This is a genomic window from Nitrosomonas sp., assembly GCF_020852615.1.
In the GTDB taxonomy this organism is placed as follows: domain Bacteria; phylum Pseudomonadota; class Gammaproteobacteria; order Burkholderiales; family Nitrosomonadaceae; genus Nitrosomonas.
Genome location: NZ_JADZAJ010000013.1, coordinates 1 through 57,671, shown reverse-complemented (window position 1 = coordinate 57,671; position 57,671 = coordinate 1). Strand labels below are relative to the sequence as shown.

Sequence of the window (57,671 nt, the reverse complement as noted above, 5' to 3'; positions counted from 1 at the left end):
TGAGCAATCACCGCCTGACCTCCGCTGCCGCGTATCCAGCCGATAGCTTCATCCAGACTGACCCAGATATGTGAAACATGGCCGGGTTTGCCTTTGACCAGATATTTTTTGAACACGGACTTTACGTCTTTGGCGTATCCCCGATCTGCCAGAAAACGGGCAAAATGGGTGCGGCCGATCAATCTGCTTTCACCAGCCTGGGCGCTGGCACCTTCAAAACTGCCATGGATGCCGAATTTATCCAGTTGCGCAGCAATTGCCCGCGCCCGATCCATGCGACCGTCCCGGATTTTCTGCAATCCTTCAACCAGAGGGGGGTACTCGGGGTCGATCCCAAGACCCAGAATGTGCAGGGTCCGGCCGTGCCAGGTGACAGAAATTTCTACACCGGGGATCAATGTGATATTTTCCTGCTGTGCGCTGCGGGTGGCTTCGTTCAGTCCGGCGACATCGTCGTGGTCGGTCAGTGCCAGCACGGTCACCCCGCGCGTGGCAGCGTGTGCCAGTAACCGGGAAGGTGATAACACACCGTCTGAGATGGTCGAATGGCTGTGTAAATCAATATTTGGCATCGAAGGCTGCGTAATCACGTGGTTTTCCATCATAGCAAATTACAGCACTGATAAAAATAGCCCGGCAGGTCCGGGTATAGGCAAGCGTCAATCTTTTATTGGGTTTTACAGGAAAGTTTTTATGAATAATAGGGTAACAATCTGGAAACATCTTTCAGCAGCACCTCATCGCAGTCTTTTTCTTGCCGGCGCTTTCCAGGCGGTGCTGACCGTGCTCTGGTGGGTAGTGGAGCTGGCCGGGCGTGCCGGAGTGACAGAAAACGGGGGTATCTCGACTATTACCCCGGTCTGGGCACATGGATTTCTGATGGTATACACATTTTTCCCGTTCTTTGTCCTGGGATTTTTGTTTACCACGTTCCCTAACTGGATGAACGGTGAAAAAATCAGGGCAAATCAGTACATGACAGTTTGCCTGTTGCTGGTGAGTGGTGTTGTTCTGTTTTACGCCGGCCTGACTGCCGGTAAATTCCTGGTATCTGCCGGGTTGCTGTTGATGTTAACCGGGTGGGCGCTTGCTGTTACTGCGCTGTTTCGTGTGCTGTTCTCGGCGCCGGCCGGGGATAAGCGGCATGCCTGGATCGCTGGAACAGCATTCATTGCCGGGTGGCTGGGGTTATGTGCATATACGTTGTGGGTGTTGACAGATAGCAGGGATATGCTTGATTTCTCGCGCCAGGCAGGTATCTGGTTCTTTATGTTGCCGATTCTGCTCACAGTATCGCACCGGATGATCCCGTTTTTTTCAAGCCGTGTGCTGGAAAATTATGTCGTGGTCCGGCCATTCTGGCTGTTATGGCTGATGGTAGGTTGTGCGGTTGCGCATGGTGTGTTGCAGCTGGCAGATTTGCAGGGGTATGCCTGGTGGCCGGATCTGCTGCTTGCCTGTTGCGCGCTTTACTTGAGCTATACCTGGCAGTTTTTCCGCAGTTTTCGTGTGCGATTGCTGACGGTGCTGCATATTTCATTTGCCTGGCTGGGGATTGCAATGTTGTTTTTCGGGTTGCAGGGTATGCTGTTCTGGCTGGGTGGTGGCGAGCATTACCAATTTGGACTGGCGCCGCTGCATATGCTGGTGGTGGGGTATTTTGCAAGCATGGTGCTGGGGATGGCTTCGCGTGTTACGCTGGGTCACGGCGGCTTCCCGCTGGTGCTGGATCATCTTACATGGCTGCTGTTCATTGCCTTTCAGATAGTCGTGCTGCTTAGAGTTATTCCGGATATTTTCCCTGCTGCAGCACCACTGGCCCCAAAATTCTATCTGGCAGCAGGTGGTATCTGGCTGAGCTGTTTTCTGCTGTGGGCAATCAGGTTTGCACCAATCTACTGGCGCGCACGCGTGGATGGTAAAGCCGGCTGATTTATATTTCTGTAAAGGGAAGTATTGCTGGTTTGTTTCTACTGCATAGCCTTTGCCTGGCGATGTTGCAAACCTGGTTGGGAAAGGCTATGCATGGCTTCATGTCAGATTACCTGAATTGCTCGGATAACACTGCGACGCGAAGCCCGAGATTTTGAATTTAGTTCTTTTCTTCAGATGGTGCTGCGCTTTCTGAAGTGTCTTCAGCTTTATCAAGATCCGGAGCTGAATCACGTTCCATAAAAGCTGAGGGAGGTGGTTTTTCCATTGAATGTCCGTCAAGACTTTTTTTCTCTTCGCATGCACTTAATGCAATAGCAGTGCATGCAATAAATAAATACATATATTTCATCATTTTTCCTCATATTAATTTACTGGGAAGCTTCGGATAATAGTATAAGCGCCCGGTTTGTACAACAGCACAGCACTACGAAAAGCCATCTTGGCGTAAAGCCGACGCTAGTCAGGTTTGATAAGGATGAGCGTAATATCTGCCTGAACTGCCCTGGGTTTTGCCGGGTTTGTTTGGCAAAAACAGACCTTTAAAGCTTGCTTTGCAATTGTATACTCATATGCAGCATGTCTTGATGTGTACTGCTTACCTCATCCTGACTGCCAATCTGCTCTGTAGCGTAAACGTTAGGGATACGCTGATTAAATCGATAAGCGTTATCGTGAGTGGAGTGAAATAATTCAGATCAGATATTTTTAGAATTATGAGTTCTGGATCATCGTGCCACTGTGTTCCTGTTCCTGGTGATGACGAAATAAATCAGTATTTCCCTGGCACTCGTGTGGAGGTTATTTAAATTCTGTGGATGATGGTTGTTTCCATTTTCGAGATTTCCTGTGTCCACACTACATTTTTATATTGAGTGACAGGTATGCTGCACGATCAGGGCCAGGGGAAAACATGGGCTGATAAGATCCCGCTGGCCAGAAGAAGTTGTCGTACCAGACATATTCATATTCCCGGTCAAAAATGTTTTTTATCTGAAGGTCGAGGCTGAATGTTTTCGTCAATGCGCAGTGTGCTCCGCCATCAAACAGAATATAACCGCCATACTTTCCCTGGGCATTTAAATCATCGATATAGTAATTGCTCTGAGCACGGCCCTGGAAATTGAAACGCAGATACTCGCTGAATTTATATTCCATACCTGCGTTGGAAATATGGCGAGGGGTGGAAAAGACTTCCTTGCCGGCAAGTGACGTTCCTCCGGATGTGTAACCATCCATAATCTTGGCTTCCTGATAGGAGTACGAGTACCATAGCTTTAGCTTCTCGGCAATATTGGTCGTTATCTGGAAGTCGACTCCTCTGCGGCGTGTTTCGCCCAGGTTTTGAGTGGCGCCGGCGCTTGGTAGGTTGGCGACTTCATCCGTTGCATCCTGCTGCCAGACGGCGACCCGTGCTTCCATACGTTTTAACGGTCGGAGCCTGACCCCCAGTTCAATGCCGGTGTTGATTGATGGCCTGTACTCACTGATACCCGGCGTGAGGTACGCTGGGTTGCGGGAACCGGTGACAATTTGGAAGGTGCGTCCCCAGTTTCCGTAAATACTGAAGGCCTGACTTGGGCTGTAAACAACGCTTAACTTGGGTTGATTGATCCAGCCGTAGTCCTGTAGCGGGTAGGTGTTTAGTCCCGTGGTGTTAAGCGTTGTGTGTCCCTTGAAGTTGTCGGTGCGGAATGCCGGGATGATCTTCCAGGATTCCGTCGGCTTGATGATTGCTTGGACATATGCGCCAAAATTATTGAAGGTGTAACTGTCATCATTGGATATTGATGCCGGGATGAAGAAATCAGTGGGAACAGCGTAGTGGTATCGATAGCGCCTGTACCGATTGTTCTGGTGCTCGTAATTAAAGCCGCCATCGACAATGACCTGTTTGCTTATCTGCCAGGTTAATGTGTTTATCCAGCCGATGTGTTCCTCATTCCACAACCGCCGTTGCCGAGGTGACGTGCCAGCGGAGTAGCTGTTATAGGTAATATGGCGATCATCTTTAATGGCGTTGTAATAGAGTTTGCTGCCATAAGCCAGGCTTGGTGTGATCTGGAAGTCCAGGTGACCACTGACTTGCTGCATGTCACGGATGTCATGGTCATTTGCATTCTTCGCCGGAGACTGGAATCTGTCGGTTTCCAGTTCAACTGTGGTTAGATAACCTGCTTCTTCCGCTTTGTGGTTATACATCCGTGCAATCAGCCCGGCTTTCATGTTTCCTGAATCCAATGTGTAGAACCATTTGCCACCGAGGCTGTGTTTTTTTGACTCGGAGTGATCCCGGTAACCATCTGAATTCTGTTTGGCAAAAAAGTAGTTTTGGGAGAATCTGCCCGATTCCCATCCCAATGCCGCTTGAAGTTCCCGGGTATTGAAACTTCCATAAGTCAGACGGCCATCGGAATAATTTCCCCCTTGCCGCGTTGCCACACTGATATTCCCGCCAATATTGTGCAGGCCATAACGTGGATCGTTGGTGCCCCGGACAACCTCAATATAGTCGATGTCTAGCGGAAATATCATATCCAGATAGCGCATATTGCCGCTGTTGACGTTGCTTGGGACGCCATCTATCAACAGCTTGATGCCGTTGATATAGCCTTCTCCATTAAAAGCACGGAACGAGGGTTTCCCGGATTCGGCTCCAAGACGGAATTCTGTCAGCTGAATGCCCGGCATTTGGCCTATCAGTTCCCAGCTGTTCATCACATTCTTATCCTGAACACGCTCGGCACCCATGATATCCACGGAAGTCAGAATGCTTCCGGCTGGCAGAGAACCGCTACCGGAGCTTACCGTAACCTCACCAAGCATTACTGTTGATTCTTGTGCAAAAATACTGGCGGATACCAGCGATAAAAACCATGCAAACTGGTGAGGTCCGAATCTGACCCGCCAGATCATTTTCGCCTGTTTTGATCTGCTGACATTCATTTTGACGCCCTTTCCGTTTTTGAAATGAGCGAATGCTACAGAACCAGGGGCGGGTATTTATGCGGCATATTGTCGCAGGCGAAGCGGAAGATCAGGTGATGCATGGCCAGGCAAGACATCTCCGGAGCCGGAATTTATGAATCTTCATTTGTACCAGCCTGAACGTTGTTCAGATAAAATCCAATAAAATAGCTGTGGCGGCTGGTTGCTTCCGGAGAGTCTCGGGTTGCACTCTGTCCATCAGCTATGAAAAAGTGATGTGCCAAAAAATCAGGATTCGTTAAATACACCCGATTTCATGGGGTCTGACAGGTGGTTTGGTCATTATGAATATTGCCGAACAGTTGATACACAACACTGGAAAGCGTTCGACCCCGGTTCGCAGTGCAATTTTGAATGTCTTGCTGAACGCTGATGATGTACTTTCTCATAGTGAAGTGTTAGAACATCTGCAGCAGCTTGGTACGTTTGACCGGGTTACCGTGTATCGCGCACTGGACTGGCTGGTTACCCAGGGTTTGGTGCATAAAGTGGCGGGAGCGAGCCGAGCCTGGCGTTTTCAGGTTACACGTAATGAATCCATGCATCGTCATGCTCATTTTCAGTGTCATCACTGCCATAAGGTTTTCTGTCTTCCGGAAGTTCAGCCGGATCTGCCAAAAGGACTGCCCTCCGACTTATCCATTGATTCCATCGAACTCAATATCAAAGGTATTTGCGCCGATTGTGGCCGCATCATGATGAATCGATAATACGGTGATATTGACTGCAACATAGTTGCATGCTGCTGTTGCCAGACTTATAATTGCAACAATGTTGCAATTTCGGATTTTCTGTATGTGCCTGTCAACTGCTGTCCATTTACTCTGAATGAGAGTACTTGTGCAGCATTCTTTCCTTTTACGTCATGACGATCATCTGATATCAAGACAGGTAATTAAGTATTGATCCGCAAGAATAACGATAAATAAAAAATAAATATAATTGTTTGAAAGTAAATGAAATTTTATCTGGGTTGATGATCTTCATGGGGTTGTCATCTGGTGCCTGTGCTCAAGAGAAGGTGAGCAATCCGGTACATGAACCCGGGGCCGCTGACCCTGTATCGCTTAAACCCGTCATTATTACGGCTGATCCTTTGCGTGGAGCGCAGACAGATGTAACCCGCCCCGTATTGATTCTGTCGCGAGATCGCTTACAGGCGCGCGATTTACGCAGTATGGGTGAAGCGGTTTCTCAGGAACCTGGAGTCTCTTCCAGTGATTTTGGGCCGGCAGTCGGCCGTCCGGTGATTCGTGGTCTGGGAGGAGCGCGGGTGCGGGTGCTGGAAGATGGTATCGGCACGATGGATGTTTCCACAGTTAGCCCCGATCATGCCGTAGCTGCCGAGGTGCTGTTTGCCGATCAGATCGAAATTTTTCGTGGATCTTCAGCACTGCTTTATGGTTCCGGTGCCAGCGGCGGGGTGGTAAATATTGTTAACCGGCGGATACCTGAGCAGGTGCCGGAAGAAGCGGGTGGAGATTTATATGGTCATTACAGCTCGGTTGCAGATAATTTAACCGGTGCGTTTCGGCTGAATACAGGAGCAGGGCGTTTTGCCTGGCATCTGGAGGGGATGCAGCGACGTGCAGGGGATTACTCAATTCCCGGTTTTGCACAAACGCAGCCCGGACCGGGTGCAAAAAAAGGAAGAGTTGAGAACAGCGATGTCCGGACAAAAAATTTTTCCAGTGGTTTGTCCTATATCGGCGAACAGGGATTTTTAGGTGTCGCGGTCAGCCGCTTTATCAATCATTATGGTGTGCCTGGAAATGAGGAAAAGACGCGGATCAGGCAAAAGCAAACCCGTTTTGATCTCAAGGGCGCGCTGGATCACCCTTTGCCGGGATTGCAGAAAATAAAACTGCGCGGGGGATATAACAATCATGCGCACAGGGAATCAGGCGATGAAGAGGACGAAACATTGCTGATGAACCGCGAATGGGATGGTCGATTTGAGGTATTACACCAGCCATTAGGTAATTGGGAGGGAGTACTGGGACTGCAGTACCAGAATCGTAATTTTTTCAGCACAGGGGGAGAAACTTTTGTGCCTGATGCTCACATGGATTCGCTGGGAATGTTTCTGCTGGAGAAACGGAATATCGGGCGCTGGCTTGTCGAGATGGGAGGGCGCTTTGAGCAGCAATGGACAGAACGCAGAGAGGATGGTTTCAAAACCGGCCATGGTGTATTCAGTGTTTCAGGGGGGATAACCTGGAAATTCATTGAAGGTTACTCATTGAGATACAGTATTTCTCATACTGTGCGTGCGCCGGCACTGGAAGAACTGTATTCCAGCGGACCGCATCCGGCCACGAATTCATTTGAAATTGGAAAAACCACCCTTTTAAACGAGAAAACCAGTGGCGCTGATTTATCCCTGAGCAGGCAGGAAGGGGATCTGGACTGGACGCTCAACCTGTTTGCCAATCGGGTTAATAATTTCATATTTCTGCGCGAATCGGATCTGACAGGTGACGGGCTGCCGGATCGTGTCAGTATCAGGGGCATCCCGGATCAGAATGGTTTGCTGTTACTTAATTATGAACAACGTAACGCCAGTTTTCTCGGGGCTGAGTTTGAAACGACTGCCCATCTGCTGCATGACCATCATGGCAGGCTGGATGTGCGGTTATGGGCTGATTACGTGCGTGGGCGGTTATCGGGAGGAGGGTATCTGCCGCGTATGACACCGCTCCGTTTTGGAAGTGCGTTCGATTATGTCCGTGGCCCATGGCGAGGCCGGGTCGATGTAATGCGGGTGCATAAACAGACAGATACCGCTCCGCTCGAAACGGATACTGCCGGCTATACCATGCTGAATGTGCAGCTGGATTACCGGTTTGACCGTGGCAGGATAAATTACAACCTGTTTATGCGAGGGGCCAATTTACTGAATGAAGAGGCGAGGCGCCACACCTCTTTCCTGAAGGATCAGGCGCCATTACCCGGCCGATCCGGTTTGGCAGGAGTGCGGATAAATTTTTAGAATTGACTGACTGCCGGTTTTTTGTCTGCAGGAATGGGCTGATGATCTGTTAAATTTCATTATTCTTGTTTGTCATCAATTCGATACAGTGGTAAGTATGCTAAACTCAGGCCGCTGTTTGCGTGCCTGCGGTTCCTGTTCTGATATGGCGCCTGACTGCTTTTTTTGTTCTCTTCGGAAGTGCCGTTATCTGATGGATGCTATAAAAATGAAACTTGCTTTGTTCACCATGTTTTTGGGCTGTTTGCTGTTTGCGCTGGGTGGTTGCTCCAGAAAAAGTGATTACACACCCCCATCTGGTGCTACGGGTGAGAAAATTTTCAAAGGAGCATGTGTGCAATGTCATACACCCGTGGGTGGTAAGGTAATGATATTAAAACCGGAGATGGCAAATAAGGAGGCCATTACTGAACGTATAAAAAATGGAAAAGGATTTGGAATGCCTGCTTTCCCGAATCTGTCGGGGGATGCAGTACAAAATCTGGTGGAATATGTGTTGGAGAACAGCGCTGCCAGATAGCCGGGGTTAAATCAAAATTTCCAGAGGCAATCGTGCCCAAAATTCCTGATGAAGTAGGAGTTGTTTTGCATAACTGCGTGATACCCGGTCATTCCGCTGCTTCACAGCAAAAATCCGGCTGTATGACCTGCAGCCTTCGTGAGCTATGTTTGCCGGTAGGGCTGACCGATGAGGAAATAGAGTATCTGGGTAATTTGATCAACCACAAGTTCAAAGTGCGGCGAGGAGAGTTTCTGCTGCATGCCGGGTCTGATTTCAAATCTCTGTATGCAGTAAAAAATGGTTCATTCAAGACGTGTATCCTCAAAATGGACGGGCGTCAGCAGGTGACCGGTTTTTATATGACAGGCGAGTTGCTTGGGCTGGATGCAATCAGTCCGGAAAAACATACGTGCGACACAATTGCACTGGATGACAGTGAGGTTTGTGAGGTGCCTTTCAGAAAACTTGAAGAAATCGGGTGCAGTATCCCTTCGCTGATGAGTCAGTTTCACAAGATCATGAGCCGTGAAATTGTGCAGGACAGGGGGGTGATGATGCTTTTGGGCAGTATGCGGGCGGATGAGCGGCTGGCTGCATTTTTGCTTAATCTTTCCACCCGGTTTGCCAGGCGGGGATATTCATCAACCGACTTTGTACTGCGGGCAACGAGAGAGGATATTGGCAGTTATCTGGGGCTCAAACTGGAGACAGTCAGCCGATCGTTTTCCAAATTGCAAGAGGAGGGGCTTATTACAGTAAGTAACAAACATGTTACCTTGCACGATCTGGATAAATTAAATCATCGAATTGGAAATTCAATGGGCTGACCATGCCGCATAGCGGCTTTTTTGAGTGCAGAGCGGGTCGTGCTATAATCGCGCGCGGTTTGGGCAGCAGTTTCCTGAACCCGGGATTTTTTATTACATTTACTTTTTTATAACGAAACTAATAACGCGCACTTATCAAAATAGGGTGTCTTCGTAAGAAGTATATCGATAAGCTGCGGTTAACCCTAAGGAGAATACATGTCAGTTACGATGCGGCAAATGTTGGAAGCGGGTGTTCATTTTGGTCATCAGACTCGTTTCTGGAACCCGAAAATGGCTCCGTATATTTTCGGTCAGCGCAATAAAATTCATATTATCAATCTTGAACATACATTCGTAATGTTCAGAGAGGCGCTGGATTACGCCCGTAAGCTGACAGCAAACAAGGGAACAATACTTTTCGTCGGGACTAAACGTCAGGCCCGTGACATCGTTAAAGAAGAGGCGATCCGATGTGGTGCTCCCTACGTGAGTCAGCGCTGGCTGGGTGGAATGCTGACCAACTTCAAGACGATCAGACAGTCAATCAAACGCCTGCAGGATATGGAGAAAATGGCGCAGGACGGGACGCTGAACAAGCTTACGAAAAAAGAAGCGCTTGATTTTCAGCGTGAGCTGGAGAAACTGAATAACAGCCTCGGGGGCATCAAGGATATGAAAGGTTTGCCAGATGCCATATTTGTGATTGATGTAGGTTATCAGAAAGGCGCTATTGTGGAGGCAAGCAAGCTGGGTATTCCGGTTGCAGGCGTGGTGGATACCAACCACAGTCCGGCAGGTGTTCGTTATGTGGTGCCGGGCAATGACGATTCCAGTCAGGCAATACGGCTTTATGCGCGTGCAATGGCGGATGCCATTCTGGAAGGGCGTAATCAGTCTGTCCAGGAAATTATCGAAATGGGTAAACCTGACGAGGAAATTATGTCAGGCAAAGATCAGTCAACCGGTGCTTGAGTAATTTTTTTTGCTGTTGATTGAAAAGAGTATTTGGAATTTTTGTGTTAATTTGATTTGGAGTCAAAATGGCGGAGATTACCGCAGGTATGGTTAAAGCGCTGCGCGAGCTTACCGGTCTTGGCATGATGGAGTGCAAGAAGGCTTTGACTGAAGCGGATGGGGATATGAAGGCAGCTGAGGATTTGCTGCGAATCAGAAGTGGAGCCAAGGCAAGTAAGGCAGCTGGCCGTATTGCTGCAGAAGGGGTGATTAGCGGGTTTGTTACCGCTGACGGGAAGCAGGGAGCATTGGTGGAAGTTAACTGTGAAACTGATTTTGTTGCCAAGAATGAGGATTTTGTCAGCTTTGCCGGCAATCTGGCAAAGCTGATGGCAGGCAAAAACATATCAGATACGGCATTACTGCCGGATATGCCCATGGCTGACGGAGAAACGGTTGAATCTGTCCGCAAGGCACTGGTCATGAAGCTGGGTGAGAATATCAGTATCAGGCGCGGGATCAGTTACCAGACGAAAGATCAGCTCGCTATGTATCTGCACGGGAGCAGGATTGGCGTAATGATCGACTACACTGGCGGTGATGAGGTTCTGGGCAAGGATCTGGCCATGCATATCGCGGCCAGTAAACCTGTGTGCGTGTCTGGTGACCAGGTGTCTGCTGATGCGCTGGAGCGCGAGCGTCAGATATTTACAGCCCAGGCGGCTGAAAGTGGCAAACCGGCCAATATCATTGAAAAGATGGTGGAGGGGCGCATTGCCAAGTATCTGGCAGAGGTTACCCTGCTTGGACAGCCTTTTGTTAAAGATCCGGACCAGACTGTGGAGAAATTGCTGAAAGCAAAATCTGCCAGGGTTAGCGGGTTTTCGTTATATGTCGTGGGAGAAGGGATCGAGAAGAAATCCGACGATTTTGCTGCTGAGGTTATGGCACAGGTAAACCAGTCCAAATAAAGAAGATTTTCCAGAGATTGTTCTGGCAGGCTGTATTCAGGAATAAGAGTTAATCGTTCTGATCGGATTAGCTCTTATTTAATATCAAAAACAGCCGGCCAGTTTTCAGAATTTTAAGAGATACCTACCCTCTGTTCACGGGCATATATGCCAGTCGTTTATAAGCGTATTTTATTGAAGTTGTCGGGTGAAGCCCTGATGGGTGAAGGTCACTATGGCATAGATCGTGCTGTGGTCGAGAGTATTGTTGTTGAGATTGCAGGTGTATTGCAGCTCGGGGTGGAAGTTGCCATTGTGGTTGGAGGAGGCAATATCTTTCGTGGTATGAAGTCTGCGGGAGATGGAATGGATCGTGTAACGGCAGATTATATGGGGATGCTCGCCACTACGATGAATGCCCTGGCTCTGCATGACGCAATGAGACAAAATGGAATTGTTTCGCGAGTGCAATCAGCTTTACGGATAGATCAGGTTGTCGAGCCTTATGTCCGTGGCAAGGCTTTGCGTTATCTGGGTGAGCGTAAAGTAGTCGTGTTTGCTGCGGGAACAGGGAATCCTTTCTTTACCACCGATACGGCCGCTGCTTTACGTGGTATGGAGATGAATGCCAATATTGTGCTCAAAGCGACTAAAGTGGATGGGATTTATACCAGCGATCCACTCAAGGACAAGAATGCACAGCGTTTTCAGAGCCTGACTTTCGATGAAGCGATCAGTAAAAACCTGCAGGTAATGGATGCTACTGCGCTGACCCTGTGTCGGGATCAGAAGCTTCCCATCAATGTATTCAGTATTTTCAAGACCGGGGCACTCAAACGGGTTATCATGGGGGAGGATGAAGGGACCTCGGTGTCTGTTTGAATTCCGGGGTACTTGCTTTATGGGAATGGTTTTACAATCGCAGCCGGGGTTACATTAAATGCTGCGAATATACTTCAATATCAATAAACGTATCTGAGACATGATTGCTGATGTAAAAAAATCTGCAGAGCAGAAGATGCAGAAAAGCCTGGATGCACTTAAGATCGATTTCAGTAAGGTAAGAAGCGGACGCCCGCATACGGGGCTGCTGGATCATATAATGGTTGACTATTACGGCACCCCGACCCCGATCAAGCAACTGGCCAATGTGACTCTGGCTGATGCGCGCACCATAGGGGTTATCCCGTGGGATAAAAAAGTATTCCCGGCAATCGAGAAAGCGATACGTGACTCCGATCTTGGTTTGAATCCAATGACAGCAAACGAGATGGTACGGGTACCGATGCCGCCCCTGACAGAGGAAAGGCGTAAGGACTTGACCAAGATAGTCAGGACGGAAGCTGAAACTGCACGTGTGGCGATGAGAAATATCCGGCGTGATGCGAATGCCCATTTAAAAGAGCTGTTAAAGGACAAGCTGATCGCTGAGGATGCAGATCGACGTGCACAGGATGAAATTCAGAAATTAACAGATCGTTATATTGCTGAAGTAGACAAGTTACTTCAGACCAAAGAAGCCGAGCTCATGGCTGTCTAGTTCATGCCTCTGATACCAAGTTCGACACGAGAAATCCCGGAAACGGGTGCGATACCTAAACATATCGCTATCATCATGGATGGTAATGGGCGGTGGGCCAAAAAACGTTTTCTGCCAAGAATAGCGGGGCATACACAAGGTGTTGAAGCAGTACGGGGTACGATCAGGGCCTGCATCGAAAAAGGGGTTTCGTACCTGACAATTTTCGCGTTCAGTAGTGAAAACTGGCGCAGGCCTGCAGAGGAAGTCAGGCTGTTGATGCAGCTGTTTCTTGCTGCGCTTGAACGGGAAATAACCAATCTGCACGAGAACGGGATCCGGTTCAGGGTGATCGGTGATATTTCGAAATTTGATTCCAGAATAATCAGTTTTATTCAGCGCGGTGAGGCACTGACAGCCGAAAATACCCGGTTGAATTTTACCGTGGCCGCGAACTACGGAGGGCGGTGGGATATTATGCAGGCCATTCGCAAAATGATTGCCGAAAATCCGGGCCTGGCTACCAGCTTTGATGAAACTGATATAGCCAGATACCTGGCCATGGCGGGTGCGCCTGAGCCGGATTTGTTTATTCGTACAGGTGGTGAGTGTCGGATCAGTAACTTTTTACTTTGGCAGCTTGCCTATACCGAGTTGTATTTTACCGATACATTATGGCCGGATTTCGATGCTTCGGCGCTTAATCAGGCGATTGCTTCCTATCAGAAACGTGAACGCCGGTTCGGGCGGACAAGTGAGCAGATTGCTGACCGGCAGGGAAATGAAAATGCGATTCTGAACGAAGACAGGGTTTAACCGCCATTATCCAACCAACGGGGCTTGCCCGTCCATGCTTAGTACCCGATTACTTACCGCATTCGTATTATTGTCCGCCTTTCTGGCGGCATTATTTTATCTGCCAGATATTTTCTGGGCTGCATTACTCTTGGGGTTGACGATTGCTGCGACGAGAGAGTGGTGTCGTCTGGGGCAGCTTTCTGTGAATCAGACAGTTCTTTATATGATTTTTACCACTGTGCTGGGGGGGGAGCTGTTATTTGAAGCCAGTGTAGTGTTTTCCAGGAATCCGGCAGATTCTTCTATGGTCTGGTTTTACGGCATATCAGCTGTTTTTTGGCTGCTGGCCGTACCGTTCCAGCTGGCAACGGTCCGATCAATTCATAATCCATGGGCGTTTATGTCAGCCGGCTGGCTGGTTCTGCTGCCGGCATGCCTGTCGCTTTACCAGCTCCGTGCAATAGATCCGCTGTTATTACTTGGGATTATGGGGGTAGTCTGGATTTCTGACAGCGCTGCCTATTTCACCGGACGTTCCTGTGGAAAACATAAACTTGCACCTCGGATCAGTCCGGGAAAAACCTGGGAGGGAGTGGCCGGGGCAGTAGTCAGTGTATTGATTTATGCACTGATCTGGTTTTATTCGGTCAATAAAGGTCAGGCACTGATAGGCTGGCTTATCCCCCTGCTGCTTGTACTTGCTGTGCTGGGAATAGCGGGTGATCTGTATGAATCACTCTTAAAACGGCAAGCGGGTGTCAAGGATAGCGGCAATATACTTCCCGGTCATGGCGGGGTGCTGGATCGTATCGATGCACTGTTACCGGTCCTGCCTGTTGCCACCCTTGCGGCTATCTTATTTTATTCGACTGAATCATGATTAAAACCCGTCATTTGACCATTTTAGGATCGACCGGCAGTATTGGTGAAAGCACGCTGGATGTGGTAGCCAGGCATCCTGATCAGTATCGGGTGGTTGCGTTGACCGCTGACCGGAATGTTGAAAAGATGTTTGAGCAGTGCATGCGATTTCATCCCTCATATGCAGTTATGCTCAATGCCCGGAGTGCTGAACAGCTGGAGGATAAATTGCGGGTGACAGGTCTGGCCACCATTGTACTTTCAGGTATTGAATCACTGGAGAAAGTGGCATCCCTGCCTGAAATTGATACAGTGATGGCTGCAATCGTTGGAGCTGCCGGTATTCGGCCCACGCTTTCTGCCGCTCAATCAGGCAAGCATATTCTTCTGGCTAACAAGGAAACACTGGTAATGGCAGGGAAGGTTTTTATGGATGCCGTCAGGCAGCATCATGCGACTTTATTGCCGATTGACAGTGAACATAATGCAATTTTTCAATCCCTGCCACGTCATTTCAATGGGGATCTGTCTGGCTCAGGGGTGCGCCGGATATTGCTGACAGCTTCGGGCGGACCTTTCCGTACGGCAGATCTGGCAATACTGGAAACAGTAACTCCGGAACAGGCCTGCGCACATCCCAACTGGGTAATGGGCAGGAAAATATCAGTTGACTCAGCCACCATGATGAACAAAGGGCTTGAGGTCATTGAAGCACACTGGCTGTTTAATGCTGATCCTGAGAAAATTCAGGTGGTTATCCACCCGCAGAGTGTCATACATTCAATGGTCGAATATATTGATGGCTCAGTACTTGCCCAGCTTGGTAATCCTGATATGCGTACACCAATCGCTCATGCGCTGAGTTACCCTGAAAGAATGGAGAGCGGTGTGCAATCTCTGGATATGTTCAAAGTGGCACGGCTTGATTTTGAAGAGCCGGATTTCAGGCGATTTCCCTGTCTCGGGCTCGCATATGAAGCACTTGCAGCAGGAGGTAACATGCCTGCAGTGCTGAATGCTGCCAATGAAGTGGCTGTTGAAATTTTTCTGGCTGGCAGGATACCGTTTACTGCAATCCCTGTGATGATTGAGCACGTGATGAAGTCAACTGAAAAACAGGATACTCCCGATCTGGAAAGCGTACTCAGGGCTGACCGGCAGGCACGTGAATCGGCGCACGAATGGCTTTCCAGTAACTTCCGGCAGAATGCGGGGCAGTCAGTAGAGTCACCTTCCTGCAGCATTGGCCAATAAAACAGGTAACGTATTTATTCTGACATGACAGTGCTTTCAACGATTCTTGCCTTTGTAACGGCGCTTGGTTTACTGATAGCCTTCCACGAACTCGGCCATTATCTGGTGGCCCGCTGGTGTGGTGTCAAGGTTTTACGCTTCTCGCTCGGGTTTGGTCGGCCTTTTTTCAAAAAACGGCTTGGTAAAGATCAAACCGAATGGGTCGTTGCGGCGATCCCGCTCGGTGGCTATGTCAAGATGCTGGATGAGCATGAAGAGGAGGTGCCGGTTGAAGAGCTCCCGCGTGCATTTAATCGCCAGTCTGTTTCCAAACGCTTTGCAATTGTGGCAGCGGGACCCGTTGCCAATTTCCTGCTGGCTATTCTGTTGTACTGGTTGCTTTTCATGCTTGGAGTCAATGGCATAAAACCCGTGCTGGGGGAGATCGGGCCAGCGACGCCGGCTGCATCAGCCGGCTTCAGAAGTGGAGATACCATTACCGGAATCAACGATCAGGCAATCACCACCTGGCAGGAAGCACGCCTGCAATTATTGGATAATGCGGTAGATAAAAATGCCGGTGTCAGGATTGCCGTATCTGGCGAAAGCGGGATTACACGCCACCTCAAACTTGATTTGAGCAGCATTGGTCCGGATGAACTTGAAAATGATTTTTTGGGGAAATTAGGGTTGCATGCTTATCAGCCGGTAATTGACCCGGTGATCGGTCAGGTGATGGCAGAAGGGGCGGCTGAGCGTGCAGGCTTTAAGCCCGGTGACAGGATTCTGACAATAAATGGGAAGCAGATTGTGGCTTGGGAAGGTGTCGTGGAAGCCATACGTTCAAGTCCCGGGCATACCCTCTCGATTGAAGTAATGCGGGACGGGCTGGTACTTGGTTTGTCATTACAGCCTGAAGCAGTATCTGAGGGCAATTCCCGAATCGGTAAAGCTGGTATTGCACCAGAAGTCAAACACGAAATCCTGGAGGGGTTACTGGTAAAAACCCGCTACTCTCCGATGGCTGCCCTGAATAAAGCCGTAACTAAAACCTGGGAAATGTCATATTTTACCTTGCGTATGCTTGGCAAGATGGTCACAGGTGATGTTTCACTAAAAAATATCAGCGGGCCAATTACGATCGCAAACTACGCCGGCCAGTCGGCCCAAATGGGGCTGACTGCCTATCTGGGTTTTCTGGCGTTAATCAGCATCAGTCTGGGGGTGTTGAATCTCCTGCCGATCCCGGTTCTGGATGGCGGGCACCTGATGTACTATTTGATCGAACTGGCGAGAGGAGTGCCGTTGTCCGAAAAAATCATGCAAATCGGCCATCAGATTGGGATGGTTCTCCTGATCACACTGATGGTGTACGCAGTCCATAATGATCTGCTTCGTCTGGTTTCTGAATGACCATGAAATTCAGGTTTTTGATATTGCTCTTTTCTCTCTATTCAATGGGATGTATGGCAGAGGAATCTTTCGTGGTTCGGGATATACGGGTGGAGGGTATCCAGCGTACCGAGGCCGGAACAGTGTTCAGTTATCTGCCTGTAAAAGTCGGGGATGTGCTTGACAGTAAAAAAGCCAGTGCAGCAATCAAGGCTTTATACGCAACAGGCTTTTTCAGCGATGTGAAACTGAAATATGAAGGGGATCTGCTGATTGTACAGATTCAGGAACGTCCGGCGATTGCGCAAATCAGTATCAATGGCGCCAAGGAGTTCGATAAGGAAAAACTGAAGGAAGGCTTGAAACAGGCGGGTTTATCAGAATCCCGTATTTTCAGCCGCTCCCTGCTGGAAAAGGCGGAACAGGAGCTGAAGCGCCAATACATCAGCCGCGGCAAGTATGCCGTTAAAATTACCACGACAACAACTCCGCTGGAGCGTAACCGTATTGGTATCAATTTTGATATTAAGGAAGGCAAAACAGCCCGCATCAAACAAATTAATATTGTTGGCAACCACATTTTTCCCGAAGAGGACCTGATCGGTTTATTCAGCCTTAAAACGCCGGGGTTTATGACCTGGTTTACCAAGGATGATCAGTATTCAAAGCAAAAATTATCGGCAGATCTTGAGACGCTGCGCTCTTATTATCTTGACCGGGGGTACCTGGAATTTAATATCGAATCTACACAGGTTTCGATTACACCGGATATGAAAGATATTTATATTACGGTCAACATTACCGAAGGCCCTCAATATACGGTATCTGATATTAAACTGGCCGGTGAACTGCTGGTCCCGGAAGAAGAGCTGCGTAAACTGATCAAACTTGAGCCGGGCGGAATATTTGTTCGCGAGAAACTGACTGAATCAATCAAGCTGATCAGCGATCGGCTGGGGAATGATGGTTACGCATTTGCCAATGTGAACGCTTCACCTGAACTGGATAAGGAGACCCGTAAGACGGCATTTACTTTCTTTATTGATCCGGGGCGCCGGGTCTATGTCAGACGTATTAATATCAGTGGTAATGAGCGTACCCGGGATGAGGTGATTCGCCGTGAATTCCGGCAAATGGAGGGAGCCTGGCACTCGACCGAACAGATCAACCGTTCCAGACAACGGGTAGACAGACTGGATTTTTTTACCAGTGTGAATGTTGAAACGCCCCCAGTTGCCGATGTGCCGGATCAGGTGGATATCAATGTCAATGTGGCTGAGAAACCAACCGGGGCAATCATGTTTGGTGCCGGTTATTCGGATCGTGAAGGGATCATTCTGAACGGATCAATCGCCCAGAACAATATTCTGGGGACCGGTAACTTTCTGAGCTTACAGGTAAATACCGGTAGCGTTAACAAGGTTATTTCTGCTTCGTTCAATAATCCCTACTATACGATTAACGGGATAAGCCTCGGTCTGGAAGCATTCAAACGTGATATCAACACCCGTTCATTGAGCAGTGTGGGTATGTTCAATACTGATACAACCGGTGCCAATATACGGTTTGGTATTCCCGTCGCTGAAAATGATATCGTTTCTCTGGGGCTGGGGGCTGAACATACTGTCATTCACTTGCGTGATGACAGCCCGCAGCGTTTTAGAGATTTCGTTGACCAGTTTGGTAAATCTTCCAATAACCTTCCCATCACCCTGAGCTGGGCACGTGATCGCCGTGACAGTGCTATCTGGACAACATCCGGGCTGACACAGCGGCTGTTTGGTGAATTTGGCCTGCCGGTCGGCGATTTGAAGTATTACAAAATCAGCTATGAGCAGCGCTGGTTCTTTCCTGTTACCAAGATGTTTACGCTGATGCTGAATGGTGAAGTGGGGGTTGGAGACGGCTATTCCGGCAGACAGCTCCCATTCTTTAAAAATTTCTTTGCCGGTGGTTTCAACTCGGTTCGCGGATATAACATCAATACGCTTGGCCCGCGTGACAGCGATAACAGGGTACTCGGTGGCAGTAAACGTATCGTGGGTAATATCGAACTGCTTTTCCCGGTACCTTTCATGAAGGAAGATAAATCGGTTCGTCTGAGCGCGTTTGCGGATGGAGGAACAATTGTTAATTCATTCTCCGGACTGGGGTTTGATGATTTTCGCTATTCTGCAGGATTGGCGGCTACTTGGATTTCACCCATGGGGCCACTTAAATTCAGCGTTGCGCAGCCACTCAATAATCAGTCGGGTGATAAGCTGCAACGCTTCCAGTTTCAGTTTGGCCAAACATTCTGATTGGGCCGGGAAGTTGATTAAAAGCTATGAAAAACCTGCTGAATAAACGTTTGCAACAGATATCTGCTCAGTTCATGAGTATATTTGCTGTTACATTAATTCTGACTTTACCCGCTTATCTGTACGCTGAAGAGATAAAAATCGGTGTAGTCAATACAGAGAAGATTTTACGGGAATCCATGCCTGCTGTTGCTGCACAGAAAAAAATCGAAAAAGAGTTTCAGGTACGAGAAACCCGGATCAGAGAGCTTTCGGTCCGGATCAGAGCATTACAGCAGGAACTGGAGAAGGGGACGGGTATTGCTGATGAGGAAGGGCGGCGCCTGAAAGAGCGTGATCTTGCCGGACTTAGCCGCCAGTATCAGCGTGCGCAGCAACAGATACGGGAAGACTTGAGTTTGCGTCAGAACGAAGAATATGGCCTGATTCTGGAACGTACCAATCAGGTGATCAATGAACTGGCAAAAAAGTATTCGTATGACCTGATTCTGCAGTTGCAGGATTCAGTTTATCGAAGTGCACGTATTGATATTACTGATCAGGTTATCAAAGCGCTGAACGCACAGGAATCTGTCGCCGGTAAGCCATAAATTTATGCCTGCAACTATGAAACGGAGAAATAGAACGTCATGATGGATATTCATGAAATACTGAAATACCTGCCGCATCGTTATCCACTGATCCTGGTTGACCGGGTGGTTTCCCTGGAATCAGGCAAACGAATTCATGCGTACAAGAATGTTTCCATCAACGAACCTTATTTTTCCGGACATTTCCCTCATCACCCGGTTATGCCGGGCGTACTGATTGTTGAAGCACTGGCGCAGGCAGCAGCTTTGCTGACCATCCGGTCAGAAAACATGGAAAAGGATAATGGGCAGGTGTACTACTTCGTTGGTATTGATGCAGTACGGTTCAAAAAACCAGTTATTGCCGGTGATCAGCTGGTGTTAAAGGTTGAAATTACCCGTCAGCTTAAGGGAATCTGGAAGTATTCAGCCTGTGCGGAAGTGGATGGCCAGCTTGTCACTGAAGCCCAGCTGATGTGTACCGCAAGGGCCGTTTGATTCAATCATCAGCCCGCCCGGGAGTTACCAGGGCGGGTGCCGGCCACAGTTGGGTTTATCCTGTCGGGAAGGTTGTCTATGGCGTGGATGAAGCCGGCAGGGGGCCGTTGGCCGGGCCGGTTTATGCTGCCTGTGTGGTGCTTGATCCGGCAGACAGGATTGATGGACTGGCAGATTCCAAACAGTTAAGTGAGAAGAAACGGACTGGTCTGGCTGATCAGATCAAACAACGTGCTCGTGCATGGGCAGTTGCGATTGCTTCAGTTGAGGAAATAGATCAGCTGAATATCCTGCAGGCCAGTCTGCTTGCCATGCAACGAGCTGTAATCAGTCTGCTGCCGGCACCAGACACGTTGATTCTGGTGGACGGCAACCAGAAACCCAAACTGGATTATGAAGTGCAGGCAATTGTTCGAGGTGACAGCCTGGTGGCAGAAATCTCAGCCGCATCGATACTCGCCAAAACAGCGAGGGATGCTGAAATGCTGCGATTGCATGAAATTTATCCGGTCTACGGTTTTGATCGGCATAAAGGCTACCCTACCAGAATGCACCTGGAAGCAATTCGCTTACACGGGATAACCAATGTCCATCGTAAGAGTTTTGCGCCGTGTTCCGGGAAAGCTGTATCGTGATTTTGAGCAATTTTTATTAACTACAAGGAAGCCTGATTCAGGCATAAAACATGCGCATAGTAAAAAATACGGTAGTGTCGCTCCACTATAAAATGATTGACCTGGAAGGCAATGTAATGGAAGAAACCGAGGAGCCTATCAGCTATCTGCATGGCGGGTATGACGGTATATTTCCAGCGGTGGAAGAGGCGTTGCATGATAAAGAGGCCGGAGCTACTTTATCTTTACAGATGGAACCGGAAGATGCTTTTGGTGAGTATGATGAAGAGCTGATGCGGGTTGAGCCGCGCAGCGCTTTCCCGGAAGAAGTGGCTGTCGGGATGCAGTTTGAAGGCGGGGAGGAAGATTCAGATGATTTCTATATCTACACCGTGAAAGAAATCACTGACGATGTTGTGGTTGTGGATGGTAACCACCCCTATGCCGGTATGGCTTTTCAGTTTGAATGTACGGTGACCGAAGTACGCCAGGCAACAGCGGAAGAGCTGTCGCACGGGCATGTACATGGGCCGCATGGCCATGAACATTGATCAGTCTGTCTGGCCAAGCATCGATTTGATCAGATAAAGCTGTTCCAGTGCTTCCCGGGGTGTGAGTTCATCAGGGTTAATCTGCGTAAGATAGTCGAGTGCCGGGTGTATGGAAGCCGGGGCAGCTTCCTCGTTTGCTCCGATTATGCCAAATAAAGTTTGCTGAGGATTTTTGCTGAGCGTTTCCTGCTCCAGTCCCGCCAGGATTTTTCCGGCACTCCTGATCACGTTATCCGGTACACCTGCCAGCGCGGCAACGTGCAGTCCGTAACTTCGGCTGGCAGGGCCTTCTTCTATCCGGTGCAGAAAAACGATGCGTTTCTTGTGTTCTACAGCAGTAACGTGAACATTAACTGCCTGCGGGAATTCTTCAGCAAGCCGGATGAGTTCAAAGTAGTGAGTGGCAAACAGGGTATAGCTCCGGTTACGGGTAAGCAGATAACGGGCAATCGCAAAAGCCAGCGCAAGTCCGTCAAACGTTGAGGTACCCCGGCCAATTTCATCAACCAGCACCAGACTTTGTGCGGTTGCGTTACGTAAAATACTGGCAGCTTCTGTCATTTCCACCATGAAAGTGGAGCGCCCTCCTGCCAGATCATCAGCTGCACCAATCCGGGTAAAAATTTGATCGACAGGTCCGATGCGTGCAATTTTTGCCGGAACAAAGCAGCCGCAGTGTGCCAGCAGGACAATCAGTGCGGTCTGTCTCATGTAGGTGGATTTACCCCCCATATTGGGCCCGGTAATAATCAGCATTTGCCGCCCCTCGCGTGTAATGGCGCCAAGCTGTACATCGTTGGCAATATAGTGCTCCACCTGGTTTTCCACCACGGGGTGCCGGCCAGCTGTAATGTCCAGAACCGGATCATCAGTAAACACCGGTTTGATATAGCCGGAAAGATCTGCCCGGTGGGCAAAGGCGCACAGGACATCCAGTTCAGCAACAGAACGGGCAATTTCCTGCAGAGAGGTGATGAAATCCGCCAGTTGTTCCAGTAACTGCTCGTACAGCATTTTTTCCCGAGCCAGTGCCTGCTCACGTGCTGACAGTGTTTTATGCTCAAATACCTGTAATTCAGGAATGATGTAGCGTTCTGCATTTTTCAGAGTCTGTCTGCGGCGGTAGTCCGGAGGAATTTTTTCTCCATGTGTGCGGGTTACTTCGATGTAAAAACCATGTACCCGGTTGTATTCCACCTTCAGATTCGGGATTCCGGTACGTTCGCGTTCCCGGGTTTCCAGTTCCAACAGGAATTCGCTGCAGTTTTCCTGCAAGGCACGTAACTCATCCAGCTCGACATCGTAGCCATCAGCAATCACACCCCCTTCACGAATAACGATACCGGGTACAGGCTGCAATGCGCGGACAAGTAATGATACGAGTGCAGTATCCGGTCGCATGGTGGAAACAAATCGCTGGATAGCCGCAGCTGCTGAAGTTGCAATCAGTCCGGTGATGGTGGGCAATGTTGTCAGGCTGTCACGCAGGCCGGATAAATCACGAGGCCTGGCTGACCGTAAGGCGATTCGGCTGGTGATGCGCTCGATATCGGCAATTTGTTTAAGTGGTGTCCGGATGCCGGTATAGAGAGTGCCTGATTCCGTATGCATCAAATCAGAAACAGCATTAAGTCGCTGCTGTAGCGTAATCCGGTTGCGTAGCGGGTGGTGCAGCCAGTGCCGCAGTAACCGGCTGCCCATGCTGGTCGAACAGGTATCCAGCAGAGAGGACAGGGTGGGCGCGTCTTCTCCGCGCAGCGTCTGTGTGATTTCCAGGTTGCGACGGGTGGCAGCGTCCATGCGTAAATAGGCATCTTGCCGCTCTACCTGTAATGTCTGCAGATGACTGAGTAACTGTCCGGCTGACTCATCTGCTGCAGTTTGCTGGGTCAGCTTGATGTATTCGAACAGCGCACCAGCAGCCATGATGGCCGCATGCAGCTCCTCACAACCGAAAGCAGTCAGGTCGCGGGTGCCAAATTGCCGGGTAAGCTGCTGCACGGCATGTTCATAATCAAATTGCCGGTCAGGTAAACGTCTGGGAGGGATAACATGATTCAGCATTACTGGCAGATCCAGTGATTCCGGTAACAGGATTTCTGTCGGATGCAGGCGCTCCAGCTCATTTGCCAGATGATCGACGGAAGTTTCCAGTACGCGCATATCACCCGCAGCCAGATTGAGCCAGGCCAGTCCAATCAGACCATGATGCGGTGCCAGTGCCAGCACAATGCTGTTGTTGTATTCTTCCAGCAACCCGGCATCTGTCAGCGTCCCGGGGGTAATGATGCGGATGACCTGTCGTTCCACCGGCCCTTTACTGGCAGCGGGATCGCCGATCTGCTCACAAATGGCGATGGATTCACCCAGTTTTACCAGTCTGGCCAGGTACTGCTCAGCTGCGTGGAATGGTACTCCTGCCATCCTGATTGGCTCCCCGGCAGAAGTGCCACGCTGGGTGAGGGTGATATCCAGCAATTTTGCAGCTTTTTCAGCATCTTCATAGAACAGTTCATAAAAATCTCCCATACGATAAAACAGCAGCTTATCGGCATGCTGTGCCTTGATTCGCAGGTACTGCTGCATCATCGGTGTGTGCACAGAGTGAGCTGGTTTATTGTCGGCGTTTTCAGATATTACCAATCATGACTCCGGATAGTTATCAGGCGCAGGATGACTGTCAGGTCAGAAGCTGAATCGGCTGGTATGAGCATAATTGCTTGCAGAAAACACCGAAACAGCGGGATGAAACATATGAATGATGATTATTGCGTAAATTATCCCTGCTATCGTTTCATGCTGATCATTTTATCCGGAGAAGCGATGTTATTTACTGACTACCGGTACCGAAGAGTACTGGTGCGCTGCTTCATGCTTGTCGCGGCAATCAGGTCAATCAGACAGGACAGTACGAATAACCGGGGTGCTTCATTGCTGAATGGTGATTTTTTGCAGGATACAGAAAGGCCCGCCAAATCTGGCGGGCCTTTCTGGTGGTGAAATCTGATTTCCGGTTACAGCAGAGGGATAATCAGCAACGCAACGATATTGATAATCTTAATCAGCGGGTTAATGGCCGGACCGGCGGTATCCTTGTAAGGGTCGCCAACCGTATCGCCCGTAACCGCAGCCTTGTGAGCATCGCTGCCTTTGCCACCATAATTCCCGTCTTCGATATATTTCTTGGCATTATCCCATGCGCCGCCACCGGCAGTCATGGAGATGGCAATGAACAGACCGGTAACGATTGAGCCCATCAGTACGCCCCCCAGCGCTTGCGGACCAAGGAAAACACCAACCAGCACAGGGATCAGAACAGGCAGCAGAGACGGAACGATCATCTCACGGATAGCGGCCTTGGTCAGCATATCGACTGCGCGAGAGTAATCCGGTTTGTGTGTGCCATCCATGATTCCGGGGATTTCCTTGAACTGACGGCGTACTTCCAGTACCACAGAACCGGCTGCACGACCGACTGCTTCCATCGACATAGCGCCAAACAGGAAGGGAACCATCCCGCCGATAAACAGCCCGATGATAACCAGGTGGTTGGATAAATCAAAAGACATCAGCTTGCCGGCATGCTCCAGGCCATGGGTATAATCGGCAAACAGGACCAGGGCAGCCAGACCGGCAGAGCCGATAGCGTACCCTTTGGTAACAGCCTTGGTGGTGTTGCCAACCGCATCCAGCGGGTCGGTGATAGCGCGCACAGACTCAGGCATACCTGACATCTCGGCGATACCGCCGGCATTGTCGGTGATCGGACCGTAAGCATCCAGCGCAACAATAATTCCGGTCATGGATAACATCGCGGTTGCAGCGATCGCAATACCGTAAAGGCCAGCGAGCGAGTAAGCGACAATAATACTTGCACATACTGCCAGGACAGGTGCTGCGGTAGCGCGCATTCCGACACCCAGGCCGGCGATGATGTTGGTGGCATGTCCGGTAGTGGAAGCATTGGCAATATGCTGTACCGGCGGATATTCAGTGGAAGTATAGTATTCAGTGATGATAACCATCAGTCCGGTCAGCACCAGGCCAACGGTAGTACAGGCAAACAGACGCATGATCAGGTCACCGCCGGCAATTTCCGAGCCATCCAGTGTCAGAGTTGCTCCCCCCATGAACCATACTGTAATGGGAAGGTAGGTGAAAAAAGCAATGCCGCCGGCAACTGCCAGCCCGCGATACAGGGCGTTCATGATCTTGCCGCCTTCACGCATCTTGACGAAGTAGCAGCCGATGATCGAGGCAATGATGGACGTCGCACCCAGCGCAAGCGGGTAAACAGCGGCGCCGTCTGTCCCTGTTTTGAACAGCAGTGCACCCAGCAGCATGGTGGCAATAATTGTAACCGCGTAGGTTTCGAACAGGTCAGCAGCCATCCCTGCGCAGTCTCCCACGTTGTCACCCACGTTATCTGCAATGACTGCAGGATTGCGCGGGTCGTCTTCAGGAATACCTGCTTCAACTTTACCTACCAGATCAGCACCAACGTCTGCACCTTTGGTGAAAATACCGCCACCCAGCCGTGCAAAAATTGAAATCAGTGAGCCGCCAAAAGCAAAACCAATTAGCGGGTGGATAAGATTACTGATATTGCTGGATTCATCTGCACCACTGACCAGCAGTGCGGTGTAGCCGGCCACACCCAGCAATCCGAGTCCAACGACCAGCATCCCGGTAACAGCACCGCCACGAAAGGCAATGGCCAGGGCTTCATTCAGTCCGCTGCGTGCGGCTTCGGCTGTCCGTACATTGGACTGAACCGAGACATTCATGCCCAGGAAGCCGGCCAGACCGGAGAGTGTCGCGCCCAGGGCGAAACCAATGGCTGTATTCCAGGAAAGTGCCAGGCCGATGATGATGAATAAAACCGTACCCACCATGCCAATTGTCAGATATTGTCGCTTGAGATAAGCCGACGCACCTTCCTGTACGGCGGCTGCAATTTCCTGCATGCGTGAATCACCTGCAGATTGTGCGTAAATACGCCGAATCCACAGGCCACTAAAAATCAGGGCAAGTATCGCGCTGCAGATTGCAATCGTTAAACCGTTTGCCATAAAGAACTCCAGTTAAAATCAGACCACCCTATATATACATGCGGAACCAGGCCTGACGGCCCCGCATCAAATCCACAATCGAAATTATGAACAGCCTAAACGCATATTTTATATGCTCTTGCTGCCAAAAAACAAAACAGATTAAATTTTAAATTCAGCCAGTTTTTTGGGTACTGCCACATTTTTCAGCCTGACATAGTCGGGCAGCCCGTGTTTATATGGAGGGTAATCTTCTCCCTCAATCAGCGGGCTGAGGTATTCACGACATTGATCCGTGATACCAAAACCATCTGCGCTGATGAAGTCTCCCGGCATCATTTTTTCCACATTGGCTACTTTGGAAAGCTCAACCATGCCGGTTTTCCAGGCATAGGGCGAATTGGAGATGCGGTTGATAGTCGGCATAACCGAATTATGTCCGGCAATCGCATATTCCACCGCGGCTTTGCCCATGGCATAGGCCTGTTCCACATCTGTGCGGGAGGCAATATGTCGTGCCGCACGTTGCAGATAATCAGCCACCCCCCAGTGATATTTTAATCCCAGTCCGTTTCGGACGATATTTGCGATTACTGGTGCGACCCCACCTAACTGGGCATGTCCGAAAGCATCGCGTAATCCCTGATCTGACAGAAATTTGCCATCAGCACCTTTTACACCTTCAGATACAACAACCGTGCAATAACCGTGTTTTTTGACACAATCGTCTACTTTTGCCAGAAATTTTTCCTGGTCAAAAACGATTTCCGGGAACAGGATAACAACCGGTACTTCACGATCCCGGCTGGAAGCCAGTCCGCCTGCGGCTGCAATCCAGCCTGCATGACGGCCCATGACTTCCAGAATAAATACTTTGGTGGAGGTTTTGGCCATGCTGGCTACATCAAAGCTGGCCTCCAGCATGGAAACGGCAATATATTTGGCAACTGAGCCGAACCCCGGGCAGCAGTCTGTAACAGGAAGATCATTATCAACCGTTTTGGGTACATGAATTGCCTGAACCGGATAGCCAAGTGTGCCGGCAAGTTGCGAGACCTTCAGACAGGTATCGGCTGAATCGCCCCCGCCGTTGTAAAAAAAATAGCCGATATCATGCGCTTTGAATACTTCGATCAGCCGTTCGTATTCACGCCGGTTGTCTTCCAGGCTTTTCAGTTTGTAGCGGCAGGAACCAAATGCCCCGGATGGTGTGTGGCGTAACGCCCGGATAGATTCAGCAGATTCAGCACTGGTATCAATAAGATCTTCTGTCAGCGCTCCGATAATGCCGTTACGTCCGGCGTAGATTTTGCCGATTTTGTCGGAACAGGCGCGGGCGGTTTCCAGCAAACCCGCCGCTGAAGCATTGATTACAGCAGTGACACCGCCAGATTGAGCATAGAACGCATTTTTTACAGCCATTTTCCACCTCCTGGTTGATCAAAATTGTTGTCTTCAAGAGCCGGGTAACGGTTCCGGATAAGTCCTTATTTATCCTGTTTCAGCGCAGTGATAATATTTTTCTGTATGGCTTCCACGCTGCCGGTCCCGGCAATCCTGACGTAATTCGGTGCAGCTGGATCGCTGCTGTTTGACCATTCAAGGTAATATCCAACAAGTGGCAGGGTCTGGTCGTGATAGACCTGAAGTCGTTTACGTATGGTTTCTTCACGATCATCATCGCGCAGAATCAGGGGCTCGCCGGTGACGTCATCCTGATCAGCCACAGCCGGTGGGTTGAATTCGACATGGTAAGTCCGGCCTGATGCCAGATGTACGCGGCGCCCGGACAGGCGTTTAATGATTTCCGCATCGGGTACGTCGATTTCAACGACATAGTCTATGTGCACATTTGCTGTTTTGAGAGCATTGGCCTGGGGGATGGTGCGGGGAAAGCCATCAAACAGAAAGCCATTGGCACAATCAGGTTCTTCAATCCGTTTGCGTACCAGGTTAATGATGATTTCATCCGGGACCAGGGCACCGGATTCCATGATTTTTTTTGCCATCATGCCTAGTTCTGTGCCTGCTTTTACAGCGCTGCGGAGAATGTCACCGGTAGAAATTTGCGGGATGGAAAAGTGTTCGCGGATGAAATTGGCTTGTGTGCCTTTGCCCGCACCTGGTGCACCCAGTAGGATGATACGAATGATTGTCTCCTTGAATGTTATTGGGGGTAACCCTGTCCCTGCAGATACGTACCGAAAATTTCCTGTCTGTTTCCGTCTATGATGGGCTGCTGTTGGCAGATCCGGGAAACCAGCTGTTCTGTATTTACGATTTGTCGGGGATTATATCCCACACCGGCTGGCCGCTTGAAATTTTTGGGGATTTTGACGTGATAATGTAAGTGATTCGGGGTGATTGACGCCAGATCGCATTTTTTACAGATTGAATATGCGATAATTTCGCTCTGCTTTTTTCGGGAATAATTATGGATGAAAATAAAAATAAGGCCCTTTCCGCAGCACTTGCCCAGATTGAGAAGCAGTACGGCAAGGGTTCGATCATGCGGTTGGGTGACAGCGATGTGGCTAAAGATATTCAGGTGGTGTCTACCGGTTCGCTTGGATTGGATATTGCACTGGGTGTGGGCGGGCTTCCGCGCGGACGTGTCATCGAGATTTACGGTCCGGAATCTTCGGGTAAAACCACACTGACACTGCAGGTGATTGCTGAAATGCAAAAACTGGGTGGAACAGCTGCCTTTATTGACGCAGAGCATGCGCTGGATCCGCAATATGCCCGAAAAATCGGTGTCAATGTTCAGGATCTGCTGATTTCTCAGCCGGATAACGGGGAACAGGCACTGGAAATCACCGATATGCTGGTGCGCTCCGGATCGGTTGATGTTGTCGTGGTTGACTCGGTTGCAGCGCTGACACCTCGTGCTGAAATCGAGGGAGAAATGGGGGAGCCGCAGATGGGGCTGCAGGCAAGGCTCATGTCACAGGCACTGCGCAAGCTGACTGCAAACATCAAACGTGCCAACACGATGGTGATTTTCATCAACCAGATACGTATGAAGATTGGTGTGATGTTTGGTAATCCTGAAACAACTACGGGAGGAAATGCGCTGAAGTTTTATGCATCCGTACGCCTGGATATTCGCCGTACAGGTTCTATCAAGCGTGGTGAAGAAGTGGTCGGGAATGAAACCCGGGTCAAGGTTGTCAAGAATAAAGTCGCACCACCATTCAAGCAGGCCGATTTTGACATTTTGTATGGTGAGGGGATTTCGCGTGAAAGCGAGATTATCGAACTGGGTGTGCTGCATAAACTGATTGAGAAAGCAGGTGCCTGGTACTCTTACAATGGTGAAAAAATAGGGCAGGGCAAAGATAATGTACGCGATTATCTGAAGGAACATAAAGAGATTGCGCGTGAAATTGAGCAGAAAATACGCGCAGCCGTCGGCCTGGTCGAAATGGATAACCGGGTAACTCCGACGGCTGCCGGTGAGTAAGAATGAATCTTTATACCCGGGCGCTGGGGTATCTTGCCCGGCGGGAATATTCGCGCTGCGAGCTGGAAAAAAAATTATCCTGTCATGCGCGGTTTTCTGATGAGTTAAAAGATACGCTTGATCGGCTTGAGCAGAGCAAGCTGCTGTCAGATGAAAGAGCGGTCGAGCAGATTCTTCACGCACGCAGCCGCAAATATGGAAGCAGACGGATACGCCATGAGCTGCAGACCAAGGGGATTGCCGATCACCTGATTGAGGCCGCACTGGAAAATTTTCGGCAGACGGAATTTTCCAGTGCGCACGCGCTGTGGTGCAGAAAATTTGGCACTGCTCCATCTACACCGGGAGAACGGGGAAAGCAGATCCGTTACCTGGCCGGGAAGGGTTTTCCTTCCGAGGTAATAAGTAAAATTTTGTCCGATGCCCGTGAAACGGAAGATTAGCCAGATGGGTTGTATTGGATAGCTATATTCCGATAACGGTTGCATAGAAGGTATTGATATGAAAAGCAGTGAAATCAGACAGAAATTTCTTGAATTTTTTGAGGCGCACGGGCATGTCATCGTGCCATCCAGCCCGTTAGTACCGGGGAATGATCCCACCCTGCTGTTTACCAATGCGGGCATGGTGCAGTTCAAAGATGTGTTTCTCGGCCAGGACAGGCGTGCTTATGTGCGGGCAGTCAGTGCGCAGCGTTGTGTGCGTGCCGGTGGCAAGCATAATGATCTGGAAAATGTGGGTTATACCGCGCGGCACCATACTTTCTTTGAAATGCTGGGTAATTTCAGTTTCGGGGATTATTTCAAGCGTAATGCCATTTTGTTCGCCTGGGAGTTTTTGACCGGGTTGTTGAATATTCCTCAGGAAAAGCTGTGGGCAACGGTATATGCGGAGGATGATGAGGCAGCGGATATCTGGCTGAATGAAATCGGAATTGCTCCTTCCCGTCTGGTACGTATCGCAACATCGGATAATTTCTGGCAGATGGGGGATACCGGCCCCTGCGGCCCTTGTTCCGAGATTTTTTATGATCACGGACCTGGGGTGGCGGGCGGCCCCCCGGGATCAGAGAACGCGGATGGTGACCGCTATATTGAGATCTGGAATCTGGTATTTATGCAATATAACCGTGATGCCGGTGGCAAACTGCATCCCCTGCCCAAACCATCGGTGGATACCGGCATGGGGCTGGAGCGGATCGCGGCGGTCATGCAGCAGGTGCACAGCAATTACGAAATTGATCTGTTTCGCAGTTTAATTGAAGCAGCAGCCAGAGTTACCGGCACCCGGGAGTTATCAAACAATTCACTCAGGGTGATAGCAGACCATATCCGCTCCTGTGCTTTTCTGATTACCGATGGAGTGATTCCCGGCAATGAGGGGCGGGGTTATGTATTGCGGCGCATTCTTCGTCGCGCTATTCGTCACGGATACCGGTTGGGCCGGAAGCAGCCGTTCTTTCATCTGCTGGTGGATGATCTGGTTGATGTTATGGGGCAGGCTTACCCGGAACTGGTGGCTGCCAGAAAACAGGTAACCGGTGTTATCAGGCAGGAAGAAGAGCGTTTTGCCGAAACACTGGAAAATGGTATGGAAGTGCTGGAAACGGCATTATCCCGGGGAAATGACATGCTTTCGGGGGAGGTTGTTTTTCGTCTCTACGATACATTTGGTTTTCCGGTTGATCTGACGGCAGATATCGCCCGGGAGCGGGGTGTCGTAATCGATATGGCCGGGTTTGAGGTATGTATGGCGCAGCAGCGTGACCGGGCGCGTGCCAGTGGCAAATTTACCATGCAAACAGGGCTGGAGTATGTCGGGCAGCCAACCGAGTTTCACGGCTATGACACGCTGCAGCATGAAGCCCGGATTCTGGCGCTATATAAACAGAGCAGTCGGGTAAATTTCATCGAGGCGGGTGATGATGCTGTGATCGTCCTTGACCAGACCCCTTTTTACGCGGAATCGGGCGGGCAGGCGGGTGACAGCGGAGAACTGTTGTCAAGTGATGGCACATTCGCTGTGAAAGATACCCAGAAAATTCAGGCCGGCGTATTTGGTCACCATGGGGTGTTGAGCAGTGGCCGGATGGCAGTAGGGGATCGGATACTTGCCAAAGTAGATCAGGTGGCACGAACCAGTACAGCCTATAACCACTCGGCGACCCATTTGCTGCATGCGGCATTGCGCCAGGTGCTGGGCACCCATGTCATGCAGAAAGGATCGCTGGTGGATGCCGGCAGATTACGTTTTGATTTTTCACATAACGGCGCTATGCAGGCAAACGAAATTCATCAGGTGGAAATGCTTGTTAATGCCCAGATACGCAGAAATCACGAAGTTGCCACACAACTCATGGCCTATGACGATGCTGTCAAGCAGGGTGCCATGGCTTTATTTGGCGAGAAATACGGCGACACGGTGCGTGTGGTGGCAATGGGTGATTTCTCAACGGAACTGTGTGGCGGTACGCATGTAGGCCACAGCGGTGACATCGGTTTTTTTCGTATCGTTGCCGAATCCGGTGTGGCGGCAGGGGTTCGTCGGATAGAAGCACTGACAGGCGATGCGGCGCTGGTTTATACGCAGCAACAGGAACAGCAGTTGCTGCAGGTTTCTGATGTACTTAAAGCAGCACCACAGGAAGCTGTGCTGAAACTTTCCCAGATTCTGGACAATGTCCGGCAAATGGAAAAAGAGATTGCCGCATTGCGATCGAAACTTGCCGGTATACAAAGTGGTTCACTCATTGAACAGGTGCAGAAAATCAGGGGAGTTCAGGTACTGGCTGCGCCACTGGAAAATGTCAGTGTCAAAACCTTGCGTGAAACACTGGATAATTTCAAAAACCGGCTGAAATCCTGTGTGGTGGTGCTGGGGACGATCGAGGGCGGTAAAGTGGCACTGATTGCCGGTGTGACGGATGATCTGACAGCAGAACTTAAAGCTGGCGATTTAATCAATTTTGTTGCACAGCAGGTCGGTGGAAAAGGTGGCGGGCGCGCTGATATGGCGCAGGCGGGGGGCACAACCCCGGAAAATCTGCCGCAGGCGCTGGCAAGTGTGGCTGGCTGGGTGGAACAACGCCTTTTGTAGCCTGTTGCCAGCACCGTTATTTCTGAAAATTTAACCTGATAACTTCATTTAATTATGACAACAACCAGACATTGCAAGTTACTTATTCTTGGATCCGGCCCCGCCGGCTATACAGCCGCTGTATATGCTGCGCGTGCCAACCTTAAGCCGGTGCTGATTACCGGGATGGCGCAAGGTGGTCAACTTACGACAACAACTGATGTGGATAACTGGCCGGCAGATGCGGAAGGTGTGCAGGGACCGGAGTTGATGGAGCGTTTTCTGAAACATGCCGAACGCTTTCAGACAGAAATCATTTTCGACCATATTCATACAGCCAGACTGGCGGAAAAGCCATTTGCACTGGTTGGTGATCAGGGTACTTACACCTGTGATGCGCTGATTATTGCGACAGGGGCTTCAGCAAAATACCTGGGTCTGCCTTCCGAAGAAGCCTTCATGGGGAAAGGGGTCTCTGCCTGTGCGACATGTGATGGTTTTTTCTATAAAAACCAGGATGTGGCGGTGATTGGCGGAGGAAATACTGCAGTGGAGGAAGCGCTGTATCTCTCGAATATTGCCCGTAAGGTGACAGTAGTGCATCGGCGTGACAAATTTCGCTCCGAGAAAATCATGATCGACAAGCTGATGGAGAAGGTGGCAAGTGGCAGGATTGAGCTGGCGCTGGATCATGTGCTGGAAGAAGTGAAGGGCAATGAGGGCGGCGTTACCGGAATTCGTATTCGCCATACGCAGAATGGTACGGCGCGTGATCTGGAATTGCAGGGGGTGTTCATCGCTATCGGGCACCATCCGAATACTGACCTGTTTCAGGGGCAACTGGAAATGAAAAACGGTTATATCGTGACGCGAGGCGGTAATGAGGGTGATGCAACCGCAACCAGTATGCCTGGTGTATTCGCTGCCGGCGATGTGCAGGATCATATTTATCGCCAGGCGATTACCAGTGCAGGCACTGGCTGTATGGCGGCGCTGGATGCAGAGCGTTACCTGGAAAAATCCTCCTGATATATCGTGAATTTTTCAGCAGCATATTTACAGGGGGAGCAGGGTAAAAAAACCTCAGCTGAGATAATCAGCAGTGATGATGTTGCCCTGTTTCGTGAGGCGATGCAGGGTGTCAAACCTCTTGCTCAAAATGGAAGGATCGCTCGTTTGGATCCGGGGCGTCAGCCGATTTCCCGGCTACCTGATATCCTTACTTTACCGAATAGCCGCAATACTTTTTCTGGTGATCTGCAGTCGGATTCAGCAGAGGAGAATGCAGACTGGGCATTTGCCCGCTCAGGTCTGCAGCGGAATATGCTGCGGAAGCTGCGTTGTGGAAACTGGCCTGTCCAGGGTGAGCTTGATCTGCATGGTCTGAATCGGAATGAAGCTTGCCGGTTGCTCGCAGTATTTCTGGACAGGAGTGTTGCACGGGGATTTCGCTGTATGCGCATTATTCATGGCAGGGGGCTTGGTTCAAAAAACCGTAAACCGGTACTTAAAATACTGACAGGAAACTGGCTGATGCAACATCAGGATGTGCTGGCTTTTTGTCAGGCATTGCCAGAACATGGTGGCAGTGGTGCAGTGCTGGTTCTTCTGAAAAATACCGGAAAATGAGAACTCTTACGAAAGAGATGCTTGCGCATCTGTCACCTGAGCAGGCGATACAATTGCTGAAAGACGGCAATCAGCGCTTTGTCAGTAACCTGAAACTGAACCGGAATCTGCTGCAACAGGTCAATGAAACTTCTGAAGGGCAGTTTCCGTTTGCTCTGATCCTGAGCTGTATAGATTCGCGTACTTCAGCAGAGCTGATATTTGACCAGGGGCTGGGAGATATTTTCAGTTGCCGGATTGCCGGAAACATTTTGAACGAAGATATCCTGGGGAGCATGGAGTTCGCCTGTCGTCTTGCCGGTTCAAAGGTTATTATGATATTGGGCCATACCAAATGCGGTGCCGTCAAAGGCGCGTGTCACGGTGTTAGGCTGGGCAATCTGACAACTTTGTTAGACAAGTTACAGCCTGTTATGGATGGGGAATTATCCGGCAGGGGTGGCTTTGATACTTCTGATCCTGAGTTTATGGAGAATATTGCGCGTTTGAATGTGCATTATGTGATGGGTGAAATTCCCAGGCGGAGCCAGGTGATTGCAGAAATGCTCGATAAGGGTGAAGTTGCTTTGATTGGCGGGATGTATGACGTGGATACGGGAATTGTTACATTCTACGATCATTAAAACAGTCCTTCTGCACTACCTGTTTCCGTTTATCGGCCGTTTCCACGGTGAATCATCTTCAGAAACCCAGTTCAGTCAGTAAATCATCAACCTGTGCCTGGTTAACAAATACTTCACCCTGTTTTTGTGGAGTGATGACAGGCCCGTTAAGTAAACTGTTATTTGATTTGGCAGCAGCCTCTTTTTGGGCCGAGCTGTCGATGAGTAACTGCAGCATTTCATGTTCGATCGCTTCAATCGTTCGAAAGATATTGTGAATAACCTGACCTGTCAGATCGTGAAAATTCTGTGCGACCATAATTTCCGTGAGGTAGGAATGGGTGGATGCTGCCTGATCAGGGACATTATGCAGAAAATACAGTGTCTGCTGGAGGGCGTTATTCAGCACTGGCTGGTTTGCGATACTGGCCACCGTTGTTTCCGGTATCTGGCTCCATAATTTGTGCAGGCTGACAGCATTTGCTGACAGATTATTCAGAATGGGTTTTGCATTTTCTACTGCCTGGAGAGAGCTCTCGGCTGCTTGTGCTGATTTGCTGACAATGTAGCTGAGACCATCCTTGCTGCTGGATATTTCATGACTTGCCAGCTGCAGGCGCTGATCGTAGCCCAGTTCAGACAGGCAGCTATGCAGCACTCTGGTTAGTCTCTCCAGGTGATCGATAACCTTCTTGTCAGTATCAAAGCTGTTATTCATGTTAGTGGCTGATACCTGTTAGTTGATCGATAAGAAGGTACCGTTTATGCGTGTACTGCCATATTCTGAATAATTTTGTTCAGTTTTTCATCCAGGGTGGCAGCGGTAAAAGGTTTGACGATGTATCCGTTTGCTCCCGCCTGTGCTGCTGCAATAATATTTTCCTTTTTTGCTTCGGCAGTAACCATCAGTACAGGTATATCCTTTAGCGCATCATCTGCACGGACATTTTGCAGCATGGTCAGCCCATCCATATTGGGCATATTCCAGTCGGAAACGACAAAATCAAAATTGCTGTCACGTAATTTCTTCAAAGCCATAGCCCCATCTTCAGCTTCTTCAACGTTATTAAAACCGAGATCTTTGAGCAGATTGCGAATGATTCTGCGCATGGTTGAAAAATCGTCCACCACCAAAAATCTGAGATTTTTATCCGTCATTTCTTGACTCCTTAAGTAATTTTTATATTGCGGGTTGGATTCAGGTCTTTCAGTAAACGGGTTACCGGAAAAATTCTTAAGTAAATTTTAGGTTGTGTTGCCGGGAAGGTTCAGGGACGGGGTGTGGTTTCGATTAACGCAGGCTCAGGCAGATATGTGGTGCGCAGATTTGAGGTTAACCAGTCTGTTCTGACACCAGTGGTATCTTTAGCGCTACAAGGTCAGCGGCCTCATTCAGCAGGAATTGTTTGAATACGCTGGCGGCATTGGAGAGACGTTTGTTTTTCTGGTGGACAACGTTCCAGTACCGCATGATGGGAAAGCCCTGTATATCCAGTATTTTTATGCGTCCGGCCTCAAGCTCCAGTCTAATGGTGTGGAGTGACATAATTCCCAGCCCCATTCCGGCTTGTATGCCTTGTTTGATAGCTTCTGCAGTATCCGCTTCCATACCTTTCTGGATATTGACTTTCTCTTGTGCAAAGAACCGTTCCATTGCGTTTCTGGTACCTGAGCCGGGTTCTCTGACCAGAAAAATCTCCCGTTCCAGTTGCTTGACCGGGATTTGTTTCCGGTTGCAGAGAGTGTGTTCAGGAGGAGCAATGATGACCAGTGGATTTTCCATGAAAGACTCGGCGGTAATATCCAGCCCCTCCGGTGGCTGTCCCATGATCGCCAGATCCATGGTGTTGTCCGACAGTTGCTTAAGTACGTTTTCACGATTGGAAACATGCAGGCTGATAGTAATGCCAGGGTAGCGCTGGCAGAATTTAGCCAGCAGGTTGGGGATAAAATAATTGGCGGTACTGACAACAGAGATGCTCAGCTTGCCGCGTTCCAGCCCCTTCAATTCATCGAGTGCCAGTTCCATATCGGCCAGTTGCTGTGTAATGCCGCGGCTGTAATGATAAAGCTCCTTGCCGGCTTCAGTCAGGTGAGTACGCTTGCCTATCTGTTCAAACAGAGGCAGCGCAATCATTTCTTCGAGCCGTTTGATCTGAATGGAAACAGCCGGCTGGGTTAAATGCAGTTCTTCAGCCGCATGTGTGAAGTTGAGGAGGCGTGCAACTGACTCAAAGATTTTTAGTTGATGCAAGGTGATATGTAACATGATAAACAGTGCGTAGACATGGAGTTAAAGAGGGGATAAAGCATATATATAAACTATAGTATATTGTAACTATTATAATTATTAATTTTAACTTATGATTTTCACCATGTTATAGTTCTTTCCGCAGTTTAGATTGTTTTTTAACGTTGTATGCCTGCCTTGGTTTCTGGTAATAAGGCGGGATTTCTACAAGGAGATGAAAGAAATGGCTGTTAAAACCTATAACGCTGGTGTTAAAGAATACCGGCAGACCTACTGGGAACCTCATTACAACGTTCAGGATACAGATATTCTGGCGTGCTTCAAAATCGTACCGCAGCCTGGAGTGGATCGTGAGGAAGCCGCTGCTGCGGTTGCTGCAGAATCTTCAACCGGAACCTGGACGACAGTTTGGACCGATTTGCTGACCGATCTGGATTATTACAAAGGTCGTGCGTACCGTATCGAGGATGTCCCGGGTGATGATACCTGTTTCTATGCCTTCATTGCTTATCCAATTGATTTGTTTGAAGAAGGGTCGGTTGTTAACGTGCTGACCTCTTTGACAGGCAATGTGTTTGGATTCAAGGCTGTCAGATCATTGCGTCTTGAGGACGTTCGTTTCCCCATAGCCTATGTTAAAACCTGTGGTGGCCCTCCTAACGGTATTCAGGTTGAACGCGATATTCTCAACAAATACGGACGTGCTTTCCTGGGTTGTACTATCAAACCTAAACTGGGTTTGTCAGCTAAAAACTATGGCCGTGCGGTATATGAATGTCTGCGTGGTGGTTTGGACTTCACGAAGGATGACGAGAACGTCAACAGCCAGCCGTTTATGCGCTGGCGCCAGCGTTTCGATTTCGTTATGGAAGCTATTCATAAAGCTGAACGTGAAACAGGTGAGCGCAAAGGTCACTACCTGAACGTAACTGCACCCACACCTGACGAAATGTTCAAACGTGCTGAGTATGCGAAAGAACTGGGTGCGCCAATTATTATGCATGACTACATTGCGGGTGGTTTCTGTGCCAATACCGGGCTGGCTAACTGGTGTCGGAATAATGGTCTGCTGCTGCACATTCACCGTGCCATGCATGCGGTAATTGACCGCAACCCGCATCATGGTATCCATTTCCGCGTACTGGCTAAACTTCTGCGTCTGTCCGGTGGTGACCATCTGCACTCCGGTACCGTTGTCGGCAAGCTGGAAGGTGATCGCGAAGCCACACTAGGCTGGATCGATATTATGCGCGATAAATTCATCAAAGAAGATCGCAGCCGCGGTATTTTCTTTGATCAGGACTGGGGTTCAATGCCTGGCGTAATTCCGGTAGCTTCCGGTGGTATCCACGTTTGGCATATGCCGGCACTCGTAACCATTTTTGGTGATGATGCCTGCTTGCAGTTTGGTGGCGGTACTTTAGGCCATCCATGGGGTAATGCAGCCGGTGCGGCAGCTAATCGCGTGGCACTTGAGGCTTGCGTGGAAGCACGTAATCGTGGAGTCGCTGTCGAGAAAGAAGGTAAAGCGATTCTGACTGAAGCAGCCAAGAACAGCCCTGAACTCAAGATCGCCATGGAAACATGGAAAGAAATCAAATTTGAGTTTGATACGGTAGACAAACTGGACGTAGCTCATAAGTAAAATCAACACCCTTCCTGTATAAAAAACGTATGGGAAGGATCATTATCTAAATGGAGTTAATGTATGTCGGAAGTAATTGATTATAAAAGCCGTTTGACTGATCCGGGTAGCCGTAAATTTGAAACGTTTTCCTATCTGCCAGCACTGGATAAAGATCAGATCAGAAAGCAGGTTGAATATATTGTAAAAAAGGGCTGGAATCCGGCTGTTGAGCATACCGAGCCAGAATTTCTGATGAGCAATTACTGGTATATGTGGAAGTTGCCAATGTTTGGTGAGACCGATGTGGATCGTATTCTTGCTGAAGCAGAGGCTTGCCATAAAGCCAATCCAAACAATCATGTGCGTCTGGTAGGGTATAACAACTTTAACCAGAGCCAGGGAACCGCTATGGTGGTTTATCGCGGAAAGACTGTCTGATACTAATCTGAATACGCAGTAAGGGTTCTGTATAACTCACCCCCCGTTGCTGCAAAGTGGCGGGGGGTTTGTTTTGCCTAATAACCGAATCGCGTTTTAACGCTGGAGAAAAAATGAGCGACGTTATCAAGCAATATATCGTTAAGAATGAGCCATATTATCGTCCGGTTATGGATGAAGTGGCATTGTACGAAGCAGCCTATTCTGTTCGTATGCCTATGATGCTGAAGGGGCCAACCGGGTGCGGAAAAACCCGCTTTGTTGAATATATGGCATGGAAACTGGGTAAACCACTGATTACTGTGGCATGTAACGAAGATATGACTGCCTCTGATCTGGTTGGCCGGTTTTTGCTCGATGCACAAGGAACTCGCTGGCAGGATGGTCCACTGACTACAGCGGCGCGTTATGGTGCGATTTGTTATCTGGACGAAGTGGTCGAAGCACGGCAGGATACCACTGTGGTGATTCACCCGCTGACGGATAATCGCCGGGTTTTGCCACTTGAGAAAAAAGGTGAGCTGGTCACTGCTCATCCCGATTTTCAGCTGGTAATTTCATACAACCCGGGCTATCAGAGTTTGATGAAAGATTTGAAACAATCGACCAAGCAACGTTTTGGGGCACTGGATTTCAATTATCCGCAACATGACATCGAGACCGAGATCGTTTCACATGAGACAGGGGTGGATGCAGCAACTGCGGGTAAATTGGTTTCCATCGCCGAGCGTGCCCGTAACCTGAAGGGACACGGGCTGGATGAGGGGATCTCGACCCGTATGCTGATCTACGCCGGCAATCTGATCGCCAAGGGGGTTGGGGTTCACGCAGCTTGCCGTATGGCGCTGGTTCGTCCGATTACTGATGATCCGGATATGCGTGACGCACTTGATGCGGCAGTTACCACTTTTTTCTGACAACCTATTTATCCGGTATTAACTTTCTTCGGGGTACATCATGAGTGTGAATCTGACAGATTACAGTGAGCTGCTGGAATCATTACAGCCCGAGTCCAGGTCATTGCTTGAGAATACCTGGCCTGATGCGATCAGGACGCTGTCTCTGCGTGGAATAGATAATTATCTGAAGGGAGTTTCTGCATTGCAGGGGCTTGGGCGCGACCGTACGCTGGTCGATGTCTGGATCAATGAGATTCCGCTGGTGGTAAAAGAAGTGGGGGATGATATTGTCAGTGATCTGGCGACCACCTGCCTGATGCTGTCATCCAAAACATCCGGTGCTGTGATAGAAATGATCATTGCTACGTCAGCTACTGCTGCCAATCGATTGGGCGACCCGGACCTGTTCCGAAATTATTTGCAGTTTCTGAATACATTTACTGCCCAGGCGCCCCGGGGTGTTCGTCCTATGCTGGATAAGCTCGATGTGCTGTTCAACCAGCTTACCCTGGGTGGTTTGCGGCGCTGGGCGTTGTGGGGTGCGCATGCCCACCGCACAGATTACGAGGCGCAGGCTCTGTATTTCAGTTTGAGCTCCAAGGAATCACAGGCTGTTCTGCAAAGAGAAAGGAAAGGTACTCTGTTTGTCGATATCCAGCGGCGTATCAACATTTATCTGCGCGCATTGTGGGCACGTGATTTTTACATGCGTCCGACATCGGGGGATTTTGAGAGCCGGGAAGGTTACCGCCCCTTTATCGAAGATTACATTATTCACCTGCCGGATGCTTATGATGCCCATGGTGAAATTGCAGCCAGTGAAGTGTATCGTGCAGCAGCGGCACATGCAGCGGCACACCTTGTAGAAACAAAATACCCGATTTCTGCTGAATCACTGAATCCGTTACAGATGGCAGTAATTTCTGTTATCGAAGATGCACGGGTGGAGGCGTTATCGATCCGCCGTTTTCCTGGTTTACGGCACACGTGGTCCGTGCTGCATACCGCAACCCCTGATATGAATGTGACGGTCGGCGACTATCTCAACCGGCTTGCCCGTGCCCTGATTGACCCTGACTATGAAGATCCGGATGAGTGGGTGATTCAGGGACGGTTGCTGTTTGCCAATGTGCAGGATCGTTTGGCCGATAATCGGATAAGCTGGGACATCGGTGTACAGCTGGCACATGAAATTATGGCCAAAAGAATATCGTTCAATCCAAGAATGGATGTGCTGAAAGCGCCTTATCTGGATGATAATCGCTACTTCTGGGAATTTGAGGAATTCGATTTTGAGCGATCCATTGCTGCCGGCTACGAGCCACTCCAACAGGTACGCAAGCATGTGAGTGTTATGGAATTCATCAACGAAACTGAAGTTGAAACAGCCGGAGATGATGCTCAGGAAATATGGGTGCTGGGGACTGAACTGTTCCCTTATGAGGATTATGGTGTTTCCTACAATACATCAATCGGTAAGGAACCGGTTGCTTCACCTATTCACTATGCGGAGTGGGATTATCAGATTCAGCTTGAGCGTCCGGCGTGGGCAACCGTTCAGGAAAAACGACCAATATTCGGGGATATCCAGATTATTGATGATATTGCTGCGCAGTATAAGCGGGAAATTCATCGCATGAAATTCCTGCTGGATGCGATGCAGCCACAAGGTGTGCAAAGAATCCGCAAGCTGGAAGATGGCGATGAAATTGATATTAATGCCGCAATTTCATCACTTATTGATATCCGTATGGGACAGCACCCGGATCCGCGTGTCATGATGCGCGCGGTGCGCAAGGTAAGGGATATATCAGTAATGGTGCTGCTGGATCTGTCTGAATCCACTAATAACAAGGTGAATGGCCAGGATTTTACAGTGCTGGATTTGACCAGGCAGGCAACTGTGCTGCTGGCAGATGCAATTAACCGGATTGGTGATCCTTTCGCAATACACGGTTTCTGTTCGGATGGCCGGCATGATGTTGAGTATTACCGTTTCAAGGATTTTGATCAGCCCTACAATGAAGTCCCCAAGATGAGACTGGCGGGTATGACAGGCCAGCTTTCTACACGCATGGGGGCGGCCATACGTCATGCAAGCCATTTTCTGAAACTGCAGCGTGCTGCCAAGAGATTATTGCTGGTGATAACGGACGGAGAACCGGCTGATGTCGACGTGCGTGATCCGCAATACCTGCGGTTTGACACTAAAAAGGCGGTAGAAGAAGCAGGGCGTTCCGGAATACTGACCTATTGCATGAGCCTCGACCCTCGCGCAGATCAGTATGTATCCAGAATTTTTGGAATGCGGAACTATATGGTGGTGGATCATATCGAGCGGTTGCCGGAAAAGTTGCCGCTGCTGTATGCCGGATTGACGCGTTAAAGTGAGTTAAAGGTGATTTATGAGCGAACAAACTTATTCGGGGGTTGACCAGGATGCAGATGGCGGGTTGACCCCCTTGGGACGTATTGTGATTGATGCCTGGGTTTTTGGCATCCTGCCCGAGAGTGAAAGGTGCACGGATTGGAGCATGTCCCAGATGCAGAATCTGTATGAGGAGGTTTATGCAGCGTGGGAGCCTTATGCACACCTTCCCAGTCGCTTGCCGCCAGAATTGCAGCAGCGGCATTCATCTTTCTATGCACACAGAATCTCTGTCGCCAGGGATAGCGGGTGGAATACTGACCTCAGTGATGAATCCTGACAGAAACACATCCCTGACTTTGTCGGGCCGGATTCTGTAACAGCTTCTCCCCCCAAATCAATAGTCTGTACCAGAAAATGATAAAACCACCTGCAGGGGTGGTTTTTAACTGGTGAACGCCGTTATGGTGATTACGTTTTTACGTGATCATAAAAGCAATATCAGGTGTGTTCCAGCCTGATACCTCTCCTTATTTTCACTGTCAGGGGTTGTCAGTTAACGTTCTTTGCCGAAAAGAGATGATCTTCGCCTGGCCGCGGGGAGCCTGCCTGGCCATCATTGCGCTCAAAGCAAACGGAAATTCACTTTGCAGACGTTGCATAAGATCTGTTTGATCTTCCCGGTAAAAGACGGCCTCATATTCTATCGGCTGATTAAGTGCCTCGCGTTCATGTGAGTGAAAATTTTGCCAGGCAATATCAACCCAGCATTTACGCTGACTATCGACAAATACAAATTCTTCGGTATCAACGATAGCCAGGTATTGCATGCTGCGAATGGGAATGAATAGCTGTTTTGTTTCACAGCGGGCCAGTAATTTAATAGCCAGATTATAGGTGGTTGCCGGCAGAGTCCGTTTTTCCCGTTTGATTTCAGAATCGCGATAGCAGGTGATTTCCATTTCCAGTATCCTCCAGTCAAATGATTTAATAGTCATCTCTTTATTCGAAGAAAGTGACATTTTTTCGGCGGATATTGGGTGGAGTTTCCGGGTATGCCGAAATGACAGCCGCTTGACAGGCCAGCAGAAACCCGGACCCCGTCTTGCTGAGGAGCTTAATTCCCTGTCCATCTGTTTGCTGAAGAGGGTTTGAGAGAGAAGTTTCCAGCCACGACCCTAAACCTCTTGCGGCCTGATATTTGTCAGACTTTCTAAAAGATTGTAACGCCATTCCAGAAAAACCGGGCGGAAACATACTGTATGAAAGAGGCCGGGTATCGGCGCCAGATCCGGGGTCGGGAGAGTTTTTCGCCAGACAGCAGGAAACAGTCTATATGCATGTCTTTGCACCAGTCTGATTGCGTCGTGACTTGCACTGTTACGCTCATGCGGCATGCCACCACGCGTTATGCTGCTGTCAGAGGGCGGATTGTACTTTTGCTGCCTGAGTCCGTATGTTCCGGGGCCAGATAAATATAGTATACATATGCCTGGTCGGGGTGAGAGGATTTGAACCTCCGGCTCCTGCGTCCCGAACGCAGTACTCTACCAGGCTGAGCTACACCCCGAGTGAAACGGCTGACTAAATTAACATTTTTAACACTTGCGAAAAACACTCAAGCTGCCGGCGAGACAGTTGTTATGATGGATGATCGTACCAGGCATAGCAGTTTCAGCACTAATAATTTCTTGTGATTGCAAACTCGGCCAATTCTAGCAAACATTGCTTATAGATAGAATCACGAATGGCGGTGATTGAAGAGATGGCCAGGCTGGCTTCATTCTGGGCGCATTGCCTGGCATAATCAAGCGCACCACTTTCCTGAATGATTTTAAGTATCGGCTCAAACCCGTCTTTTCCGCCACTTTCGATTGCATGACGGACAATACCTGCCTGTTCCGGTGTGCCTGAGCGCATGGCAAATATCAGTGGCAGGGTTGGTTTCCCTTCCGCCAGATCATCTCCCAGATTTTTGCCTGTATCCTGATCATTTCCCGAATAATCCAGCACATCATCCACGAGCTGGAATGCGGTTCCCAGGTGCATGCCGTAAGCCGCCAGCGCTTCTTCTTCAGCTGGTGTGGCTCCTCCCAGTATCGCTCCCAGCCGGGCAGCCGCCTCAAAAAGCTTGGCAGTTTTGAAGCGGATGACCTGCAGATAATTTTCTTCTTCTACATCAGGATCGCGACAGTTGATTAACTGGAGCACTTCACCTTCAGCAATGGTATTGGTGGCATCAGCCAGCACTTCCATAACCCGCATATTTTCAACTTCTACCATCATCTGAAATGCGCGTGAATAAAGAAAATCCCCCACCAGCACACTGGCGGCATTTCCAAACAGTGCATTGGCAGTAGCCTGATTGCGGCGTAACGCGGATTCATCCACCACATCATCGTGCAACAGTGTTGCCGTATGAATAAACTCAACCACTGCAGCCAGGTTATGATGATGTGCGCCCTGGTAATCGAACAATCCTGCTGCCAGGATAACCAATGCCGGCCGTAATCTTTTTCCACCGCTGTGAATGATGTATTCACTCACTTGCCGGACAAGCACCACCTGGGAATAAAGTTTTTGCTGGATAACATTATCCACCGCACTCATATCACCGGCGATAACGTTTCTGATTGACTCGATTGACACAATGACTCCCTGAAGAAACCGCTATGGTAGAAATGTCGCAGCCCCAGTGTCAAGCTGGATTCCGGCCGGCTGAACAGTTGGGGGGCAAGTTGCTGTACAGCGTGCGATTACGGAACTTCCATTGAATGAGGCGGTATAACTTCCGTTATAATTGACCAACTTTGGACTGGTGTCAGCAGGATACTTTTCATGCAACTTTTTGCTTTTGGTGTCAATCATCATACAGCACCTTTAGACATACGTGAGCACGTGGCTTTTTCAGATGAATCAATGCGGCATGCGCTGCATGATCTGGTAGGTCACCAGCTGGTCAAAGAGGCGGCCATTGTCTCGACCTGTAACCGTACTGAAATATATTGCAATACCGATACACCGGATAAAGCGATCAGCTGGCTTGCTGATTTTCACCACCTTAGAATTGGTGATTTAGAACCCTATCTTTACAAGCTTCTGCGGGAGCAGGCGGTTAAACATGCTTTTCGTGTTGCCAGCGGACTTGATTCCATGGTCCTGGGTGAGCCACAGATATTGGGGCAGATGAAAAATGCAGTGAAATCAGCCGAGCAGGCCGGGACACTGGGATTATTGCTGCACAAAATGTTTCAGCGCACATTTTATGTGGCCAAGGAGGTGCGTACTTCTACGGAAATAGGTGCAAGTTCCGTCTCAATGGCAGCCGCATCTGCGCGACTGGCCGAGCGAATTTTCGGCAATATCAGTGAACAAAAAGTCCTGTTTATTGGTGCCGGTGAAATGATTGAGCTGTGTGCTGCCCATTTTGTTGCCAGACATCCCATACAAGTGACCGTTGCAAACCGTACGGTAGAGCGTGCGGAAGCACTTGCCCAGCGTTTTAATGCGCGTGCCATTTCTCTGGGGGAATTACCGGATCAGCTGGCGTTGCACGATATTGTGATTACTTCCACTGCAAGTCCGTTACCGATACTTGGAAAAGGGATGCTGGAGCGGGCAATCAAACAGCGTAAACATCGGCCGGTTTTTATTGTGGATCTGGCAGTTCCGCGAGATGTGGAACCGGAAGTGGCTGAGCTGGATGATGTATTTTTGTATTATGTGGATGATCTGGCAGATATTGTCAAAGAAGGACTGGACAACCGCCAGGGTGCAGTAACCCAGGCAGAAACAATTATTGAATCCAATGTTGTTGATTTTATGCACTGGGTTGCCACACGGCAAAGTGTGCCGACTATTCGGGCGCTGCGTGATCAGGCAGAGCGGTATCGTCGCCACGAGCTGGCTCGCGCATACAAACTGCTGGCCAAAGGGGAAGATCCCGAAAAAGTGCTGGAATCATTTAGCAGTGGTTTAACCAATAAATTTCTTCATCTTCCTTCTTCCGTGCTGAATCACGCAACGGATCATGAACGTGAACAGTTGATCGAGCTTGTTAACCGGTTATATCAGCTACATCACCCGCAATGAACAAGGGAATTATCGATCAGCTCACCCGGCTGAGTATGCGGCTGGGTGAGCTGGACAAGCTGCTCAGTAATGAGAGCATTACAGCTGACCTGGATAATTACCGGAAGCTTTCCCGTGAACGGGCTGAAATTGAGCCGGTAACGGGGCTTTATCATTCGTATCAGCAGGTTGAACAGGATTTGGCGACTGCCAGGGAAATGAGTGCAGATCCGGAATTCCGGGATTTTGCTGAAACTGAAATCGAAGCAGGCAAGCAGAAACTCGCAAATATCGAGACCGAGATACTCAAGCAGTTATTGCCCAGGGATCCGAACGACGAACGCAATATTTATCTGGAAATACGGGCAGGCACGGGAGGAGATGAGTCTGCCCTGTTTGCCGGTGATCTGTTCCGTATGTACAGCCGTTATGCAGAGCGGGAAAGATGGCAGGTGGAGATCGTTTCACAAAGCCCTTCCGATGTGGGCGGGTACAAGGAAATTATTGCCCGGATTGTCGGCTATGGTGCTTATTCCAGACTCAAGTTTGAATCAGGTGCACACCGTGTACAGCGTGTTCCGGCAACTGAAACTCAGGGGCGTGTTCATACTTCAACCTGTACCGTTGCGGTTCTGCCGGAAGCGGATGAGATTGCCGGTGTTACTCTGAACCCGGCTGATTTGAGAATTGATACCTTCCGTGCTTCCGGAGCCGGAGGACAGCACATCAACAAAACAGATTCAGCCGTGCGGATTACTCATTTGCCGACAGGGATTGTGGCTGAGTGCCAGGAGGGGCGATCCCAGCATAAAAACAAGGCACAGGCAATGAGCGTTCTGATTGCCCGTATTCTCGATAAACAGGTGCGTGCACAGCAGGCTGAGCAGGCTGCAGCCCGAAAATCACTGGTTGGCAGTGGTGAGCGTTCGGAGCGAATCCGTACCTATAATTTCCCGCAGGGCAGAATCACCGATCACAGAATCAATCTCACACTCTATAAAATTGACCAGATCGTGGATGGCGAGCTGAACGAGCTATGCTCAGCGCTGGCAGCCGAACATCAGGCTGCGCAACTGGCCGCTTTGACAGAAAAATGACCGGGAACAGTCAGTTTATTCCGGTGCAGGCGCCTGCTGATACTTCTATTACAATCGGTGAGCTCTTGCAAAATGCTGCTGCTATCGTTGACCGTATTGATGCGCGCTGGCTTTTACAGAGCATATTGAATACGGATGCCGCTTATTTGATTGCACATGCTGACCGGTCGCCTGACGTGGACCAGATAAATCGTTTCCGGCAGCTGCTTGCAAGGCGTGCTGCCGGGGAGCCGGTCGCTTATCTGACAGGAGCAAAGGGGTTTTACGATCTGGTGTTTGAGGTAACGCCTGATGTGCTGATTCCGCGCCCTGAAACTGAGCTGCTGGTAGAGATGGCGCTGGCTAAAATTCCAGCTGATCGTGAATGTAACGTGCTTGATCTGGGAACCGGGAGTGGAGTGATCGCAGTTACTATTGCCAAACATCGTCCTGAGGCTTGTGTGATGGCAGTTGATCTTTCTGCTCGGGCAATAGCTGTAGCGCGCAGGAATGCTGAAAAGCACGCTGTAAAGAATGTAGTATTCATTAAGGCTGACTGGTTTTCTCACTTTACTGCTGAAAAATTTGATGTGATCGTGGCCAATCCTCCCTACGTTGCTGAAGGTGATCCGCATCTGGAAGAGGGAGATCTGCGTTTTGAGCCAATTGCAGCGCTGACGGCCGGACGTAACGGCCAGGATTGTCTGCGCAGTATCATTACACAGACCCCGGATTATCTTGTGCCATCCGGATGGTTAATGCTGGAACATGGTTATGACCAGGCTGCGGTATGTCATGAGTTACTGGGTGAAACCGGTTTTACCCGCCTGTTTACCAGAACGGATCTTGCGGGCATAGATAGAGTCACGGGAGGGCAATATGGATAAAATAATCCCGGTTAAAATAGCCGTGTTGTTGATTAAGTACGTAACTGCTTTATAAATTTTAAGGAGAAATGAAATATGGATATCGTTGAATCTATTGAAAAACAGGTATCTTCACATCCCGTAGTACTGTATATGAAAGGGACCCCGGATCAGCCTCAGTGTGGTTTTTCCGCCAATGCAGTGCGGATACTGAACGCCTGTGGAGTTGAAGATTTCTTTGCGGTAAACGTGCTGGCTGATTCAGAAATACGTCAAGGCATCAAGGATTATTCCAACTGGCCTACCATCCCCCAGTTATATGTTAATGGAGAGTTTATCGGCGGGTCGGACATCATGTCTGAAATGTTTCAAAGTGGCGAACTTAAGAAATTGCTTGAGAAGTAAGTTTGCCTGCCTGTCAGACTGAACTGATAGCTGAAGCAATCACCCAATATCTTGCAAATTTACCCGCAGCAATAAAAAACGCTGCCGAGACCCAGTTGATCCGCAGCCACCCGGCAGCCACACACAGGATGTCGCCGATTAGTGGCAGCCAGGACAGGAACAATATGGGAGCCCCACGGCGGCGTGTCCACTCCAGCCCGTGAACATGGCGGCCAATTTTGGCTGACAGCGCCTGTTCGTCAGGTAAGAAGCGTCCAATCACATAAGAACTGATTCCTCCCAGTGTATTGCCCAGTGTGGCGAGATTGAGTGCCGGCCAGAACAGATCAGGATAGGCAACCAGTACTCCGGCCAGTACTGCTTCAGAGCCTCCCGGCAATAATGTTGCAGCAAGAAAACTGCTGGTAAAAAGTGCCAGCAGGCTGGCGTTCTCATCCATGGGAATAGTATTGGTTTTCTGATAATAGCAAATAAACGTCGGGATATTTCCGAAGGCATCCGCCCCTGTATCTCCTATGCCGCTGTAGTGTAACACTATGGATCCGGATTCCATTTCGGCAGATGTGGTTACCAGGGCGGAACTTAGCAGTCAGTATCCTGAGAACAGGATAGGGCGGCTGGCTGAGCCAAAAATTAAAGATCTCATGTATTTATCCGTTTATTCTCAAAGATACTAACGAATTCACCTCGGTAATCGAAATATAAATTCAGGCTGCCAATTTTATAATGTGTCAATCACCCCGGATTAACTGGCAGTATTTTGGAACATCGGGTACTCAGACAAAAAGGAAAACTGGTGAAGCTGATTATTGCTAGATATAAAACCCGGGTAATGCATCTTGCTGCTCATGCGGAGAGCGCTGTTCCAAAGCTTAAAAAAATCAAAGGAAAAGGATTAAACAGCATCACGATCCGGTTCACCCTGATGGTGCTGGTTTTCACGACATTATGCATTTTTCTGCAGTACTACTACGTATTTCCGCTCATGGAATCCGGAGCATCCGGTGTATGGGTAATGGGAATCGTCATTCTGAGTATCCTGCTGCCTGCAGCGATAACATATTTTGCTGCAAACAAACTGACAGGTACTATCCGCGAGCTCAACAAGAGTACCGATGCCATAGCGGCAGGAGATTTCGACAGACCGGTAGATGTGGATTGTGCCTGTGAAGTCGGCAGCCTTGCTGACAGTTTTCGTGCGATGGTCGACCGCCTCAATTCCAATATCGTGCGGATCAATACACTGGCGTATACGGATGCCGTGACGGGATTGCCCAACCGGGCCGTAGTCAGCCATGTTCTGGAACTTGCCGCACGAATGCGGGGAAGTGCTGACTGCAAGGGGGCACTGATGTTCATCGACCTCGATGGCTTCAAACGCATCAATGACACACTGGGTCATGATGGAGGAGATGAATTGCTGCGCCAGGTAAGCCAGAGAATTATCGAAGACAGTTTTAACCTGACACGCGACCAGATTGAGAATTGCACGACAGTATTTGGAGAGTTGCGCCAGACTTGTCCCGAGAAACTTGTTTTTGCCCGTTTTGCCGGAGATGAATTCGTGGCTATCATGCCGGGGGAGTCTCGCCAGGATGTGCTTGAGAAGTATGCTGCAGATATTCTCAGGGCAGTAAACAGGCCTTTTCTAATCAGCGATAATGAACTGAGAATTGGAGCCAGCATTGGTATCGCCCAGGTGACAACCAGCTCGGATGATCCCAGACAGCTTTTGATCAATGCTGATATCGCCATGTATTCGGCAAAAGAGTCAGGTAAAAATCAATACCGGTTTTTTGACGAATCCCTGAAAAATATTGCGATCGAGCGTAGCCAGATTGAGGTAGACCTGCGCAAAGCGATTGAGCAGGATATGCTGAGCATGCATTATCAGCCCAAGCTGAATACCCAGACCTTGCAGATTACGGGTGTTGAAGCGCTGGTGCGCTGGGAACATCCGCAAAAAGGAACGATACCACCGTCCAGATTTGTTGAAATAGCCGAACAATGCGGATTGATGCCGGCACTTGGCGCGAGTATTCTGCGTATGGTGGCCAGGCAGGCACACGCATGGCGGGAAGCGGGGATGCCGATACCTATTGCGGTCAATGTTTCCCCGGTACAGTTCGAACGTTCCGGCATAGCAAATGAAATTCTCACTATTCTTGAACAGCACACGGTCGACCCGCTGCTTGTCGAGATCGAACTTACCGAATCAATGATTATGTCTGATTTTGCAGCGGCAAAGTCACGCCTGGAACAACTGCGGGAAGCTGGCGCACAAACCTCGATTGATGATTTTGGTACAGGCTACTCCAATTTGTACCAGCTTTCACACCTGCCGTTCAATGTGCTGAAGATTGATAAATCCCTGATAGATGATATTGGTAAAAATTCGAAATCTGAAGCAATCGTTACTGCTATTGTCCAGATGGCACATTCGCTGGGACACAGAGTGGTGGCAGAGGGTGTCGAGACGCATGAACAATTTACTTTCCTCAGAAAAGCGAGATGTGACCAGGTGCAGGGCTATCTGTTCGGTCGCCCCATGCCTGCACATGCGCTGGTGGAGTGGGTCAATGACCACGCTCCAGGTAATGGCCCCGTAAATACCCTGATAGAAAAAATATCCAGAGTGGCTTGAGATAAGTGAGAGCAGCCATTTATTACCGCAATGTGGTTATTATGTTTTCCGGTTATACTTTCCTGTCATGTATTCTGGTTGCATAATTTCAGCTGTATGTGGCCGGGTGGCATTCTGCTTGTAATGATGGAGTTGATTCATGCTGATTTATGACGCGCACAGCCCCGCACCGCGTTGCTTGCGGATGTTTTTACTGGAAAAGCAGTTGCAGTTGCCGGCAGTGGCGGTGGATGTCATGACCGGAGAAAACCGGCAACTGCCTTATCTGACTGTCAATCCGGCCGGACAAACCCCGGCATTGCGCCTGGACGATGGCAGCACACTGGCAGAAGCGGTTGCCATTGCCGAATATCTGGAGGAGCTTTATCCCTTACCGGCACTGATCGGCAGTACGCCTGAACAGCGTGCACAAACCCGGCAATGGTGGCGGCGGGTGGAGCTCAATATTACGGAATTCATGCACAACGCATACCATTATGCGGAAGGGCTTGCCCGGTTTGAATCCCGGATCCCGGTATTGCCCGAAGCGGCTGACGGATTAAAGCGCGTGGCACAGGACCGGTTGCGCTGGCTGGACAGTATGTTTGGAGCAGGACCGTATTTATGTGGTGAGCGCTTTACTGTTGCCGATATCTGGCTGTATGTATGGCTGGATTTTGGAGTGACGGTCAATCAGCCGTTTGATCGCAGCCTGCCGAATATCGGTCCCTGGTTTGAACGTATCGCAGCCCGACCGGGTGCCGAACTGAGCCGGAAGCTGCTGGCAGCGTAGAATGCTGTGATAGCGGCGCTTCCGGATTTTATTGTGTGTATATTGCAATGTATTAAAAATCGGGTTAGGTTGTGTGTGTTTCCCTCGAAACACAGAGGTGAAAGTGTGGAGTGGTGTTTTTTTATTAAGGAGATAAATAATATGAATAAAAGAATAGTAACAATGCTTGTGTTAGTGGGCGCATGTGCCGGTTTGTCTGCTTGCGCAACAACGGGAGAGGTAGAAGCGCTCAGAACACGTGTTGATGCGCTTGAGTCCAATGTCTCTGCAACCAGGGCTGATGCAGCTGCTGCCAGAACAACCGCCAGTGATGCAGTGAATACTGCCAATCAGGCGCTGGATAAAGCGAATGAAGCCAATGCACGTTCAATTGATACCGAAACCAAGATTGATCGTATGTTTAAGCGTGCAATGCACAAATAAGCGGGTTGTACAACGCAGCTGAGTTTTATAACTGCCCGGGGCTTCCCTTTTATCTGTGACCCGGATGAAATAAGGTGAGCCCCGGAACAGTTAATGTTTTTGTTTCAGCCCTGTTCCCATCCTGAAAATTCTCCTGTCCGGCTGTAAATAATCCGGTCATTCCTTTGCAGTACCAATGCTTTCGTGAACGGTTACGGAATCTGTTTTCGATCCTGATTCCTGAGAGGTGTTTTCAAGCAGTTGCAGTGAGGGAACATCAGGGTTATTTTCTGCGCGATCACGATAAAGCGCGGCGCGGCTCAACAGTATCAGAGTGACCGGTGTAGTGACCGTCACAAACACACCAATCAGTAATGGATGCAGAACAAGCTGTGATTCCGTGACGCTGAAGTAAATCACCGAGGCGATAACAATACCGGCTGTTCCCCAGCTTGTTCCAAGCGTGGGTGCGTGAATGCGGTCGTAGAAACCCGGCAGGCGGAAAAGCCCGAACGAGCCAATCAAGGTTAATCCGGCACCAAGCAGCAGAAAAAAAGCAATGAGCCATGCAGCCCATAACGGCAGATCGGTGACAGGATTCATTCAATTACCTCCCCTCGCATCAGGAATTTGGCCAGGGCTACGGTGGCTACAAAGCCCAGTGCACTCATAATCAGAGAAATTTCAAAATACAGAGAATTGCCGGTACCGATACCGAAAACGAGCATCAGCAGCATCGCATTACTATAGAGCGCATCCAGCCCCAGCACTCTGTCTTGAGCACGGGGGCCCCTGATCATGCGGGCAAATGCCAGCACCATGGCAATTCCCAGAGCAGTTTGTGCCACAGTAACAGACCAGAAAAAAATGATAGCGCTCATTCAAATATCTCCCGTAACAGGTATTCGTAGCGATTCTTGATCAGATCCAGCCAGGCAGCTTCATCGACCAGATCGAAAACGTGCAGTGTCAGAGTACTGCGCGCGGAGTTGTAGTCAATCCAGGCTGTGCCGGGTGTGCCGGTTATGATGACGGCCAGAATGGCCAGTCCCGTCGGATCACGTAAATCAAGCGGAATGGTTATGAAGCTGGATACCCCGGCTTTTTTGCCGCCACGCAGGATAATTCCGGCAACGGCAATGTTGGAACGAATAATGTCATAAAATACAACAGCTGCCAGTTTAAACAGTAAATCCCGGCGCTGGAACCGTGGTTTTACCGGGTGCAGCGCGGCCAGTCCCCAGGCAGCCATAATCGCGGTGAGGGTGCCGGGCAGAAATTGGCCAACTGAAAAACCGGCCAGCATCAGCCAGGTAATCACCAGTAGAACGACCAGAAAGGGGTAGGGAAACAGCCTGTTCATTCTGTTGTTTCCACTGGTGGTAATACCATACCCGATGTCTTCATAACACCTTCCATATAGGGCTGCGGGGTATGCAGGCCGGTTGCGGTTGCTTCCATAAAACGCATCACCGGCCCCGCCTGCAGGGTCAGTATGAGTGTCATGCACAGCAGGGCGGCAACCGGTACGATTTCAATCAGCAGTACGCGTGGCAGTGCCGTATCTACCGGGGGGGCCCAGAAAGCACGTATGCCGGAGCGGCTCATGGCGATCAGGGTAGCCAGCCCGGAAAAAACGAGTAATACCAGAAACCACCATGATGTTGCCGGAATAGAGTGTACCTGCCCTGATTCGTCAGGACTGAACAGGGCATTGAGAATAACAAATTTGGCAACAAAACCCGAAAGTGGCGGCAGACCGGCCAGCAAAATAGCACAGGCAGCAAAGCTGGTACCCAGCACGGCAATTGTTCTGGGGATGGCAACTCCAACGATTTCCTCGTTTTCCATTTCTTCATCGTGATAGCCAAAAGCTTCCATGGTAACGGCCAGAACGCTCGCCGCCATATTCTGCCCTCTTTCAATCAGTTCAATGAGCATGAACAGTGCGCTGATTGCCAGTGTGGAACTTACCAGATAAAACAGGGCGCCGGCAGTTACCCCGGTTTGTGACAGACCTGTACTTGCCAGCAGCGTCCCGGAAGAAATCAGTACCGAAAAACCGGCAAATCGTCCCAGTGTCTGTGATGCGAGCACACCGACGGTACCAAAGCTGATGGTTGCCAGACCGCCATACAGTAATATCTGCACCCACAGATTTTCTGCGAAATCGGAAGCACCACCGGAGAAAAGCAGTGACAGACGCAGCAGTACATAAATACCGACTTTGCTCATGATGGCAAAAATAGCTGCTGATGGTGCCGGTGCTGCAGCGTAGGTTGCAGGCAGCCAGAAGCTCAATGGCCACATACCTGCCTTGATGAGGAAAGCCACACTCAGAACAGCTGCTCCGGATTCCAGCATGGTACGGTTTGCTTCATCGATCTGCTGGATACGCAGCGCCAGATCAGCCATGTTGAGTGTACCGGTCACACCATAAATCAGGGCAACCCCGATCAGAAACAGCAGTGAGGCAACAAGATTGATTGCGATGTAATGCAATCCTGCCTTTACCCGGAGTAAACCTGATCCATGCAGTACCAGCCCGTAAGATGCAGCCAGCATCACTTCGAAAAACACAAACAGATTGAACAGATCCCCGGTCAGGAAAGCCCCATTCAACCCCATCAGCAGCAGCAGAAACAGCGTATGAAAATGTATACCGGCCTTCTGCCAGCGCGCGAGTGAAAAGATGAGTGTGGGCAGAGCGAGTGTCGCTGTCAGAACCAGCATCATTGCAGACAGACGATCCAGCACCAGATTGATGGCAAATGGCGGAGGCCAGTTCCCGAGCAGATAAACAGCAATGCTGCCTTCATTTGTATTGCCGCCGGTATGCGTAATGCGCAGCAGTACAATGGACACCACCAGCAGGGCGACGGTTGACAGAACCGATACGGATGCTTTCAGCTTGCGGCTGCGATCATCGAAAAAAAGCAGCAATACGCCGGCAATGAATGGAATCAGGACGGGGGCAATAACAAGGTGTTCCGGAGATGAAATCATCGATCAGGTTCCTTACCATCAACATGATCGGTTCCTGTTAAGCCGCGCGAAGCCAGCAGAATGACCAGGAACAGTGCAGTCGTGGCAAAACCGATAACAATTGCCGTAAGGACCAGTGCCTGCGGTACCGGATCAGCAAAAGCGGCCGGATCAATCTGTGTGCCTGCCTGCGCAGTTGTTTGTACGGCTGTTTGCGTAACAGGAGGGCTGTCTGTTACCAGCCGGCCCACACTGAAAATAAACAGGTTAACGGCATACGAGAGTAATCCCAGCCCGATGATGACCTGATAGGTGCGCGGGCGCAGCAGCAGCCAGACGCCTGATCCGGCCAGTATTCCGATACCGAGAGACAGAATCAGCTCCATTAGTCAGTCTCCCCGGTTTTTCCTGTTTCAGAAAGGCGCGCGCGATGACTGCGGAGGGATTGATGCGCTATTGCAATCAGCATCAGGGCGGTTGCCCCCACAACCAGCAGCAGAACGCCAAGATCGAAAAACAGCGCCGTGGCCATGGACAGCTGGCCGATTAACGGAATTTCCAGATGGCTGGAGTATGTGGTCAGGAAAGGGAAACCAAACAGCCATGACCCCATTCCGGTCAGTACTGCCAGCAGTAGACCAGAGCCAATCCAGCGGACTGGCCGGATATAGAGATGATCTTCCACCCAGCGTGTACCGCTGGCGAGATACTGCAGCAGCAGGCCGATTGCCAGCGTAATGCCGGCGGCAAATCCGCCGCCCGGCAGATCATGGCCGCGCAGGAAGAAGTAAACGGACAGCAGAATGATGAACGGAAACATCCATTGCATGATAACTGCCGGCACCATCAGGTAATCGTGTACGGTTTCCCCGATCTGGCGTTCCGGATGGCGATCATCAAAATCATTTTGCCTGCGCTGCTGCTCGGGAATATCAATGCTGTCCGGTGCCGGCCGGAAACGCCGCAGCAGGGCATACACGGTGAGGGCCACAATGCCCAGCACGGTGATTTCTCCGAACGTATCAAAACCACGGAAATCGACCAGAATGACATTAACAACGTTGTTGCCGCCACCTTCTGAATAAGCGCGCTCCAGAAAAAACCGGGCAATTGAGTTCGATAACGGAGCCTCCATCATCACTTTGCAGGCAATCAGTGCCATTCCTCCTCCACAGCCGATAGCCAGTACCAGATCACGGAGTCTGCGTGCCCGGGCAGCCGGGGTCGAAGCGACATCAATCTGTTCCACTCTTTTGGGTAACCAGCGCAGGCCCAGCAGAATCAGGACAGTAGTAACAATTTCCACCAGTAACTGGGTTACAGCCAGATCAGGCGCAGAGAACCAGACAAACGTCATGCAGGTGACAAGGCCCGCTCCTCCCATCAGGATCAGTGCGACCAGGCGGTGATATTTTGCCTGATAAGCCGCTCCGAGCGAGCAGGCAATACCGATTGCCCACAATATGGCAAAAACGGGGTCAGTTCCGGTGAGCGACAGCTGGCTGAAATCAGTCTGTTTTCCAAGGAACGGCCAGCTGCCGGCAATTAATGCGACCAGTACGATCAGAAACAGTTGCGGCTG

At 49.8% G+C, this 57,671-nt stretch carries 56 protein-coding genes and 1 tRNA gene (1 of these 57 running past the window's edge); 37 read left to right on the top strand and 20 right to left on the bottom strand.

Annotation, left to right across the window (positions count from 1 at the left end):
- A protein-coding gene (locus IT527_RS02560) for a 3',5'-nucleoside bisphosphate phosphatase (RefSeq protein ID WP_292966118.1) crosses the window boundary here: on the bottom strand, positions 1 to 605 show its 5' portion. 295 nt of this gene lie to the left of the window's left edge; only the first 605 of its 900 coding nucleotides appear in the window; it begins with the start codon at positions 603 to 605; the stop codon falls past the left edge of the window.
- A gap of 88 nt (positions 606 to 693) precedes the next feature.
- Here IT527_RS02560 and IT527_RS02555 point away from each other — a divergent pair, with 88 nt between their 5' ends.
- Positions 694 to 1,932, top strand: a complete 1,239-nt coding sequence (locus tag IT527_RS02555; RefSeq protein ID WP_292966115.1) for an NnrS family protein — start codon at positions 694 to 696, stop codon at positions 1,930 to 1,932.
- A gap of 160 nt (positions 1,933 to 2,092) precedes the next feature.
- Here IT527_RS02555 and IT527_RS02550 read toward each other — a convergent pair whose 3' ends face one another.
- Entirely contained in the window at positions 2,093 to 2,287 is a 195-nt protein-coding gene (locus tag IT527_RS02550) for a hypothetical protein (RefSeq protein WP_292966112.1), read from the bottom strand.
- Positions 2,288 to 2,790: 503 nt separating this feature from the next.
- A complete protein-coding gene (locus IT527_RS02545; protein WP_292966109.1) occupies positions 2,791 to 4,878 on the bottom strand; it encodes a TonB-dependent receptor in 2,088 nt (695 codons plus the stop codon).
- 326 nt (positions 4,879 to 5,204) lie between these two features.
- Between IT527_RS02545 and IT527_RS02540 the strand changes: the two genes are divergently transcribed.
- From IT527_RS02540 to IT527_RS02460, 17 genes are all read left to right on the top strand, one after another.
- Entirely contained in the window at positions 5,205 to 5,630 is a 426-nt protein-coding gene (locus IT527_RS02540) for a transcriptional repressor (RefSeq protein ID WP_292966106.1), read from the top strand.
- A 236-nt stretch (positions 5,631 to 5,866) separates the two neighbouring features.
- The gene (locus tag IT527_RS02535; protein ID WP_292966103.1) at positions 5,867 to 7,912 is read left to right on the top strand and encodes a TonB-dependent receptor; all 2,046 of its coding nucleotides are present in this window, start codon (positions 5,867 to 5,869) and stop codon (positions 7,910 to 7,912) included.
- Positions 7,913 to 8,120: 208 nt separating this feature from the next.
- Positions 8,121 to 8,432, top strand: a complete 312-nt coding sequence (locus IT527_RS02530) for a cytochrome c (protein ID WP_292966100.1) — start codon at positions 8,121 to 8,123, stop codon at positions 8,430 to 8,432.
- A gap of 122 nt (positions 8,433 to 8,554) precedes the next feature.
- The gene (gene fnr, locus IT527_RS02525) at positions 8,555 to 9,241 is read left to right on the top strand and encodes a fumarate/nitrate reduction transcriptional regulator Fnr (RefSeq protein ID WP_292966097.1); all 687 of its coding nucleotides are present in this window, start codon (positions 8,555 to 8,557) and stop codon (positions 9,239 to 9,241) included.
- A gap of 198 nt (positions 9,242 to 9,439) precedes the next feature.
- A complete protein-coding gene (rpsB, locus tag IT527_RS02520; protein WP_292966094.1) occupies positions 9,440 to 10,195 on the top strand; it encodes a 30S ribosomal protein S2 in 756 nt (251 codons plus the stop codon).
- Positions 10,196 to 10,263: 68 nt separating this feature from the next.
- The gene (gene tsf, locus IT527_RS02515; protein ID WP_292966092.1) at positions 10,264 to 11,148 is read left to right on the top strand and encodes a translation elongation factor Ts; all 885 of its coding nucleotides are present in this window, start codon (positions 10,264 to 10,266) and stop codon (positions 11,146 to 11,148) included.
- 147 nt (positions 11,149 to 11,295) lie between these two features.
- Positions 11,296 to 12,009, top strand: coding sequence for a UMP kinase (pyrH, locus tag IT527_RS02510; RefSeq protein ID WP_292966090.1), 714 nt, complete (start codon positions 11,296 to 11,298; stop codon positions 12,007 to 12,009).
- A 100-nt stretch (positions 12,010 to 12,109) separates the two neighbouring features.
- Positions 12,110 to 12,667 carry a ribosome recycling factor gene (gene frr, locus IT527_RS02505; protein ID WP_292966088.1) on the top strand — a complete coding sequence of 186 codons (558 nt, stop codon included), beginning with the start codon at positions 12,110 to 12,112 and terminating at the stop codon, positions 12,665 to 12,667.
- A 3-nt stretch (positions 12,668 to 12,670) separates the two neighbouring features.
- On the top strand, positions 12,671 to 13,462 hold the full coding sequence (gene uppS, locus IT527_RS02500) for a polyprenyl diphosphate synthase (protein WP_292966085.1): 792 nt from the start codon (positions 12,671 to 12,673) through the stop codon (positions 13,460 to 13,462).
- Between the two features lie 34 nt (positions 13,463 to 13,496).
- Positions 13,497 to 14,324, top strand: a complete 828-nt coding sequence (locus IT527_RS02495) for a phosphatidate cytidylyltransferase (protein WP_292966083.1) — start codon at positions 13,497 to 13,499, stop codon at positions 14,322 to 14,324.
- A complete protein-coding gene (ispC, locus tag IT527_RS02490) occupies positions 14,321 to 15,559 on the top strand; it encodes a 1-deoxy-D-xylulose-5-phosphate reductoisomerase (protein ID WP_292966080.1) in 1,239 nt (412 codons plus the stop codon). The genes IT527_RS02495 and ispC overlap by 4 nt, the downstream gene beginning before the upstream one ends.
- 24 nt (positions 15,560 to 15,583) lie before the next feature.
- On the top strand, positions 15,584 to 16,951 hold the full coding sequence (gene rseP, locus IT527_RS02485) for an RIP metalloprotease RseP (RefSeq protein WP_292966077.1): 1,368 nt from the start codon (positions 15,584 to 15,586) through the stop codon (positions 16,949 to 16,951).
- Between the two features lie 2 nt (positions 16,952 to 16,953).
- Entirely contained in the window at positions 16,954 to 19,230 is a 2,277-nt protein-coding gene (bamA, locus tag IT527_RS02480; RefSeq protein ID WP_292966230.1) for an outer membrane protein assembly factor BamA, read from the top strand.
- Positions 19,231 to 19,256: 26 nt separating this feature from the next.
- Entirely contained in the window at positions 19,257 to 19,820 is a 564-nt protein-coding gene (locus IT527_RS02475) for an OmpH family outer membrane protein (protein WP_292966075.1), read from the top strand.
- Between the two features lie 42 nt (positions 19,821 to 19,862).
- Positions 19,863 to 20,297, top strand: a complete 435-nt coding sequence (gene fabZ / locus IT527_RS02470) for a 3-hydroxyacyl-ACP dehydratase FabZ (protein ID WP_292966228.1) — start codon at positions 19,863 to 19,865, stop codon at positions 20,295 to 20,297.
- A gap of 83 nt (positions 20,298 to 20,380) precedes the next feature.
- Positions 20,381 to 20,932 (top strand): ribonuclease HII, encoded by a 552-nt coding sequence (gene rnhB, locus IT527_RS02465; RefSeq protein WP_292966225.1) that lies wholly within the window; start codon positions 20,381 to 20,383, stop codon positions 20,930 to 20,932.
- A 50-nt stretch (positions 20,933 to 20,982) separates the two neighbouring features.
- Entirely contained in the window at positions 20,983 to 21,462 is a 480-nt protein-coding gene (locus tag IT527_RS02460; protein WP_292966073.1) for a peptidylprolyl isomerase, read from the top strand.
- Here IT527_RS02460 and mutS read toward each other — a convergent pair whose 3' ends face one another.
- Positions 21,463 to 24,051: a DNA mismatch repair protein MutS gene (mutS, locus tag IT527_RS02455; protein ID WP_292966223.1), complete on the bottom strand. Its 2,589-nt coding sequence runs from the start codon at positions 24,049 to 24,051 to the stop codon at positions 21,463 to 21,465.
- A 165-nt stretch (positions 24,052 to 24,216) separates the two neighbouring features.
- Here mutS and IT527_RS02450 point away from each other — a divergent pair, with 165 nt between their 5' ends.
- Positions 24,217 to 24,462, top strand: a complete 246-nt coding sequence (locus IT527_RS02450; RefSeq protein WP_292966070.1) for a hypothetical protein — start codon at positions 24,217 to 24,219, stop codon at positions 24,460 to 24,462.
- 14 nt (positions 24,463 to 24,476) lie between these two features.
- Here IT527_RS02450 and IT527_RS02445 read toward each other — a convergent pair whose 3' ends face one another.
- The 3 genes from IT527_RS02445 to adk all read right to left on the bottom strand — a co-directional run bounded on the left by IT527_RS02445 (position 24,477) and on the right by adk (position 28,663).
- Complete coding sequence (locus tag IT527_RS02445) at positions 24,477 to 26,534, bottom strand: sodium-translocating pyrophosphatase (RefSeq protein ID WP_292966067.1); 2,058 nt, start codon at positions 26,532 to 26,534, stop codon at positions 24,477 to 24,479.
- A 141-nt stretch (positions 26,535 to 26,675) separates the two neighbouring features.
- Positions 26,676 to 27,935 carry a 6-phosphofructokinase gene (locus IT527_RS02440; protein WP_292966065.1) on the bottom strand — a complete coding sequence of 420 codons (1,260 nt, stop codon included), beginning with the start codon at positions 27,933 to 27,935 and terminating at the stop codon, positions 26,676 to 26,678.
- A gap of 65 nt (positions 27,936 to 28,000) precedes the next feature.
- Positions 28,001 to 28,663 carry an adenylate kinase gene (gene adk, locus IT527_RS02435; RefSeq protein WP_292966220.1) on the bottom strand — a complete coding sequence of 221 codons (663 nt, stop codon included), beginning with the start codon at positions 28,661 to 28,663 and terminating at the stop codon, positions 28,001 to 28,003.
- Positions 28,664 to 28,947: 284 nt separating this feature from the next.
- Here adk and recA point away from each other — a divergent pair, with 284 nt between their 5' ends.
- From recA to IT527_RS02405, 6 genes are read left to right on the top strand one after another with little or no spacing between them, the layout of a single operon-like run.
- Complete coding sequence (recA, locus tag IT527_RS02430; protein WP_292966063.1) at positions 28,948 to 29,979, top strand: recombinase RecA; 1,032 nt, start codon at positions 28,948 to 28,950, stop codon at positions 29,977 to 29,979.
- A 2-nt stretch (positions 29,980 to 29,981) separates the two neighbouring features.
- Complete coding sequence (recX, locus tag IT527_RS02425) at positions 29,982 to 30,422, top strand: recombination regulator RecX (RefSeq protein WP_292966060.1); 441 nt, start codon at positions 29,982 to 29,984, stop codon at positions 30,420 to 30,422.
- A 58-nt stretch (positions 30,423 to 30,480) separates the two neighbouring features.
- Positions 30,481 to 33,075, top strand: coding sequence for an alanine--tRNA ligase (alaS, locus tag IT527_RS02420; RefSeq protein ID WP_292966057.1), 2,595 nt, complete (start codon positions 30,481 to 30,483; stop codon positions 33,073 to 33,075).
- Between the two features lie 54 nt (positions 33,076 to 33,129).
- The gene (trxB, locus tag IT527_RS02415) at positions 33,130 to 34,083 is read left to right on the top strand and encodes a thioredoxin-disulfide reductase (RefSeq protein WP_292966054.1); all 954 of its coding nucleotides are present in this window, start codon (positions 33,130 to 33,132) and stop codon (positions 34,081 to 34,083) included.
- Between the two features lie 6 nt (positions 34,084 to 34,089).
- Positions 34,090 to 34,683 (top strand): Smr/MutS family protein, encoded by a 594-nt coding sequence (locus IT527_RS02410; RefSeq protein ID WP_292966051.1) that lies wholly within the window; start codon positions 34,090 to 34,092, stop codon positions 34,681 to 34,683.
- Entirely contained in the window at positions 34,680 to 35,306 is a 627-nt protein-coding gene (locus tag IT527_RS02405; RefSeq protein ID WP_292966048.1) for a carbonic anhydrase family protein, read from the top strand. Before IT527_RS02410 ends, IT527_RS02405 begins: the two co-directional genes overlap by 4 nt.
- 58 nt (positions 35,307 to 35,364) lie before the next feature.
- On the opposite strand, the gene IT527_RS02400 is transcribed toward IT527_RS02405, so the two are convergent.
- From IT527_RS02400 to IT527_RS02390, 3 genes are all read right to left on the bottom strand, one after another.
- Positions 35,365 to 36,003, bottom strand: coding sequence for a protein phosphatase CheZ (locus IT527_RS02400; RefSeq protein WP_292966045.1), 639 nt, complete (start codon positions 36,001 to 36,003; stop codon positions 35,365 to 35,367).
- Between the two features lie 44 nt (positions 36,004 to 36,047).
- A complete protein-coding gene (cheY, locus tag IT527_RS02395; RefSeq protein ID WP_292966042.1) occupies positions 36,048 to 36,443 on the bottom strand; it encodes a chemotaxis response regulator CheY in 396 nt (131 codons plus the stop codon).
- A gap of 175 nt (positions 36,444 to 36,618) precedes the next feature.
- Positions 36,619 to 37,554 carry a LysR family transcriptional regulator gene (locus IT527_RS02390; protein ID WP_292966039.1) on the bottom strand — a complete coding sequence of 312 codons (936 nt, stop codon included), beginning with the start codon at positions 37,552 to 37,554 and terminating at the stop codon, positions 36,619 to 36,621.
- 205 nt (positions 37,555 to 37,759) lie between these two features.
- Here IT527_RS02390 and IT527_RS02385 point away from each other — a divergent pair, with 205 nt between their 5' ends.
- From IT527_RS02385 to IT527_RS02365, 5 genes are all read left to right on the top strand, one after another.
- A complete protein-coding gene (locus IT527_RS02385) occupies positions 37,760 to 39,181 on the top strand; it encodes a form I ribulose bisphosphate carboxylase large subunit (protein WP_292966036.1) in 1,422 nt (473 codons plus the stop codon).
- Positions 39,182 to 39,244: 63 nt separating this feature from the next.
- Positions 39,245 to 39,601 carry a ribulose bisphosphate carboxylase small subunit gene (locus tag IT527_RS02380; RefSeq protein ID WP_292966033.1) on the top strand — a complete coding sequence of 119 codons (357 nt, stop codon included), beginning with the start codon at positions 39,245 to 39,247 and terminating at the stop codon, positions 39,599 to 39,601.
- Between the two features lie 113 nt (positions 39,602 to 39,714).
- Positions 39,715 to 40,518 carry a CbbQ/NirQ/NorQ/GpvN family protein gene (locus tag IT527_RS02375; RefSeq protein WP_292966031.1) on the top strand — a complete coding sequence of 268 codons (804 nt, stop codon included), beginning with the start codon at positions 39,715 to 39,717 and terminating at the stop codon, positions 40,516 to 40,518.
- A 40-nt stretch (positions 40,519 to 40,558) separates the two neighbouring features.
- On the top strand, positions 40,559 to 42,886 hold the full coding sequence (locus IT527_RS02370) for a nitric oxide reductase activation protein NorD (protein ID WP_292966028.1): 2,328 nt from the start codon (positions 40,559 to 40,561) through the stop codon (positions 42,884 to 42,886).
- A 19-nt stretch (positions 42,887 to 42,905) separates the two neighbouring features.
- Positions 42,906 to 43,208, top strand: a complete 303-nt coding sequence (locus IT527_RS02365) for a hypothetical protein (RefSeq protein WP_292966025.1) — start codon at positions 42,906 to 42,908, stop codon at positions 43,206 to 43,208.
- A 202-nt stretch (positions 43,209 to 43,410) separates the two neighbouring features.
- On the opposite strand, the gene IT527_RS02360 is transcribed toward IT527_RS02365, so the two are convergent.
- The 3 genes from IT527_RS02360 to ispB form a co-directional block, all read right to left on the bottom strand.
- The gene (locus tag IT527_RS02360) at positions 43,411 to 43,890 is read right to left on the bottom strand and encodes a hypothetical protein (protein WP_363278043.1); all 480 of its coding nucleotides are present in this window, start codon (positions 43,888 to 43,890) and stop codon (positions 43,411 to 43,413) included.
- Positions 43,891 to 44,361: 471 nt separating this feature from the next.
- Positions 44,362 to 44,438: transfer RNA gene (locus IT527_RS02355), tRNA-Pro, on the bottom strand.
- Positions 44,439 to 44,548: 110 nt separating this feature from the next.
- On the bottom strand, positions 44,549 to 45,517 hold the full coding sequence (ispB, locus tag IT527_RS02350; protein ID WP_292966022.1) for an octaprenyl diphosphate synthase: 969 nt from the start codon (positions 45,515 to 45,517) through the stop codon (positions 44,549 to 44,551).
- A gap of 189 nt (positions 45,518 to 45,706) precedes the next feature.
- On the opposite strand from ispB, the gene hemA reads away from it, so the two are divergent.
- The 4 genes from hemA (at position 45,707) to grxD (ending at position 49,286) form a co-directional block, all read left to right on the top strand.
- On the top strand, positions 45,707 to 46,960 hold the full coding sequence (gene hemA, locus IT527_RS02345; RefSeq protein WP_292966019.1) for a glutamyl-tRNA reductase: 1,254 nt from the start codon (positions 45,707 to 45,709) through the stop codon (positions 46,958 to 46,960).
- Positions 46,957 to 48,036, top strand: a complete 1,080-nt coding sequence (gene prfA / locus IT527_RS02340) for a peptide chain release factor 1 (protein WP_292966016.1) — start codon at positions 46,957 to 46,959, stop codon at positions 48,034 to 48,036. Before hemA ends, prfA begins: the two co-directional genes overlap by 4 nt.
- Entirely contained in the window at positions 48,033 to 48,902 is an 870-nt protein-coding gene (gene prmC, locus IT527_RS02335; protein WP_292966014.1) for a peptide chain release factor N(5)-glutamine methyltransferase, read from the top strand. Before prfA ends, prmC begins: the two co-directional genes overlap by 4 nt.
- A gap of 75 nt (positions 48,903 to 48,977) precedes the next feature.
- Positions 48,978 to 49,286, top strand: coding sequence for a Grx4 family monothiol glutaredoxin (grxD, locus tag IT527_RS02330; protein ID WP_292966011.1), 309 nt, complete (start codon positions 48,978 to 48,980; stop codon positions 49,284 to 49,286).
- 13 nt (positions 49,287 to 49,299) lie between these two features.
- Here grxD and IT527_RS02325 read toward each other — a convergent pair whose 3' ends face one another.
- Entirely contained in the window at positions 49,300 to 49,725 is a 426-nt protein-coding gene (locus IT527_RS02325) for a YqaA family protein (RefSeq protein WP_292966215.1), read from the bottom strand.
- Positions 49,726 to 50,082: 357 nt separating this feature from the next.
- Between IT527_RS02325 and IT527_RS02320 the strand changes: the two genes are divergently transcribed.
- The 3 genes from IT527_RS02320 to IT527_RS02310 all read left to right on the top strand — a co-directional run bounded on the left by IT527_RS02320 (position 50,083) and on the right by IT527_RS02310 (position 53,125).
- Complete coding sequence (locus IT527_RS02320; protein ID WP_292966008.1) at positions 50,083 to 51,930, top strand: EAL domain-containing protein; 1,848 nt, start codon at positions 50,083 to 50,085, stop codon at positions 51,928 to 51,930.
- Between the two features lie 139 nt (positions 51,931 to 52,069).
- Positions 52,070 to 52,702 (top strand): glutathione S-transferase family protein, encoded by a 633-nt coding sequence (locus tag IT527_RS02315; RefSeq protein WP_292966006.1) that lies wholly within the window; start codon positions 52,070 to 52,072, stop codon positions 52,700 to 52,702.
- A 141-nt stretch (positions 52,703 to 52,843) separates the two neighbouring features.
- Positions 52,844 to 53,125, top strand: coding sequence for an Lpp/OprI family alanine-zipper lipoprotein (locus IT527_RS02310; RefSeq protein ID WP_292966003.1), 282 nt, complete (start codon positions 52,844 to 52,846; stop codon positions 53,123 to 53,125).
- Between the two features lie 156 nt (positions 53,126 to 53,281).
- On the opposite strand, the gene mnhG is transcribed toward IT527_RS02310, so the two are convergent.
- The 6 genes from mnhG to mbhE form a co-directional block, all read right to left on the bottom strand.
- The gene (gene mnhG, locus IT527_RS02305; protein WP_292966000.1) at positions 53,282 to 53,707 is read right to left on the bottom strand and encodes a monovalent cation/H(+) antiporter subunit G; all 426 of its coding nucleotides are present in this window, start codon (positions 53,705 to 53,707) and stop codon (positions 53,282 to 53,284) included.
- A complete protein-coding gene (locus IT527_RS02300) occupies positions 53,704 to 53,985 on the bottom strand; it encodes a K+/H+ antiporter subunit F (protein WP_292965998.1) in 282 nt (93 codons plus the stop codon). Before IT527_RS02300 ends, mnhG begins: the two co-directional genes overlap by 4 nt.
- On the bottom strand, positions 53,982 to 54,467 hold the full coding sequence (locus IT527_RS02295) for a Na+/H+ antiporter subunit E (RefSeq protein ID WP_292965995.1): 486 nt from the start codon (positions 54,465 to 54,467) through the stop codon (positions 53,982 to 53,984). The genes IT527_RS02300 and IT527_RS02295 overlap by 4 nt, the downstream gene beginning before the upstream one ends.
- Positions 54,464 to 56,110 (bottom strand): monovalent cation/H+ antiporter subunit D, encoded by a 1,647-nt coding sequence (locus tag IT527_RS02290; protein WP_292965993.1) that lies wholly within the window; start codon positions 56,108 to 56,110, stop codon positions 54,464 to 54,466. Before IT527_RS02290 ends, IT527_RS02295 begins: the two co-directional genes overlap by 4 nt.
- The gene (locus tag IT527_RS02285; protein ID WP_292965991.1) at positions 56,107 to 56,475 is read right to left on the bottom strand and encodes a Na+/H+ antiporter subunit C; all 369 of its coding nucleotides are present in this window, start codon (positions 56,473 to 56,475) and stop codon (positions 56,107 to 56,109) included. The genes IT527_RS02290 and IT527_RS02285 overlap by 4 nt, the downstream gene beginning before the upstream one ends.
- A partial coding sequence (mbhE, locus tag IT527_RS02280; RefSeq protein WP_292965989.1) for a hydrogen gas-evolving membrane-bound hydrogenase subunit E occupies positions 56,475 to 57,671 on the bottom strand: 1,197 nt, incomplete at its 5' end. The genes mbhE and IT527_RS02285, both read right to left, overlap by 1 nt.

Bases quoted from the DNA above. Each gene is read 5' to 3' on its own strand.
- IT527_RS02555 (WP_292966115.1), top strand. From the start codon at position 694: ATGAATAATAGGGTAACAATCTGGAAACATCTTTCAGCAGCACCTCAT.
- IT527_RS02550 (WP_292966112.1), bottom strand. From the start codon at position 2,287: ATGATGAAATATATGTATTTATTTATTGCATGCACTGCTATTGCATTA.
- IT527_RS02545 (WP_292966109.1), bottom strand. From the start codon at position 4,878: ATGAATGTCAGCAGATCAAAACAGGCGAAAATGATCTGGCGGGTCAGA.
- IT527_RS02540 (WP_292966106.1), top strand. From the start codon at position 5,205: ATGAATATTGCCGAACAGTTGATACACAACACTGGAAAGCGTTCGACC.
- IT527_RS02530 (WP_292966100.1), top strand. From the start codon at position 8,121: ATGAAACTTGCTTTGTTCACCATGTTTTTGGGCTGTTTGCTGTTTGCG.
- fnr (WP_292966097.1), top strand. From the start codon at position 8,555: ATGACCTGCAGCCTTCGTGAGCTATGTTTGCCGGTAGGGCTGACCGAT.
- rpsB (WP_292966094.1), top strand. From the start codon at position 9,440: ATGTCAGTTACGATGCGGCAAATGTTGGAAGCGGGTGTTCATTTTGGT.
- tsf (WP_292966092.1), top strand. From the start codon at position 10,264: ATGGCGGAGATTACCGCAGGTATGGTTAAAGCGCTGCGCGAGCTTACC.
- pyrH (WP_292966090.1), top strand. From the start codon at position 11,296: ATGCCAGTCGTTTATAAGCGTATTTTATTGAAGTTGTCGGGTGAAGCC.
- frr (WP_292966088.1), top strand. From the start codon at position 12,110: ATGATTGCTGATGTAAAAAAATCTGCAGAGCAGAAGATGCAGAAAAGC.
- uppS (WP_292966085.1), top strand. From the start codon at position 12,671: ATGCCTCTGATACCAAGTTCGACACGAGAAATCCCGGAAACGGGTGCG.
- IT527_RS02495 (WP_292966083.1), top strand. From the start codon at position 13,497: ATGCTTAGTACCCGATTACTTACCGCATTCGTATTATTGTCCGCCTTT.
- ispC (WP_292966080.1), top strand. From the start codon at position 14,321: ATGATTAAAACCCGTCATTTGACCATTTTAGGATCGACCGGCAGTATT.
- rseP (WP_292966077.1), top strand. From the start codon at position 15,584: ATGACAGTGCTTTCAACGATTCTTGCCTTTGTAACGGCGCTTGGTTTA.
- bamA (WP_292966230.1), top strand. From the start codon at position 16,954: ATGAAATTCAGGTTTTTGATATTGCTCTTTTCTCTCTATTCAATGGGA.
- IT527_RS02475 (WP_292966075.1), top strand. From the start codon at position 19,257: ATGAAAAACCTGCTGAATAAACGTTTGCAACAGATATCTGCTCAGTTC.
- fabZ (WP_292966228.1), top strand. From the start codon at position 19,863: ATGGATATTCATGAAATACTGAAATACCTGCCGCATCGTTATCCACTG.
- IT527_RS02460 (WP_292966073.1), top strand. From the start codon at position 20,983: ATGCGCATAGTAAAAAATACGGTAGTGTCGCTCCACTATAAAATGATT.
- mutS (WP_292966223.1), bottom strand. From the start codon at position 24,051: ATGATGCAGCAGTACCTGCGAATCAAGGCACAGCATGCCGATAAGCTG.
- IT527_RS02450 (WP_292966070.1), top strand. From the start codon at position 24,217: ATGAATGATGATTATTGCGTAAATTATCCCTGCTATCGTTTCATGCTG.
- IT527_RS02445 (WP_292966067.1), bottom strand. From the start codon at position 26,534: ATGGCAAACGGTTTAACGATTGCAATCTGCAGCGCGATACTTGCCCTG.
- IT527_RS02440 (WP_292966065.1), bottom strand. From the start codon at position 27,935: ATGGCTGTAAAAAATGCGTTCTATGCTCAATCTGGCGGTGTCACTGCT.
- recA (WP_292966063.1), top strand. From the start codon at position 28,948: ATGGATGAAAATAAAAATAAGGCCCTTTCCGCAGCACTTGCCCAGATT.
- recX (WP_292966060.1), top strand. From the start codon at position 29,982: ATGAATCTTTATACCCGGGCGCTGGGGTATCTTGCCCGGCGGGAATAT.
- alaS (WP_292966057.1), top strand. From the start codon at position 30,481: ATGAAAAGCAGTGAAATCAGACAGAAATTTCTTGAATTTTTTGAGGCG.
- trxB (WP_292966054.1), top strand. From the start codon at position 33,130: ATGACAACAACCAGACATTGCAAGTTACTTATTCTTGGATCCGGCCCC.
- IT527_RS02405 (WP_292966048.1), top strand. From the start codon at position 34,680: ATGAGAACTCTTACGAAAGAGATGCTTGCGCATCTGTCACCTGAGCAG.
- IT527_RS02400 (WP_292966045.1), bottom strand. From the start codon at position 36,003: ATGAATAACAGCTTTGATACTGACAAGAAGGTTATCGATCACCTGGAG.
- cheY (WP_292966042.1), bottom strand. From the start codon at position 36,443: ATGACGGATAAAAATCTCAGATTTTTGGTGGTGGACGATTTTTCAACC.
- IT527_RS02390 (WP_292966039.1), bottom strand. From the start codon at position 37,554: ATGTTACATATCACCTTGCATCAACTAAAAATCTTTGAGTCAGTTGCA.
- IT527_RS02385 (WP_292966036.1), top strand. From the start codon at position 37,760: ATGGCTGTTAAAACCTATAACGCTGGTGTTAAAGAATACCGGCAGACC.
- IT527_RS02380 (WP_292966033.1), top strand. From the start codon at position 39,245: ATGTCGGAAGTAATTGATTATAAAAGCCGTTTGACTGATCCGGGTAGC.
- IT527_RS02375 (WP_292966031.1), top strand. From the start codon at position 39,715: ATGAGCGACGTTATCAAGCAATATATCGTTAAGAATGAGCCATATTAT.
- IT527_RS02370 (WP_292966028.1), top strand. From the start codon at position 40,559: ATGAGTGTGAATCTGACAGATTACAGTGAGCTGCTGGAATCATTACAG.
- IT527_RS02365 (WP_292966025.1), top strand. From the start codon at position 42,906: ATGAGCGAACAAACTTATTCGGGGGTTGACCAGGATGCAGATGGCGGG.
- IT527_RS02360 (WP_363278043.1), bottom strand. From the start codon at position 43,890: ATGTCACTTTCTTCGAATAAAGAGATGACTATTAAATCATTTGACTGG.
- hemA (WP_292966019.1), top strand. From the start codon at position 45,707: ATGCAACTTTTTGCTTTTGGTGTCAATCATCATACAGCACCTTTAGAC.
- prfA (WP_292966016.1), top strand. From the start codon at position 46,957: ATGAACAAGGGAATTATCGATCAGCTCACCCGGCTGAGTATGCGGCTG.
- prmC (WP_292966014.1), top strand. From the start codon at position 48,033: ATGACCGGGAACAGTCAGTTTATTCCGGTGCAGGCGCCTGCTGATACT.
- grxD (WP_292966011.1), top strand. From the start codon at position 48,978: ATGGATATCGTTGAATCTATTGAAAAACAGGTATCTTCACATCCCGTA.
- IT527_RS02325 (WP_292966215.1), bottom strand. From the start codon at position 49,725: ATGGATGAGAACGCCAGCCTGCTGGCACTTTTTACCAGCAGTTTTCTT.
- IT527_RS02315 (WP_292966006.1), top strand. From the start codon at position 52,070: ATGCTGATTTATGACGCGCACAGCCCCGCACCGCGTTGCTTGCGGATG.
- IT527_RS02310 (WP_292966003.1), top strand. From the start codon at position 52,844: ATGAATAAAAGAATAGTAACAATGCTTGTGTTAGTGGGCGCATGTGCC.
- mnhG (WP_292966000.1), bottom strand. From the start codon at position 53,707: ATGAATCCTGTCACCGATCTGCCGTTATGGGCTGCATGGCTCATTGCT.
- IT527_RS02300 (WP_292965998.1), bottom strand. From the start codon at position 53,985: ATGAGCGCTATCATTTTTTTCTGGTCTGTTACTGTGGCACAAACTGCT.
- IT527_RS02295 (WP_292965995.1), bottom strand. From the start codon at position 54,467: ATGAACAGGCTGTTTCCCTACCCCTTTCTGGTCGTTCTACTGGTGATT.
- IT527_RS02290 (WP_292965993.1), bottom strand. From the start codon at position 56,110: ATGATTTCATCTCCGGAACACCTTGTTATTGCCCCCGTCCTGATTCCA.
- IT527_RS02285 (WP_292965991.1), bottom strand. From the start codon at position 56,475: ATGGAGCTGATTCTGTCTCTCGGTATCGGAATACTGGCCGGATCAGGC.